Origin of the sequence: Plastoroseomonas arctica (genome assembly GCF_018128965.1) — a bacterium.
Lineage (GTDB): Bacteria > Pseudomonadota > Alphaproteobacteria > Acetobacterales > Acetobacteraceae > Plastoroseomonas > Plastoroseomonas arctica.
The window spans coordinates 56725-111482 of the sequence record NZ_JAAEDH010000017.1 but is presented as its reverse complement, the minus strand read 5'-3'; the positions used below and the strand labels follow the sequence as shown (position 1 = coordinate 111482).

General features: G+C 71.4%; 45 protein-coding genes. 13 read left to right on the top strand and 32 right to left on the bottom strand.

The window, feature by feature from the left end:
• The 8 genes from wecB to GXW79_RS14990 all read right to left on the bottom strand — a co-directional run.
• A partial coding sequence (wecB, locus tag GXW79_RS15025; RefSeq protein WP_367614924.1) for a non-hydrolyzing UDP-N-acetylglucosamine 2-epimerase occupies positions 1–992 on the bottom strand: 992 nt, incomplete at its 3' end.
• The gene (locus tag GXW79_RS15020; RefSeq protein WP_211875221.1) at positions 989–1708 is read right to left on the bottom strand and encodes a glycosyltransferase; all 720 of its coding nucleotides are present in this window, start codon (positions 1706–1708) and stop codon (positions 989–991) included. The genes GXW79_RS15020 and wecB, both read right to left, overlap by 4 nt.
• Before the next feature lie 14 nt (positions 1709–1722).
• Positions 1723–2250, bottom strand: a complete 528-nt coding sequence (locus GXW79_RS15015; RefSeq protein ID WP_211875220.1) for a glycosyltransferase — start codon at positions 2248–2250, stop codon at positions 1723–1725.
• Positions 2251–2252: 2 nt separating this feature from the next.
• Complete coding sequence (locus GXW79_RS15010; RefSeq protein WP_367614923.1) at positions 2253–3383, bottom strand: DegT/DnrJ/EryC1/StrS family aminotransferase; 1131 nt, start codon at positions 3381–3383, stop codon at positions 2253–2255.
• Positions 3384–3538: 155 nt separating this feature from the next.
• A complete protein-coding gene (locus GXW79_RS15005; protein ID WP_211875219.1) occupies positions 3539–4141 on the bottom strand; it encodes a sugar transferase in 603 nt (200 codons plus the stop codon).
• Positions 4134–5339, bottom strand: a complete 1206-nt coding sequence (locus GXW79_RS15000; protein WP_211875218.1) for an O-antigen ligase family protein — start codon at positions 5337–5339, stop codon at positions 4134–4136. Before GXW79_RS15000 ends, GXW79_RS15005 begins: the two co-directional genes overlap by 8 nt.
• Entirely contained in the window at positions 5339–6259 is a 921-nt protein-coding gene (locus tag GXW79_RS14995; RefSeq protein WP_211875217.1) for a hypothetical protein, read from the bottom strand. Before GXW79_RS14995 ends, GXW79_RS15000 begins: the two co-directional genes overlap by 1 nt.
• Positions 6256–7794: a heparinase II/III family protein gene (locus GXW79_RS14990; RefSeq protein WP_367614922.1), complete on the bottom strand. Its 1539-nt coding sequence runs from the start codon at positions 7792–7794 to the stop codon at positions 6256–6258. Before GXW79_RS14990 ends, GXW79_RS14995 begins: the two co-directional genes overlap by 4 nt.
• A 138-nt stretch (positions 7795–7932) precedes the next feature.
• On the opposite strand from GXW79_RS14990, the gene GXW79_RS14985 reads away from it, so the two are divergent.
• From GXW79_RS14985 to GXW79_RS14975, 3 genes are read left to right on the top strand one after another with little or no spacing between them, the layout of a single operon-like run.
• The gene (locus GXW79_RS14985) at positions 7933–10614 is read left to right on the top strand and encodes a polysaccharide biosynthesis/export family protein (protein WP_367614921.1); all 2682 of its coding nucleotides are present in this window, start codon (positions 7933–7935) and stop codon (positions 10612–10614) included.
• Positions 10615–10637: 23 nt separating this feature from the next.
• Positions 10638–12656, top strand: a complete 2019-nt coding sequence (locus GXW79_RS14980) for a YjbH domain-containing protein (protein ID WP_211875215.1) — start codon at positions 10638–10640, stop codon at positions 12654–12656.
• 25 nt (positions 12657–12681) lie between these two features.
• Positions 12682–13740: a glycosyltransferase family 4 protein gene (locus tag GXW79_RS14975; RefSeq protein ID WP_211875214.1), complete on the top strand. Its 1059-nt coding sequence runs from the start codon at positions 12682–12684 to the stop codon at positions 13738–13740.
• Here GXW79_RS14975 and GXW79_RS14970 read toward each other — a convergent pair.
• The 5 genes from GXW79_RS14970 to GXW79_RS14950 all read right to left on the bottom strand — a co-directional run bounded on the left by GXW79_RS14970 (position 13721) and on the right by GXW79_RS14950 (position 23436).
• Positions 13721–14377, bottom strand: a complete 657-nt coding sequence (locus GXW79_RS14970; protein ID WP_211875213.1) for a YjbF family lipoprotein — start codon at positions 14375–14377, stop codon at positions 13721–13723. The two genes, GXW79_RS14975 and GXW79_RS14970, sit on opposite strands and share 20 nt — an antisense overlap.
• Positions 14378–14451: 74 nt before the next feature.
• The gene (locus tag GXW79_RS14965; RefSeq protein WP_211875212.1) at positions 14452–16470 is read right to left on the bottom strand and encodes a TRAP transporter permease; all 2019 of its coding nucleotides are present in this window, start codon (positions 16468–16470) and stop codon (positions 14452–14454) included.
• A gap of 71 nt (positions 16471–16541) precedes the next feature.
• Positions 16542–17513 (bottom strand): TAXI family TRAP transporter solute-binding subunit, encoded by a 972-nt coding sequence (locus tag GXW79_RS14960; RefSeq protein WP_211875211.1) that lies wholly within the window; start codon positions 17511–17513, stop codon positions 16542–16544.
• 65 nt (positions 17514–17578) lie between these two features.
• Positions 17579–18823, bottom strand: a complete 1245-nt coding sequence (locus tag GXW79_RS14955; protein WP_211875210.1) for an MFS transporter — start codon at positions 18821–18823, stop codon at positions 17579–17581.
• The gene (locus GXW79_RS14950) at positions 18820–23436 is read right to left on the bottom strand and encodes an NAD-glutamate dehydrogenase (RefSeq protein WP_211875209.1); all 4617 of its coding nucleotides are present in this window, start codon (positions 23434–23436) and stop codon (positions 18820–18822) included. The genes GXW79_RS14955 and GXW79_RS14950 overlap by 4 nt, the downstream gene beginning before the upstream one ends.
• Positions 23437–23559: 123 nt before the next feature.
• Here GXW79_RS14950 and GXW79_RS14945 point away from each other — a divergent pair, with 123 nt between their 5' ends.
• Together GXW79_RS14945 and GXW79_RS14940 are read left to right on the top strand one after the other, a co-directional pair.
• Positions 23560–24777: a cupin domain-containing protein gene (locus GXW79_RS14945; RefSeq protein WP_246504021.1), complete on the top strand. Its 1218-nt coding sequence runs from the start codon at positions 23560–23562 to the stop codon at positions 24775–24777.
• Positions 24774–25352, top strand: coding sequence for an OmpA family protein (locus tag GXW79_RS14940; RefSeq protein WP_211875208.1), 579 nt, complete (start codon positions 24774–24776; stop codon positions 25350–25352). Before GXW79_RS14945 ends, GXW79_RS14940 begins: the two co-directional genes overlap by 4 nt.
• Positions 25353–25373: 21 nt before the next feature.
• Here GXW79_RS14940 and GXW79_RS14935 read toward each other — a convergent pair whose 3' ends face one another.
• The 4 genes from GXW79_RS14935 to GXW79_RS14920 all read right to left on the bottom strand — a co-directional run bounded on the left by GXW79_RS14935 (position 25374) and on the right by GXW79_RS14920 (position 29368).
• Positions 25374–26069, bottom strand: coding sequence for an anti-sigma factor (locus GXW79_RS14935; protein WP_211875207.1), 696 nt, complete (start codon positions 26067–26069; stop codon positions 25374–25376).
• Complete coding sequence (locus GXW79_RS14930) at positions 26066–26587, bottom strand: sigma-70 family RNA polymerase sigma factor (RefSeq protein ID WP_246504020.1); 522 nt, start codon at positions 26585–26587, stop codon at positions 26066–26068. Before GXW79_RS14930 ends, GXW79_RS14935 begins: the two co-directional genes overlap by 4 nt.
• 84 nt (positions 26588–26671) lie before the next feature.
• A complete protein-coding gene (locus GXW79_RS14925) occupies positions 26672–27457 on the bottom strand; it encodes a DUF4394 domain-containing protein (RefSeq protein ID WP_211875205.1) in 786 nt (261 codons plus the stop codon).
• 261 nt (positions 27458–27718) lie between these two features.
• The gene (locus GXW79_RS14920; protein ID WP_211875204.1) at positions 27719–29368 is read right to left on the bottom strand and encodes a GMC family oxidoreductase; all 1650 of its coding nucleotides are present in this window, start codon (positions 29366–29368) and stop codon (positions 27719–27721) included.
• Positions 29369–29483: 115 nt separating this feature from the next.
• Between GXW79_RS14920 and tcuA the strand changes: the two genes are divergently transcribed.
• The 4 genes from tcuA to GXW79_RS14900 are packed head-to-tail and all read left to right on the top strand — an operon-like array spanning position 29484 to position 34030.
• Positions 29484–30881: an FAD-dependent tricarballylate dehydrogenase TcuA gene (tcuA, locus tag GXW79_RS14915; protein ID WP_281414740.1), complete on the top strand. Its 1398-nt coding sequence runs from the start codon at positions 29484–29486 to the stop codon at positions 30879–30881.
• Positions 30868–31971 (top strand): tricarballylate utilization 4Fe-4S protein TcuB, encoded by a 1104-nt coding sequence (tcuB, locus tag GXW79_RS14910; protein ID WP_211875203.1) that lies wholly within the window; start codon positions 30868–30870, stop codon positions 31969–31971. Before tcuA ends, tcuB begins: the two co-directional genes overlap by 14 nt.
• Positions 31968–33056 (top strand): alpha/beta hydrolase, encoded by a 1089-nt coding sequence (locus tag GXW79_RS14905; RefSeq protein ID WP_211875202.1) that lies wholly within the window; start codon positions 31968–31970, stop codon positions 33054–33056. The genes tcuB and GXW79_RS14905 overlap by 4 nt, the downstream gene beginning before the upstream one ends.
• A gap of 5 nt (positions 33057–33061) precedes the next feature.
• Positions 33062–34030, top strand: coding sequence for a hydroxyacid dehydrogenase (locus tag GXW79_RS14900; RefSeq protein ID WP_211875201.1), 969 nt, complete (start codon positions 33062–33064; stop codon positions 34028–34030).
• On the opposite strand, the gene GXW79_RS14895 is transcribed toward GXW79_RS14900, so the two are convergent.
• The 8 genes from GXW79_RS14895 to rph all read right to left on the bottom strand — a co-directional run bounded on the left by GXW79_RS14895 (position 34017) and on the right by rph (position 40089).
• Positions 34017–34361, bottom strand: a complete 345-nt coding sequence (locus GXW79_RS14895) for a winged helix-turn-helix domain-containing protein (protein WP_211875200.1) — start codon at positions 34359–34361, stop codon at positions 34017–34019. The two genes, GXW79_RS14900 and GXW79_RS14895, sit on opposite strands and share 14 nt — an antisense overlap.
• Entirely contained in the window at positions 34358–35452 is a 1095-nt protein-coding gene (modC, locus tag GXW79_RS14890) for a molybdenum ABC transporter ATP-binding protein (RefSeq protein WP_211875199.1), read from the bottom strand. Before modC ends, GXW79_RS14895 begins: the two co-directional genes overlap by 4 nt.
• On the bottom strand, positions 35452–36153 hold the full coding sequence (gene modB, locus GXW79_RS14885) for a molybdate ABC transporter permease subunit (protein WP_211875198.1): 702 nt from the start codon (positions 36151–36153) through the stop codon (positions 35452–35454). Before modB ends, modC begins: the two co-directional genes overlap by 1 nt.
• Positions 36150–36914 carry a molybdate ABC transporter substrate-binding protein gene (gene modA, locus GXW79_RS14880; RefSeq protein WP_211875197.1) on the bottom strand — a complete coding sequence of 255 codons (765 nt, stop codon included), beginning with the start codon at positions 36912–36914 and terminating at the stop codon, positions 36150–36152. The genes modB and modA overlap by 4 nt, the downstream gene beginning before the upstream one ends.
• Before the next feature lie 61 nt (positions 36915–36975).
• Positions 36976–37938 (bottom strand): tripartite tricarboxylate transporter substrate-binding protein, encoded by a 963-nt coding sequence (locus GXW79_RS14875; RefSeq protein ID WP_211875196.1) that lies wholly within the window; start codon positions 37936–37938, stop codon positions 36976–36978.
• Between the two features lie 116 nt (positions 37939–38054).
• Positions 38055–38768, bottom strand: coding sequence for an alpha/beta fold hydrolase (locus GXW79_RS14870; protein WP_211875195.1), 714 nt, complete (start codon positions 38766–38768; stop codon positions 38055–38057).
• Complete coding sequence (locus tag GXW79_RS14865) at positions 38765–39376, bottom strand: non-canonical purine NTP pyrophosphatase (protein WP_211875194.1); 612 nt, start codon at positions 39374–39376, stop codon at positions 38765–38767. Before GXW79_RS14865 ends, GXW79_RS14870 begins: the two co-directional genes overlap by 4 nt.
• The gene (rph, locus tag GXW79_RS14860; protein WP_211875193.1) at positions 39373–40089 is read right to left on the bottom strand and encodes a ribonuclease PH; all 717 of its coding nucleotides are present in this window, start codon (positions 40087–40089) and stop codon (positions 39373–39375) included. The genes GXW79_RS14865 and rph overlap by 4 nt, the downstream gene beginning before the upstream one ends.
• An 81-nt stretch (positions 40090–40170) precedes the next feature.
• On the opposite strand from rph, the gene GXW79_RS14855 reads away from it, so the two are divergent.
• On the top strand, positions 40171–41154 hold the full coding sequence (locus GXW79_RS14855) for a tripartite tricarboxylate transporter substrate-binding protein (protein ID WP_211875192.1): 984 nt from the start codon (positions 40171–40173) through the stop codon (positions 41152–41154).
• Positions 41155–41459: 305 nt separating this feature from the next.
• On the top strand, positions 41460–42536 hold the full coding sequence (hrcA, locus tag GXW79_RS14850) for a heat-inducible transcriptional repressor HrcA (protein ID WP_211875191.1): 1077 nt from the start codon (positions 41460–41462) through the stop codon (positions 42534–42536).
• Positions 42537–42765: 229 nt separating this feature from the next.
• On the opposite strand, the gene GXW79_RS14845 is transcribed toward hrcA, so the two are convergent.
• Together GXW79_RS14845 and mutS are read right to left on the bottom strand one after the other, a co-directional pair.
• A complete protein-coding gene (locus tag GXW79_RS14845) occupies positions 42766–45558 on the bottom strand; it encodes a [protein-PII] uridylyltransferase (protein WP_211875190.1) in 2793 nt (930 codons plus the stop codon).
• Positions 45555–48272, bottom strand: coding sequence for a DNA mismatch repair protein MutS (mutS, locus tag GXW79_RS14840; protein WP_211875228.1), 2718 nt, complete (start codon positions 48270–48272; stop codon positions 45555–45557). Before mutS ends, GXW79_RS14845 begins: the two co-directional genes overlap by 4 nt.
• 114 nt (positions 48273–48386) lie before the next feature.
• On the opposite strand from mutS, the gene GXW79_RS14835 reads away from it, so the two are divergent.
• Both GXW79_RS14835 and GXW79_RS14830 read left to right on the top strand, forming a co-directional pair.
• On the top strand, positions 48387–50687 hold the full coding sequence (locus tag GXW79_RS14835; RefSeq protein WP_211875189.1) for an NADP-dependent malic enzyme: 2301 nt from the start codon (positions 48387–48389) through the stop codon (positions 50685–50687).
• Positions 50684–51100, top strand: a complete 417-nt coding sequence (locus tag GXW79_RS14830; protein WP_211875188.1) for a DUF488 domain-containing protein — start codon at positions 50684–50686, stop codon at positions 51098–51100. Before GXW79_RS14835 ends, GXW79_RS14830 begins: the two co-directional genes overlap by 4 nt.
• Positions 51101–51121: 21 nt before the next feature.
• Here GXW79_RS14830 and GXW79_RS14825 read toward each other — a convergent pair whose 3' ends face one another.
• The 5 genes from GXW79_RS14825 to GXW79_RS14805 all read right to left on the bottom strand — a co-directional run bounded on the left by GXW79_RS14825 (position 51122) and on the right by GXW79_RS14805 (position 54690).
• On the bottom strand, positions 51122–51400 hold the full coding sequence (locus GXW79_RS14825) for a hypothetical protein (protein ID WP_211875187.1): 279 nt from the start codon (positions 51398–51400) through the stop codon (positions 51122–51124).
• 122 nt (positions 51401–51522) lie between these two features.
• On the bottom strand, positions 51523–52485 hold the full coding sequence (locus GXW79_RS14820) for a Bug family tripartite tricarboxylate transporter substrate binding protein (protein WP_211875186.1): 963 nt from the start codon (positions 52483–52485) through the stop codon (positions 51523–51525).
• Between the two features lie 38 nt (positions 52486–52523).
• Complete coding sequence (locus GXW79_RS14815) at positions 52524–53447, bottom strand: AEC family transporter (protein ID WP_211875185.1); 924 nt, start codon at positions 53445–53447, stop codon at positions 52524–52526.
• Between the two features lie 51 nt (positions 53448–53498).
• Complete coding sequence (locus GXW79_RS14810) at positions 53499–53993, bottom strand: hypothetical protein (protein ID WP_211875184.1); 495 nt, start codon at positions 53991–53993, stop codon at positions 53499–53501.
• 55 nt (positions 53994–54048) lie between these two features.
• Positions 54049–54690 (bottom strand): bactofilin family protein, encoded by a 642-nt coding sequence (locus tag GXW79_RS14805; RefSeq protein WP_211875183.1) that lies wholly within the window; start codon positions 54688–54690, stop codon positions 54049–54051.
• Between the last annotated feature and the right edge of the window lie 68 nt (positions 54691–54758).

The window sequence follows — 54758 nt, the reverse complement described above, 5'->3', positions numbered from 1 at the left end:
CAGTCGCCGCGCAGCACCGCCGCGGCCGCCGCGCCGATCCCGCCGGCCGCGACCAGGCGCGCGCTTCCCTGGGTCAGCGTCAGCGGCCGCTCCGTCTCCGCGCGCAAGGTGAGGCAGGGAATGTCGAGCATGGTCGCCTCTTCGGAGACACCGCCGCTGTCAGTGGCGACCAGCGCCGCGTGGCACAGAAGGCCAAGGAATTCGCCATGTGACAGCGGCGGCAGCAGCCGCACGCCGGACGGGGGCGCGAGCCCGAATGCCTCCATCCGCGCGCGGGTGCGCGGGTGCAGCGGCCACAGCATCGGCAGCAGCGCGGCCGCCTCGCCAAGCCCGCGCAGCAACGCGGCGAGCGAGTCCGCGCCATCGACATTGCCGGCGCGGTGCAGCGTCACCAGCCCGTAGGCGCGCGCCGCCACACCCTCCGGCAAGGCGCGCGCCTGGGCGGCGGGCAAGGCGCGGTAGAGGCTGTCGGCCATCGCATTGCCGACGGCGCGCACGGCGCTCCTTGCGTGGCCCTGGCGCAGCAGCAGCGCCGCGCTGGCGTCATCAGGTGCCCAGAGCAGGGTTGCAATCGCGTCGATGGCGCGCCGGTTGATCTCCTCGGGCATGTCGGGGTCGCCCCCGCGCAGCCCGGCCTCCAGATGCGCGACGGGAATACCCAGCTTGCGCGCCGCGAGCGCGGCCGCGAGCGTGCCGTCCACATCGCCCGCCACCACCACAAGCGCCGGCCGTCGCACGGTCCAGAGATCGGCGAGCGCCATCATCGTGCGCCCCGTCAACGCCGCGTGCCCGCCGCCCGCGATGCCCAGCGCGACCTCCGGCTTGGGCAGGCCGAGTTCGGCGAGGTGCCCGTCGAACATCGCCGAATCATGGTGCTGCCCGGTATGGACCAGCACCGGGCGAAACCGGGGTGCGGCCACCAGCGCGTGCCACAGGGCGGCGAGCTTGGGCAGGTTGGGCCGCGCGGCGGCGACCAGGTGCAGCTCGCTCACGCCGGCGCCATCGCGGGGCGTCGGGCCGCTTCGCCCGCCAGCGATTCGGCAATGGCGCAGAAGCGTTCGGCATGCACGCGCCGGTCCCAGCGTCGCACCGCATCCCGCCGCGCCGCCGCACCCATTCGCGCCCGCCGCGCCGGGTCGGCGGCGAGCGCGATGAGCGCGTCGGCCAGCGCCTCGGCGTCGAATGGCGGCACCACGATGCCGCACGCCCCCTCGGCCAGGATGCGCGCGACATGGCCGGGCTGGTTGGTCACCACCGGCAGCCCCGCCGCGAGGCAATCCATCAGCTTGTTCGGCGCCGCCCATTCCGCGAAGGCCGGCACCGGCGCCAGGATCTGAAGCCCAATCTGCGCGCCGGCCAGCAGCGCCGCGACGCGCGGCTTAGGCATCGGGTCGAGGAAAGTGACGTTGTCCAATCCCTCCGCCGCCGCGCGCCGCATCAGTGCGGGTTTCTCCGCGCCCTCGCCGACCAGCACCAGGCGCACCCGCTTTTCCCGACGGCGGCGCAGCGCGGAAGCGGCGTCGAGCAGAAGCCCAAGCCCGTTCGCCGGACCGTGCGCGCCGGCATAGACGGCGAGGCATTCCCAGGCCGCCGCCGCCTCCGGCCGCCACGGCGGGATCTGCGGGCCGAACAGGTCCAGGTCGCAGCCATTCGGCACCACGAAGACGCGCGCGCGATCGGCGCCATGCGCCAGCGCGGTTTCCGCCATCCCGGGTGTCAGGCCTACCACCGCGCCGGCGCGGCGGCAGGCGGCGTCGGCCAGCCATCCATCGCCGCGAAGCTGGCGCGCAGACCCGAGCCGCACTTCCCCTCGGTCAGCGCGCGCGGCGCCTCGGGCCAGGGGTCGCGGATCTCGAACAGGAAGGGCGTGCCGCGCAGCCGCGCCGCGGCCAGCGCCGGCAGCGCGACCGTGAGCGGGGTGGAAGAGGCGATCACTAGGTCCACGCTCCGCTCCAACGCCAGCGGCGTCACGCGTCCGGCGAAGCGGAGGAAGGCGCCGGCGCGCACGGCGAGCCCCAGCGCATTGGCATAGGGGATGGCGAATTCCACCACGCGGAATCCGCCGACCCGCCCCTCGCGCGAGCCGCGCCGAAACGGCCCGTCCAAGCCTGTGACCGCGCCGCGATACCCGCCGCACGCCATCGTCACCTGGTGCCCGCGCGCGGCCATCGCACGCGCCATCGCGTGGCTGCGCGTGGCCGTGCTGCCGCCGGGAAGCGAAAAATGCTGGTGCAGATAGAGGATGCGCAAGGTCAGCCGTGCCGCGCGCGCTCGTGCGCCGCCCTGATCACGGCGATGACGCGGTCCTGCACCTCGGGCGCCATGGCACTCCCCGAGGGCAGGCACAGCCCCTCCGCGAACAGGCGCTCGGCGACCGGCAAGGGCGCGTGTGGCACCCCGCGGAAGGCCGGCTGGAGGTGCAGCGGCTTCCACACCGGGCGTGCCTCGATGCCCGCCGCCGCCAGCGCCAGGCGCAGCGCCTCGCCGCCCATGCCGAACCGCCGCGCATCGACCCGGATGGCGGTGAGCCAGCGATTGGCGCGTCCTCCCCGCGCTTCGGGCATCAACGCGATCCCCGGAACATCGGACAAGCCCAGCGCATAACGGGCCGCGATCGCACGCCGCGCCGCGACGCGGGCGTCCAGCAGCGGCAGCTGCGCCAGTCCCACAGCGGCCAGCGGCGAGGGCAGCCCATAGGCATAGCCCGTCGTCTCGTGCTGGTAGTGCGCGGCGGCTTCCCGCGCATGCCGTGCGAGGTGCCGCGCGCGCGCGATCGGCAGCGGGTCGTCCGAGCACAGGGCGCCGCCGCCGCCGGCGGTCACGATCTTGTTGCCGTTGAACGAAAACGCCGCCATGCGCGAGCCATGGCCGGCGTGGCGTCCGTGCCGCGTGGCGCCCATTGCGGCCGCGCTGTCCGACAGCAGCGCCACGCCATGCGCCTCGCACGTGGCGGCGAGTGCCGGGAGGTCCGCGCATTGCCCGTAGGTGTCCACCGCGACCACCGCGCGCGGCAACACCCCGCCGCGCGCGGCCGTGCGCAGGTCGCGTGCGAGTGCGAGCGGGTCGAGCGTCCACGACGCCGCGTCCACATCGAGGAAGCGCGGCACCGCCCCCATCTGTACGGCCGGCGCGATGGTCGCGGCGAAGGTGAAGCCGGGGCACCACACATGGTCGCCCGGCTGCAGGTCGAGGCAGCGATAAGCAAGGTGCAGCGCCGCGGTGCCGGAACAGGTCGCGAGCACATGGCGGAAGCCCGTCGCAAGGGCCACTGCCTGCTCGAAGGCGGCCGGCACCGGTCCGGCCGGGGCAAGCCAGCCATCGTCGAGGCTGGCCGCGATGGCGCCGATCTCGCCGCCGCCCAGGTGTGGCGGGGAGAGCAGCACCGGGTCCGGGGCTGCGGCGCTGACCAGGGCGGCCTGCTGCGGAATGGGGCGATCCCTTCTCGAACACGCGGCCAGAGGTGGCGTTTGCCGGCAAGGCCGCAGTCCGGCGAACAACCGCAATGATCCATCACGAGAACGAGATTGCAACCGCAGATTTAGCGAACATGGCGAATTGCACGTGTCTCGAGGCCGCCTGGCGGCACGCCGATGCCGCCGCCGCGTCGCCGCATCAGCACCACGACCGTGGCGCCGAGGATGCGCAGGTCGCGCCCGAGGCTCGGCGCCGAGGCGTAGCGGCAATCGAGCCGCAGGCGCGTCGGCCAGGGCAGCGCGTTCCGCCCGGCCACCTGCGCGAGGCCGGTGAGGCCCGGCCGCACGGAGTGGCGCGCGCCTGGCAGCACCGGGGCGTAATGCGCCGGCAGCGGCCTCGGACCCACCAGGCTCATCTGTCCGCGCAGCACGTGCCAGAGCTGCGGCAGTTCATCGAGCGCGCTCGCCCGCAGCGCCCGCCCGAAGCGCCCGGTGCGCTCCGGGTCCGGCCCATCGCCTTCCGCCATGCTGCGCAACTTCCCCATGGTGAAGGACACGCCACCGCGCCCGATGCGCGTGCTTCGGAACACCACCGGGCGGCCGAGCACGGCCCAGACGGCCAGCGCCGCTAATGCCAGCAGCGGCAGCGCAACCGGCGCCATCGCGAGCACCGCCACGATGTCCAATGCCCGCTTGCCGCGCCGCGCGTAAAAACCCCGCTCAGGCATTGCGCGCCTCAATCCTGAGGCTGAGCGCGAGCCCGAGCGCCAGCCAGGCCATGCGGTTGCCGAGGTCGGTCGAGACCATCACGGTCAGCGCCATTGGAAGTGTCAGGGCGGCGATCCGCGCGACCCGCCCCGGCGTCGCCCGCGCCCCAGCGCCAAGGGCCGCGAGCCCGGCGCCCCCGAACGCCCCTAGCCACAGCAGCAGCGCCGGCCATCCACCCTCGGCAAGCGATTCCAGCGCGTGATCGTGCGGGTGCAGCCGGCGCGTATCGCCCGAGCCCGTCGCGATCCCGAAACTGCCCGCACCCAGGCCTAGCGGCGCCTCGGCCCCCCAACGCAGCGCGGCGTTCCATAGCGGCAGCCGCCCCTGCTCGTCGCCGAGCCGGTTCTCGGTCAGCCGCTCCAGCGTGCGCAGCCCGTCGACAAGATCGGGCGCGAGCAGCAGCACCAGCGCGGCCAGCCCCCCGCTCGCGGCGACCAGCAGCGGCCAGAACATGCCCGCCAACCATGCGCCGCTGCGCCAGAGCAGCAGCATGGGGGCGACCGTCACCGCCAGAACCAGCGCGATCAGCCCGGCGCGCCCGCCGGGCAGCAGGGCCGCGAAGACCAGCGCGAGGGCCACCACCACCCAGGCCAGGCGCGAGACACCGCGCCGTTCCAGCGCGAACACCGCGGCGAGCGCCGCGCCCGAGGCCAAGGCGAGCCCCGTCACCTGGTACTGCACCCGCGCACGCTCCGGGTCGGCGCCGACCAGCCCGCCGAGCACCACCGAGCGGTCCGCGATGCCGATCGCGACAGAGGCGCCGACGAACACCGCGATCGCCACCACCGCGAGCGCGAAGCGACGCAGCATGCGGGCATCGGCGCCGACGAGCAGCCCGGCCGCGAGCATCACCGGCGCCATCAGCACGAGCTCGGCGAGCTTGCCGGCGGCCGCGTCGCGCGAGGCGCCCCAGCTCGCGCTCACCACCATCCAGAACCACAGCGCCGCGGCGGAGAGCAGCGGCAGCGCGACGCCCGCGTCGATGCGCCAGCGCCGGCTGAGCGCCAGGATCGCGAGCGGCGGCGCGAGAAGGGCGGCCAAGGCGAGGGTGAGGTCGAAGGGCAGGTCCGCGAGCAGCGGCGCCGATTTCAGCGCGCCGGCAAAGTGAACCCCCGCCGCGAGAACCCCCGCCGGCGCCGCGAACATCGCCGCGCGCATCAGCCCGCCCGCCCCCAGACACCGAGCAGCAGCAGGCAAGCCGCCCCGAGCCCCACCACCGCCGCCCCCGCCACCGCCAGCAGCCCGATCAGCAGCGGCCGGTTCGGCAGCGAGGGGCGCAGCTCGACATAGGGCATCGAGACCAGCCGCGCCGCGACCGCTTCTTCGGCCGCGACGACCATCGCGGCGCGCTGCTGCTGGGCGAGGAGCTCGACCAGCCCGTTGCGCAGGAACAGGTCGCGCTCGGCATCCAGGCGCAGGGTGAGGATGGCGATGCGCCGCGCCGCGACCGAGGCGATGTCGGCGCGCACCTTGGCCTCCGCAAACCCGTGCAGCAGCTGCAGCGCGTCGAGCGCGAGCGTGCGGTCCGGGTGCGGCAGGTTGATTTCCCAGGTCACGGTGATGGGGTTGGGCGTGACCGAGAGGTTCGCCTCGAGCCAGGTCTTGGCGTCGTCGAGATCGGCGTCGCGCGCGAGGCCCAGCGCCGCGCGAATGGCCCCGGTGAGGCCCGCGGCACGCATCTCGGTCAGGTGGGCCAGCAGCGGCGTCCGCTCGGCGAGCAGCATCGCCGCCTCGGTGGAGCGGAGTGCCGCGAGGTAGATCGCGAAATTCCCCGATGGCCGCGTGTCGAGGATGTTGCCCGGCGCGATGGCGAGCGGGGCCAGCAGCGTGGAGGTGGCGATGCCGGTGGTCTCGGCGGGTGCGACGGTGATCTCGGCGACGTAGCTGCGGGTCCAGACGAGCACCGGCGTCGCGCCGGCGAGCAGCAGCACGAACCAGGCCAGGGCGAGCCGCGCCCGCCGCTGCCACAGCGCGCGCAGCAGCGTCTCGAGCGCCATGCCCCCCGCCGGCGGCCGCTGCTCGTCGGGCCGGGGCCCGAGGTGCGCGGCGGTGAGCCAGGCTTCGGCTTCCTCGCTCATGCGGCGATGTCGATGCAGGTCGTGAAGCGCGTGGCGGGTGCCGCGACCACGGCCTCCAGCACCGGCACGCGCGCCAAGCTTCCATAGGCGGGGCTCTCGAACCCGTCGGTGAGGCGCAGGCGAACCGGCGCATCGGCGCCGATCGCGATGCGTGCACCGTCGCTCTCGACCGTGTCGCCCAGCAGCCGCCAGGCGCCGGGGGCGAGACGCCAGCGCAGCGTCGCGTGGCGGAACGGGCCGGCGATGCGGTCCTCGATGCGCGCCTGGTGCGCGCCCAGGGTCACCGCGCGGGCATGTGTCATGCCGCGGGCGTCGCGGGTCTCGGCACCGTCGGGGATCAGGTGCACGCGCGGCCAGCGCGCGAACAGGAAGCGCGTGACGCGTGGCATGGGCTCGGCATCATCGAAGGTGACGAGGTTGTGGGCGCGCGCGGCGGCGAGGTCGACGCCCTGCCAGGCCGCATCGTTCGGTGGATTGTAGCTGCCGCTGCCGCCGTCGCGCAGCAGGTTCGTCGCCCCGACCCAGAGATCGAGGTGCAGCAGGTCGGCATGGGCGGGGCGGAAGCGCTGCGGCACGCCGGTGCGCAGGATCGCGCGCAGCCGCCCCGCCTGCCAGCCGCGCCACCCGGCGCTCACCCAGACGTCGGTCGCAAGCGGTAACGCGCCGAACACCGCCTGCGCCCGCGCGAGGCTGGCGCGCGCATCATCCGGGCCGGTGCCCGCGAGGTCGGCGAAGCAGGAGGGGTCTTCCGGCCCCAGCCGTGGCAGCCGACCGGTCACGGGATCCATGATCCGCGCGAGCCAGGCGGTGGCCGCCGCCGCGCGCGCGCGCAGCGCGCGATCCGCCTCCGCACCGCGATGGCGTCGCCACAGCCGGACGGTGACGGCGAGTGTGTCCAGCAGCAGCCGGTGGTAGCGGGCACTCGGCTGGGCGAAGGCGCCGCAGGGGGTGACGAGGCGCTGCGTCGTGCGGACCAGCGCTGCCGCGCCGCGCCGCTCCCGCTTCGCATCACCCAGCAGCAGCCCGCAGGCGAGCAGCCCGGCTGCCTCGGAAACCGCGTGGTTGTTGTCCTGCGCGAGCGCGTAGAAGCGCGTGGCCTCGATGCGCCGGGCATGGGCGTCGAGCAGGGCGCGCATCGCGGCGCCGGGCGGCGCGTCCAGGCTGATGGCGAGGGTCAGGGCACGGAGTGCGCATTCCTGGCCGCAGGCCCAGGCGGGTCCGCGGAAGGGCGGGTTGCGCGCCGCCCAGTCGCGGAGCAGGCGCTCGGCGGCCGCCCAGTCGCCACGCGCGGCGAGTGCCGGCAGGCCACCAAGCCGGTTGACCTCCCATATCGGGCGGATGTCGCCAGGGGCGAAGAGCGGCAGATCGAGCGCGTGGCGCGCGGGGTCGAAGGGTCCGTGCCAGTCTGTCGCGGTAACCGGCACCTGCGCGGCGGTGCCGAAGAACGGTCCGCGCAGCGGATCGCGGTCGCCCAGCGCGCGTCGCGCGCCGCGGCGGCCAGCGCGATGTAGGACGTGCAGAAGAACTGGCCACACGCCGAGGCGGGATGCAGCGTCGGCTCTGAGCACGAAATGCGGGAATGCTGCGATCACAATACCAATTTACGGTTGAATAATTCGTGAGCAAGTTCTTTTATGCTTTCGAAACAACATATGCGATTCCCACGAAAACCCGTGCTCCGCTACGTACTCACCCTCACCCTTGGGTTGATCCCGCTTGTGCTGCTCGCCGGCGCCGGCGTCGCCCAGCCGATCGCCGGCAGCGGCCCGCCGGGCGGCTTTCTGCTGCCGCCGTCGTTGCCCTCGCTGCTGCCAGGGGGCGCCGCGCTGCCGAGCCTGCCGCCCGCCGCGCAGCAGGAGATCATGGCGCGCATCCAGCAGGCCATGCCGCAGCGCCCGGGCGCGCCCTTAGCCTCGCCCGGCCCCGCGCCCACGGGACCCATGGCGGCATCGCCCGTGGCCCCCGCCGCGCCGGCATCGCCGCCAGAGGAACCGCTTTCCTCCTTGGAACGCTTCTTCGCCACGCGCCTCGCCGGGGAGCCGCAGCCGCTGCGCCAGTTCGGCTACGAGACCTTCACCGCCGCCCCGGGTGCGGCACCGCCCGGCTTCGGCGCGCTTTCCGACGACCACCTGATCGGCCGCGACGATGAGCTGATCGTGGCACTCCGGGGTCGCGTGCGGCAGACGCACACGGTGCGCGTCGGCCGCGACGGCATGCTGCTGCTGCCCGACCTGGCGCCCATCATCGCCGCGGGGCGGTCTATCCGTGAGGTCCGTGCCGACCTCGACGCCCGGGCCCGGCTCGAGATGGGCGGCACCGAGGCCTACCTCAGCTTCGGTGCGCTGCGGCAGATGGGCGTGCTGGTGGCAGGTGAGGTGGTGCGTCCCGGGGTGCAGTCGCTCACCCCGCTCGCCACCGTGATCGACGCGTTGGCTGCGGCGGGCGGGGTGCGCAAGACCGGATCGCTGCGGGCGGTGCGCGTGGATGGGCCGCGCGGCAGCCGGGTGGTGGATCTCTACGGCATCCTCACCGGCGATGCCGCGGCCCCCGACATCACGCTGCGCGAGGGCGAGCGGGTGATGGTCCCCGCGCTGGGTGCTGCGATCGCGATCGCCGGCGACGTGACTCGGCCGGGCATTTACGAGCTGCCGGCGGGCGCGGCCTCGGCCAGCCTCGCCGATGCGCTCGCGCTGGCCGGCGGGGCGCTGCGGCCGATCGGCAACCGGATGCTGGTCTACCAGGGCGACGCCCAGGGCCGCCGCGTCGTCGCCGAGGTTGCGCCGGCCGGGCTGCTGCGGCGCGGCGACGCCATGCGGGTCGCGCCGGGCCTCGACGTGGAGACCAGTGGGTTGCGCCTGGTCGGCCACGTGACGGCGCCGATCACCCGTTCCACCGGCGGTGCGACGCGGCTTTCCGCGCTGCTGTCGGACCCACGGCTGGTGCGCTCCGACGCCTATGGACCGCTGGGAGTGATCTGGCGGGCGGAGCGCCCCGCGCGGCAACGGCGCTTCGTGGCCTTCCCGCTCGGCCGCGTGCTGGCGGGCCAGGCGGACCTGCCGCTGCAGGAGGCCGACGAGGTCGTGGTGCTCGCCCGCGCCGACATCGCCTGGCTCGCGAGCCCGCCGGTGCAGCGCGCCCTGCGCGGCGAGATGGGCGAGGGTGACAACACCTGCCCGGCGCTGCTGCAGGTGGCGATCGCCGCGCGGTCTTCGCCGGCCCGCTTCGCCCATGCCCGCGGCGCGGGGTTCCCCGACCTCGGCGCACCGGCCTGTCCGGCGATCTTCGCGCGCTATCCGGACCTGCTTGCCTATCTGCTCGACCAGTCCGTGGTGCTGACCGGCGAGGCGAGGCAGCCGGGCCTCTACCCGGTGCCGGACGATACCGGGCTCGACGTGGTGATCGCGGCGGCCGGCGGGCTGTCGGATGCGGCGGATCTGCGGTCGGTGGAATTCGCGCGCGAGCCGGCGGAAACCTCAGGGTCGATCCCGCTCACGCGCATCGTGCTCGACCTGCGCAGCCGCAACTTCGCCGCCGTGCGCCTCTCGCCGCGCGACGCGCTGCGCATGCCGCGCGGCTTCGCCGACCGCGAGACCGGGCCGGTGACCTTGGTGGGCGAGTTCCTCCGGCCGGGGGTCTACGACATCCGCCGCGGGGAACGGCTGTCCGAGCTGATCGCGCGCGCCGGTGGATTGACGCGCGAGGCCTTCCCCTACGGCGCCGTCTTCACGCGCGAGAGCGTGCGTCAGCGCCAGCAGGAGGGCTTCGCCCGCACCGCACGCGAGCTGGAGATGGGCATGGTGCAGGTCGCCGCTGGGCAAGCGGTGGTCGGCACGCGCGGCGGCGCCGTCGATGTCGGATCCGCTGTCGCGGCGGGCCGCGAGCTGGCCAATTCCCTGCGCGAGACGCGGGCCGCGGGGCGGATGGTGGTGGAGGCAAATCCGGTGGTGCTCGCCGGTCGTCCGGAGCTGGACGTGCTGCTGGAGCCGGGCGACCTGATCGCGGTGCCCAAGCGGCCCAACGAGGTGACGGTGGTGGGCAGCGTGCTGAATGCAGGCAGCCTGCAGTTCCGCAGCGGCTGGCGCGCTTCGGACTACGTGCGCGCGGCGGGTGGGCAGCAGCGGTTTGCCGATGGTGGGCGCGCCTTCATCGTGTTGCCAAACGGGCAGTCGGTGCCGGCAGGGTTGGGTTCCTGGCAGCAGGGCGGGCCGCCGGTCCCCCCCGGCAGCCTGGTCGTGGTACCGCAGGATCCGAGCCCTTATGAGAACTGGGCCTTCGTGCGCGATCTGACGCAGGTGCTCTCTCAGGTCTCGGTGAGTGCGGCGGCCCTGGCGGTGATCACCCGGGGTGCCCGCTGAAGGCTCGGGCGTTCTCGCGATGGATGTGCGCGCTGCTCATCCTGATGCCGCTTTGCGTGGCCGCGCAGGAAACCGGGGGCAATTTCGGTGGCGCCGGGCTCATCGAGATGCCCAATGCACGGCTGCGTCCGGACGGCACGCTCGAGGCAGCCGCCGCCATCCGTCGCCAGCGCGACTTCTATGCCCTGTCCCTGCAGGCGCTGCCCTGGATGCAGGCGGTGTTCCGCGTCGCCGACCGGCTGAACGCCACCACCGGCCGCGGCAACACCACCGACCGCTCCTTCGATGTGCGCGTTCGCCTGTGGGAGGAGGATGCCTTCCTGCCCGCCCTCGCGGTGGGCCTGCAGGATCTCGCTGGCACCGGGATCTATGCCGGCGAATACCTGGTGGCCTCGCGCCGGTTCGGCCCGGTCGATGTGACCTTGGGCATGGGCTGGGGGCGCCTGGGCAATGCCGGCGATCTCACCAACCCGCTGCGCATCGGCGCGCCGGGTTTTTCCCGCCGCCCGCGCGATGTCGGCCAGGGTGGGCGCCCGGACCCGCGGGTCTGGTTCCGCGGCCCCGAGGTCTCGCTGTTCGGCGGCGTCGAGGCGCGTGTGCCGGGCCTCGAGAACCTGCGGGTGAAGCTCGAATATTCCGGCGATGAGCGGCGCGACGAACGCCGCCGCCGCGGCCTCGCGGATTCGCGATTCAACGCCGGGCTGCAGTGGAGCGACGAGCATTTCGACGCGGGCGTCTTCTTCGTCCATGGCACCGACCTGCTGTTCCGCGTCTCCGCGCGCTTTGATGCCGGCGCCCCGCCGCGTGCCGCCTTGCCGGACCCGCCGCCGCTGGAGCCCCGCCTGCGCGAGGCCGATGGCGGGCGTCTCGGCGAGGCGCTGGCGGCGCAGGGCTTCCGGCTTCTGGCGGTGGACCTGAATGGGCCCGAGGCGGTGATCGCCTTCACCGGAGGCCGCTACCGTACCCTTGCGCAGACCGTCGGCCGGGTGATGCGCGCCGCCCAGCCGGCGCTGCCGCCGCAGGTCGAGCAGGTGACGCTCGCCTGGTGGCGCGACAGCGTGGAGATCGCGCGCGTGCAGGTGCTGCGCGAGGCAATGGAGGCCGCGAGCCTCGGCCAGGGCAGCTTTGAGGAAGTGTTCGCCACGGCGCGTCTGCTGCCCGCCGGCAATCCGCTGCCCCACGGTGCCACCGCGCCTGCGCTTGGGCTGGACTGGGGCATCGAGCCGCGCCTGCGCCTGTCCTTCGGCGACCCGCGCGAGACGCTGCTCTACCAGGCATCACTGGTCGGCGGTGCGCGGGTGTCACTGGGCGCTGGGTTCGCGATCGCCGGCGGGTTGCAGCACGCCTTCGCGCAGAATCTGGACCGCGCAGCACCTTCCGACAGCCAGCTGCCGCGCGTGCGCAGCGACGCGGCCCGCTACGCAAGCGGCGCCGAGCACCTCGCGATCCCCGCGCTCTACGCCGAGCGCATCTGGGCGCTCGCACCGGATGTCTTCGCGCGCACCACGGTGGGATACCTGGAGCCGATGTTCGCCGGCGCCTCGGGAGAAATCCTGTGGCGCCCGAACGACCAGCCCTACGCCATCGGGCTCGACCTCGCCTGGGTGCGGCAGCGCGCCTTCGAGCAGGATGCGCGTTTGCGGCGCTATGCTGTCACCACCGGGCATGTCTCGCTGCATGCAGACCTGCCGCTTTGGAACCTGCACGCCACCATCCGCGCGGGGCGCTATCTCGCGGGCGATTGGGGCGCCACGCTCGAACTTTCCCGCCGCTTCGATTCCGGGATCGAAGTCGGCGCCTTCGCCACGCTTACCGACGCGCCGTTTCGCCGCTTTGGGGAGGGCAGCTTCGACAAGGGCATCTTCCTGCGCGTCCCGCTCGACCTGTTCGGGGTCGAGAGCCGGTCCTCGGTTGGCGCGACCATCCGCCCGGTGCAGCGCGATGGCGGCCAGCGCATGGCGGTGGACAGCCCACTCTACGAGCTCACCCGCGATGGGCGCGCGGATGATTTCCGCCGCGGCGCCGGGGGGTTCCTGCGTTAGGGCCGGGCGGGTATTGAGGCGCCACATGACCCTCGAAGCCTTCCTCCGCCACTTGGCCTTCGCGGGCGTGCTCGCGCTGATCTCCGCGCTCTGCGTGCGGCTGATGATCGCGCGGCCGATCCTTGACCATCCCGACGCGCGTAAGGCGCACAAGCACCCCACGCCCAAGGGCGGTGGCGTCGGCATCGTGGTCGCCTTCCTGGTCGGCATGGCGGTGCTGTTCCAGGTCGCCGCCTTCGCGCGGCTGGCCGATACGCAATTCGTCGGCGTGATCGCGGCGGCGGCGGCGATCGCACTGGTCGCCTTGCTCGACGACATCTGGGATTTCCGCTTCATCGTGAAGCTCGCTGCCCAGGCCGGCGCGGCGCTGGTGGCGGTGGCGGGCGGCATTGCCCTCGACCGCTTGTCGATGCCCGGCCTGGGCATGGTGAGCCTCGGCTTCGCCGGTGTCGCGCTCACCCTGTTCTGGATCATCGCCTGCACCAATGCGGTGAACTTCATGGATGGGTTGGATGGGCTGGTGGGCGGCTCGCTGTTCCTCGCCTGCGCGATCCTGGCGCTGATCGCAGCGCAGGAGGGTGGGCTGTTCGTCTATGCCTGCGCGCTGATCCTGGCGGCGGGGCTTGCGGGCTTCCTGCCCTTCAACCTGCACCCGGCGCGCATCTTCATGGGCGATGTCGGCAGCCAGTTCCTGGGATTCGTGATGGCCGTCTTGGCCGTCGCGTCGGCGCGCTTCGACCTGCAGCAGCTCTCGTTCCTGATCGTGCCGCTGCTATTGTTCGGGCTGCTCTTCGACACCGGATTTACCTTGCTCCGCCGGGCGCTGATGCGCGAACGGATCAGCGCGCCGCACCGCAGCCACCTGTATCAGATGGCGCAGCGAAGCGGCGTCTCCGTGCGCCGCGTGGCGCTCGTGCATTGGGTATTCGTGTGCTTCCACGGCGCGCTGGTGGCGCTGTTCCTGCGCCTCTCACCCGAAGCAAAGCCGCTGGTCGTGCTACCCGCGATCCTGGTGCAACTCGCCTGGCTCGGCTACGTCGCGCGCCGGGTGCGCGCCGCGGGCCTCAGTTGGCGCTCGGGTTGAGGAACTCGATCTCCAGCATCGCGACCCTGTCGCCCACCCACTGCTCGGCACGGAAGACCGCGCCCGTCTCGGGGTTGGCGAAGAAGCGGTTGGCGAAGCTCGCAGCACCCTCGCACTCCTCGTCCACCAGCAAGGCGCCACCCTCCTCGCGCGCTTGCAAGGTGCAATCGAGGATCAGGCCGAAGCGCATCCGCGCCGGCTCCCGATCCGAACCCATGAGGTCCACGATGCGCCGCGCCCGGCCCTCGCGCGTGAGCAAGGCGCGCGGATTGTCCAAAGGATCCGGCCCCTCGAACCGCGTGGTGGCCAGCACGTCGTAGAGGCCCGAGGTCGCGACGATCCGCGCGCCCTCCGTCACCACCACCACGCCGCCACTGCTGCGCCAGGTGCGCCGCTCGCCCTGCACGGAGACCAACCGCGCGACGGCGCGCCGCGACCCCATGGTGAGCGCCACCGCCGGGCCCTGCGGCGGACGCGCCGAGCCATCATCCCAGCGCGCCCGTGCGCTGCGATCCTCGGGCGGGCCATCGAAACTGGGAACCGGGATCGGCCAGACGAGGACGCGGAGGATGTCGCTGGTCGCGGTTTCGCCGCAGGCGGAAAGCAGGGCGAGAATCAGGAAGGCACATACACGCATGACGCGAAACTAAGCGCAGAAAGCAGCGGGGGAAAGAATTCTCCCCGACAACCTGTAGGTTTTCGCCCTTTCTTTTATTTTTGCTTACTGGTTCCCGGCAGCACGGACGGGACCAATGCGCGACGGCCGTTGAACGCGACAAGTCCAAGGGCCACCACGATGCCGATCCAGTGCGGGTAGGGCAGGGCGTCGCCAAAGCCGGCTTCGAACAGCGCGGGGAAGATCATCAACAGGCCGGCGAAGGCCATCGCGACGCGCTCCCACACGGCCAGCGCGCGAATCGCGAAACCCTGCGCGGCGGCCGACAGCGCGGCCAGGCCCGCGGCGGCCAAAAATGTCTGCCAGACGACGTCCACCCAGGTCATCGTCGGCGTGTAGGACAGCAGCAGGCCCACGCCCTCGGGGTCGGTGACGAAGACGAAGGGCAGCAGGAACGCCGGCAAGGTGTACTTCCACGCCTGCAAGGTGGTGCGGTAGGGGCCGGCACCCGTGATCGCGGCAGCCGCGAAGGGCGACAGGGCGGTGGGCGGCGAAACCTCCGACAAGACCGCATAGTAGAAGACGAACATATGCGCCGCGTAGTCCGGCACACCCAGCTTGGTCAGGGCGGGCGCGGCCACCACAGCGCAGATGATGTAGCTGGCCGTCACCGGCACCGCGAGGCCCACCACCCACACGATCAAGGCGGTGTAGAGCGCGGTAATGACCACCGAACCGCCCGCCGCCTGGATCGCGATGTCGGAGAACTTCAAGCCCAGCCCGGTCAGCGTGATCACGCCCACGATGATGCCCGCACAAGCGCAGGTGGCCGCGATGCCAACCGACTGGATCGCGCCCTCGGCGAGCGTGTTCACCAGCTTGCGCGGCGTCAGTGCGGAGTCCTTGCGCAGGAAGGAGAGCACCACGCCCACCACCATCGCGTAGAGCACCGACAGCGTCGGCGAATACCCGATCGACATGAACACGATGATCGCGACGAGCGAGGTAAAGTGGAACCCGTATTGCCGCACCAGCGCGCCGGCGCGTTCGACCTGCATCGCCTCGGCCATCGCGGCGGCCGCGGCACTCGCCCCCACGCGGGCGGCGATGCGGCGCTGGTCCAGCTCCACCATGAACAGCAGCGAGGCGTAGTAGAGCACGGTCGGGATCGCGACCATGCGCAGCACGTCGAGATAGCCGATCTTGAGATACTCGGCGATCAGGAAGGCGGCCGCACCCAGCACCGGCGGCGAGATGATCGCCCCGAGCCCGCCGGCCGCGAGCAGCCCGCCTGCGTCATCGGCGCGGTAGCCCACGCGCTTCATCATCGGCCAGGCGACGGTGCCCAGCGTCACGGTGGTGGCGACACCCGACCCGGACGGCCCGCCCAACAGGAAGGAGGAGAGCACCACGGTGCGCCCGGCGCTGCTCGGCTTGCCGCCGGTGATGGCGAAGGAAAAGTCCACGAAGAACTTGCCCGCGCCGGAATTCTGCAGGATCGCACCATAGATGGTGAACAGGATGATCAGCGTGGCCGAGACGTCGATCGCGGTGCCGAAGATGCCCTCGAGCGTGATGGTGAGGTGCGGCACCAGGCGTTCGCCGCCATAGCCCTGGTGCTGCCAGGGCGCGGGCAGGTGGTTGCCGAAGAAGGCGTAGAGCAGGAAGCCCAGGGCCACGACCGGCATCACCGGCCCGGTGGCGCGGCGTGCGACTTCCAGCACCAGGCCAATGAGGACCCAGCCGACGATGACGTCCATCGGTTCGGGGAAGATGTAGCGGTCCTGCAGGTCATCGCCGCCGGTCACCAGGTAGTAGATGACGTAGATCGAGGCCGCGACGAGGATGATGTCCCACGGCATCAGCTTGTGCCGGAACCGCTTGGACACCGGGAACAGGTAGAAGCCGAGCACCAGCGCGAACCCGACATGGACGTAGCGCAGCACGGTCGTCGGCACGATGTCCCAGGCCGCCCAGAGGTGGAACAGGGCCATCGCCAGCGCCGTCGCGACGGCGACCACGCCGAGGACGCCGGTGAACTTGTTCTGGGAGCCTTCTTCCGCCTCGATCAGTTCCTCGATGCGCTTGGTCGTGGTGGCATCGAGTTCGGCCATGGGTGCTTCTCTTAGTGACTAAAAATAAAAGAAGAGGGGTTGGGGGGAATTCTTTCCCCCCATGCTTTCTTCTACAGCGTCGCGCCCTGGCCGCGCCAGAACGCCTCCGCCGCCGGATGCCACGGAATCCCCGCCGCCGCCGTCTTCTGCGCCGCGAGGTTGAAGTTCCGCGCCTCCGCATGCACCCGCGCCCAGTCTTCGCGGCTGCTCCAGGTGATGTTCAGGATCTGCGTCACCAGTGCCGCCGGCATGTCCTCGCGCACCGCCAGCACATTGGCGACCGAGAGCTGTGCGTTGTCCGTGGTCTGTCCCGGATAGGTCCCGGCGGGGATCACTTCGGGGAAGTAGACCGGCCCGTGCTTCTCCACGATCGCCGCGTGCAGGTTCGCGTGGTCGATGAGGTGCAGCGTGGTCCCCGGCGTCGCGGCCAGGTCGGTGATGGCGGAGGTCGGCACGCCGGAGACGAAGAAGTAGGCGTCGATCTTGCCGTCCTTCAGCGCGTTGGTGCTCTCGGCGGGCGAGAGGCGTTCGCGGCCGCGGAAGTCCGACGCGATGTTGAGGCCCGCGGCCTCGATGACGCGCAGCGCAAACAGTTCGGTGGCCGAACCCGGCGCGCCGGTGGAGATGCGCTTGCCGCGGAGGTCGCCCATCGTGCGCACGCCTGTGCTGGTGGTGGTCACCACCTGCATGCGGTTGGTGTAGAGCACTGCGATGGCGCGGGCGGGGACCACGCGGCCGCGGAACGGCCCGGCGCCGCGGATGGCGTCCACCCCGGCATCGACCTGGCCGAACAGCAGGCCGACGCGATTGGCGCCGAGCAGCTGGAAGTTGGCGGTGGACCCGCCGGTGACTTCGACGGTTGCGCTCATGCCGGGGATGCCGCGCGAGAGGTAGTTCGCCAGCGCGCCGCCGAGCGGGTAGTAGACGCCGCCCGTGGTGCCCGTGGCGATTGCGAGCTGCTGCGCGGCTTGGGCGCGGAGTGCGGCGGGGGCGGCGAGGATGCCGGCGGAGGCGAGGGCTGCGCGGCGCGTGATCCCGGTCATTGACTTTTCTCTCCCTGTTCGTGCCGCGGGTGATAGCGCCCAAGCGGTGTGACGGAAAGGGGCGCTCAGCGTTGCCCGCGCATCCCGGCCAGGATCGCGCCGCCGGCGATGAGGAAGACGATGACTGTCGCCATTCCCGCGCGCTGGCTGCCGGTGATCTCGGTGACGGCGGCGAGCGCCGCGGGCCCGAGGAAGCCGGTGACCCGCCCGGAAAGTGCGAACAGCCCGAAATGCGCCGAGACCTGGTCGGCCGGCGCCATCTTCACCATCAGCGATCGCGACGCGGCCTGGGCTGGGCCGACGAAGATGCCGAGCGGGAGCGCGAGCAGCCAGAAGGCAAGCGTGCCGGAGGCGACCAGCAGCCCGGTGCCGAAGAAGGCCACGCCGGTGAGCGCGAGCAGGATGGTGGTGCGGCTGCCGATACGGTCCTCGATCAGCCCGAAGCCGGCCGCGCCGGCGCCCGCGGTGACGTTCAGCGCGATGCCGAAGATCATGATCTCGATGAAGGACAGTCCATAGACGCCGGCCGCGAAGATGGCGCCGAAGGCAAACAGCGTGTTCAGGCCGTCGGTGTAGAACAGCCGCGCGACCATGAAGCGCAACAGCGCCGGGGAACGGGGCAGGGACCGCAGCACGGCCCCGACTTCCGTCAGCCCCAGGCGCGCGGCGGCGGCCCAGCCGGGACGCTCGCGCGGCGGCGGGTCGGGAAGGGCGAACAGCACCGGCCAGCCGAAGCCCAGCATCCACACGGCGACGATCAGCGCGGCGGCGCGCACAGGCTCGCTCGCGGCCTTGTCCAGGCCGAAGGGCGGCGTGGCCGGCAGCACCAGCGCGAGGCAGACGGCCAGGCAGCACAGCCCGCCGGCATAGCCCAGCCCCCAGGCGAGGCCCGAGACGCGCCCGGTCTGCTCCGGTGTCGCGACCTGCGGCAGCATGGAATTGTAGAAGACGGTCCCGATCTCGAAAGCGATGGTGGCGATGCCGACGGCGGCGAGGGCGAGCAGCGCCGAGCCCGGCTCGGGCGTGGCAAACCACAGCGTGGCGGTGGCGGTGGCGCAGACCACCGTGCACCACAGCAGCATCAGCCGCCGCCTTCCGCCGGAATCCGCGACCGCGCCCATGATGGGCGCGAGGATGGCGATGGCGAGGCCCGCCAGCGTCTGCATCCACCCCCATCGCGCCTGCCCGGTGACCGGGTCCGGCGCGATGCCTTGGGTGAAATAGGCTGCGATGACGAAGGTGGAAACCACCGTGGGGAAGGCCGAATTCGCCCAGTCATAGAGCGCCCAGGCGAAGGCCTTTCGCGTCATCGCACCAGCATCGAGAGCGTCCGCACTGCGACCGAGACGCCGGCGAGATCGCCGCTCGCGGCCGCCTCGCGTGCCAGCATCGCGGCGGACTGGTCGTCCGGCTTCGCGCCGGCGAGGGCCGCCTGTGCCAGCCCGGCCTGGATCGATTGCAGATCGGCCAGCAGCAGCGCCCGGGCCCGGGCACCGAAGGCGCCCGGCGCGGGTGCGGCCACCGCCGCGGCCTGCAGCGCATCGAGGGCGAAATCCTGCCCCGCGGCGCGCCAGGCCGAAGCCGCAGCATCGGGCGAAGCCCCCGCCCGCGCCGCAAGGCGCACCACTGCCGGCGCGGCGACCAGGTGCCGCGCGCCGGCGACCAGGGCGGCCACCATCGGCGGCAGCGGGCTCTCAGCCGGAGCGGGTTCGGCGGCCAGAAGGGCAGCGATGCCCGGGCGCAGATCGGCGATCGCCTCGCCCAGCGCGCCTTCGCCCCCGAGCAACCCATGCGCCGCCCCTTCCTGCAAGCCGCGCAGCGCACGCAGCGCCTCGATCTTGGCGGACTCGGGCGCGGCACAATCCGCGATCTCGGCCACCGCCTCCTCCAGCGCGAAGCAGGCGGCGGCGATCCAGGCGGCACGCACCGCGGCGGCCGGGCTCGCCTCGACCGTGAGGCGCGCGAGCGCGGCGCAGCCCAGCCGGTTGGCGACCACATTGCCCATCACGGTGGCCACGAGGTTGCGGCGCAGGCGGTGGCTTTCGGCATAGCGCGCGTAGTCGGTGCGCAGCGCCATCGGGAAGTAGCCCAGCAGAACGGGGGTCAGCGCGGGATCGTCCGGCAGGTCGGAATTCTCGATCGCCTCGATCAGCCAAAGTTTCGCGAAGGGCAGGAGGGCTGCGATCTCCGGCCGGGTCAGCGCCTCCCCGGCACCGATGCGCCGACGCAGTGCCGCCTCGTCGGGCAGGCCGGCCACGGCGCGGTCGAGCAGGCCGGCGGCCTCGAGCTTCAGCATCAGCGCGCCTTGCGCGGCGAGTGCCTCCGCGCCGGCCTCGGCCTCCACCGTCACGGCGAGGGACTGGTCGTGATTGTCCGCCAGCACCAGCCGCCCGACCTCGTCCTGCATCGTGCCGAGCAAATCGTCGCGCTGGCGCCGGGTGAGTGCGCCGTCGGCCTCGGCGGCGAAGAGCAGGATCTTGATGTTCACCTCGTGGTCGGAGGTCGAGACACCGGCGGAATTGTCCAGCGCATCGGTGTTGATGCGCACGCCCGCGCGCGCGGCTTCGATCCGCCCCGCCTGGGTGATGCCCAGATTCGCACCCTCGCCGAGCACGCGCGCGCGGATCGCGGCGCCATCGACGCGGATGGCGTCGTTGGCGCGGTCGCCGGCATCGGCCTGGGATTCGGCCGAGCATTTCACATAGGTGCCGATGCCGCCGAAATAGAGCAGGTCCACCTTCGCGGTCAGGATGGCGCGCATCACCACCGCCGGCTCCACGCGCTCGGCGGCGATGCCAAGCATGGCGCGCGCCTCGGGCGAGAGCGGGATGGTCTTGGCGTTGCGCGGCAGGATCGCACCGCCCGGACTCAGCAGCGCAGCGTTGTAGTCCGCCCAGGAGGAGCGCGGCAGCTTGAACAGCCGCTCGCGCTCGGCATAGCTCGCGGCCGGGTCCGGATTGGGGTCGAGAAAGATGTGGCGGTGATCGAAGGCGGCCAGCAGCCGCGTCTGCCTGCTCACCAGCAACCCGTTGCCGAAGACGTCGCCGGACATGTCGCCCACGCCAACCATGTCGAAGGGCGCATCCTGCACGGAGCGGCCCAGCGTCTCGCGGAAATGGTGGTCGATCATCACCCACGCACCCCGCGCGGTGATGCCCATCGCCTTGTGGTCATAGCCCTGCGACCCGCCCGAGGCGAAGGCATCGCCGAGCCAGAACCCGTACTCCTCCGAAAGCCCGTTCGCGATGTCGCTGAAGGTCGCCGTGCCCTTGTCGGCGGCGGCGACGATGTAGGGGTCCTCGCCGTCGCGGCGGATGATGCCGGGCGGTGTCACCACATCCGCGCCCACGTAATTGTCGGCGAGGTCGAGCATGGCGCGGACCAGAATCTTGTAGCAGGCGATGCCCTCGGCCATGAACGCCTCGCGGTCGGTGGGCGAGGGCGACTGCTTGAGGATGAAGCCGCCCTTCGCGCCGGTGGGCACGATGATGGCGTTCTTCAGCCGCTGCGCCTTCATCAGCCCCAAAATCTCGGTGCGGAAATCCTCGCGCCGGTCGGACCAGCGGATGCCGCCCCGCGCCACCGGCCCCGCGCGGAGATGGCAGCCCTCCATGCGCGCGGAATGGACGAAGATTTCGCGCCACGGACGCGGCAGCGGCATCTCGCCGGCGATCGCGCTGTCCAGCTTGAAGGCGACGTAGGATTTGTTCTGGTAATAATTAGTCCGCAACATCGCGTCGAGCAGCCCGCGCAACCGGCCTAGGATGCGGTCCTCATCGGGGTTGGTGACGGTGTCGAGCATCGCAGTCCAGCGGCCGAGCAGTGCGGTCTCATCGCGCTTGGCGCGTGCCGGATCGAAGCGCGCGGCGAACAGATCCATCAGGATGCGCGCCGCCTCGGGCTGCGCGGCCAGGGCCGCCGTCACGCTCTCCTGCGCGAAGGCGAAGCCCACCTGCTTCAGCCAGCGGTACATCGCGCGCAGCATCCAGCACTCGCGCCAGTCGAGACCCGCGCGCAGCACCAGCCGGTTGAAGCCATCGGCCTCGACCGTGCCGTCGAGCAGCCGCGCCAGCGCGTCGAGCACCAGCGGGTAGCGATCCTCGGGGCAGGCCGCGCCGGCCTTGAGCGAGAAGACGTGCAGCGCCATCGCCGCGCTGCCTCGCGGTTCCAGCCGGTGCGGCACCTCCTCGATGGCACGCAGATCCAGGCTCTCGAACAGCGGCAGCGCATCGGCGAGCGGCAGCGCGCCACCGGGATTCACCAGGCGCAAGGTCAGCGTGTTGGGTGCGGCACCGGGCGCCTGCTCCAGCGACGCGGCGGGCCGCCCGCTCGCGATCGCGGCCTCGGCCAGCGCGATGTCGGCGAGCGCGTGGGACGCCGCCGTCGCCTCCCGGTAGGCGGGCGGGAAGGCCTCGGCCCAGCGCGACAGCAGGGTCGCCGCACCGCCCTCGCCATGCTCGGCGGCGAGCGCGTCGGCGATCCGTTCGCGGAAGCTGCGCGCCGCTTCGGCGATGGAGCGCTCCAGCGCCACGTCATTCACCGGCGGCACCTCGCCCGGCTTGGTGCCGATGACGTAGTGCACGCGCGCCAGCGGCGCATCGCCCAGCGCGATGTGATAAGCCGACAGCCTGCCGTTGAAGCCGCGCGCCAGCATCGCGCCCACGCGTTCGCGCAACTGGGTGTCGAAGGTGTCGCGCGGCAACCAGGCGATGGCGGAGACGAAGCGCTCGAACGGGTCGCGCCGGATCACCACCGCCGCGCGGGGCCTGATCTGCAGGTCCAGCGCGCGCTCGGCGCCGGCGAGGATCTCTGCATCGGGCGCCTGGAACAGCTCGTCGCGCGGCCAGGTGTCGAGGATGTTGCGCAGCGCGCGCCCGTCATGGCTCTCGGGGTCCATCCCCGCCAGTGCCAGGATGCGCTCCACCTTCTCCGACAGGAACGGGATGGCGCGCGGGTTGCGGTTGTAGGCGGACGCCGCGAAAAGCCCCAGGAACAGCCGCGCGCCGACCACCTGGCCATCCGCGCCGAAGCGGCGGACGGCCACCACGTCGGCGTGCTGCGGGCGATGCACGGTGGCCCGCATATTGGCCTTCACCACCGCGATCGGCGTGTGGTCCAGCACCGCCGCGCGCACCGCGGCCGGCACGGCGGAAAGGTCGCGCAGCGCGTCGAAGACCGGCACCGAGAGGTCGCGCAGCAGGCCCAGCGAGGAGCCATCCACCAGGGTCAGTGCGCCATCGGGTGCGACTGCCAGCTCGCGGTAGCCGAGCAGGACGAAGTTGTCGTCGCTCAGCCAGCGGATAAAGGCGGCGGCTGGGCCATGCGCCGCGATCTCCACCCCGGCGTCTTCCAGCCGCTGCAGCATGGCCGGGAAATCATCCACCGCGCGGCGGAGGTCGCCCAGCGAGCGTTCCAGAGACGCCTCCAGCGCCTCCTGGCTGCCATCGCCGGCATGGCTGAGCGTCACGTGCATCATGCTCTCGCGCGGGGCGGCCGCATCGAACGCGACCAGCCGCCCGCCCTCGCGCCGCACGCCCAGCACCGGATGGAGGAAGCGCTCCACGGCGCGGTTCTGCAGCGTCGTCGCCGCGAGCACGGAATCGACCAGGAAGGGCATGTCGTCGGTGACGACCAGCGCCACCGTGCGCGCGCCGCGCCCGGGGCCAGGCGCGAGGATGCGCAGCCGCGTCTGCCCGGGCTGGCGATCCAGCGCGAGGGCGAACAGATGCGCCGTCGCCTCGGCGATATGCTCGGCCGGGAGGCTGGCGAGCTCCGTCGTCGGGATCGCCGCGTGCAGGCGCTCCATCAGCGTCGCGGCCGCGGGCGGCAGGTCCGGGGCGAGTCGCACAAGCGCTGCGCGACCGGCTGCCAGCACCTCCGCGCGCGCGGTATCCGGCAAAAAGCTGCGGCCTTCTTCGGGCATTGTCGCTTCCTCGGATGGTTGTCGGGGACAACCTGTTCTCTAAGCCCGCCGGATGGCAAGCCTTGGGCTGGTTCCTGTGCGTGAAACCTCTACGATGCGATGTATTGCATTGAGGTTATTGCCATGACCCTGGACGAGCTCCTGGCGCCGATCACGCCCGAAACCTTCTTCGCGGAGTATTTCGACCGGAAGCCCCTCCATGTTCCGGGGGGGGCGGCGAAGTTCGCGCAGGTGCTGTCCTGGCGGCACCTCAACCGGCTGCTCGACATGACCCATATCTGGAGCGAGCAGAGCCTCAAGATGGTGCTCGACGGCGCCCCGGTTCCGGCCGCGCAATACAGCACCCGCGCCACTTCGCGCGACCAGCAGGCCGTGCTGCAGCCCGACCCTGCCCGGATGCGCGAGTGGATAAGGCGCGGTGCCAGCCTGGTGCTGAACGATGTCGACAGCCTCACACCCGGCCTTGCCGCGGTGAGCGATGCGCTGGAGGGCGCGGGCCTGGGGAAGTCCCAGGCCAACGTCTATGTCTCCTGGCAGGCGCACAAGGCCTTCGCCTCGCATTACGACACGCATGACGTCTGGGCCGTGCAGATCGAGGGCGAGAAAACCTGGTACGTCTGGGAAGGCCGCGCCGAATGGCCGATCAGCCACCCGGCCTTCCGTGGCCAGCCGCAGGCGCATCACGACGCCGCCAAGGGCAAGCTGCTGGCCACCATCGTGCTGAAACCGGGTGACCTGCTGTACCTGCCGCGCGGCTGGTATCATGACGCGATGACGCTGTCGGAGGCGTCGGTCCACGTCGCCTATGGTGTGCATGCCCCGCTGGGAATGGATTTCCTCAACATACTGGTCGAGCGGGTGCTCTACGACGCCGAGTTCCGCAAGCCGCTGCCGCGCCAGGACGGCACCGCAGCCCAAAAATTTGCGCTGACGAACCGGGCGGCGCTGCTCGGCCAGCGGCTGGGCGAGTTGTGCCGCGACCCCAAGGTGATGGGCGTGCTGGAGAATTTCGTGGCGGGCTACCGCTTTCAGCGCGGCGGGCACGACCTGCTCGCCGCCCGCGGCCTCGCCGCACCGGCGGCCGCGGGTGCGACCGATGCCGAGGCGCCGAGCTACCGGGTGGTGGATCGTGGCGCGAAGCCGGTGCGGCGCGGTGCGGAATTCGCGCTCAAGGGCAGCGCCGGCGCGGTGCCGCTCTCGGCGGCGGAGGCCGAGGCAGCGGGCTGGCTGCTCGGTCGCGCCGATGTGACGGAGGCCGAACTCGCCGCCGCGCACCCCGCGGTCGCCGCGCCCGTTCTTCTATCGAAGCTTACCGAGGCCGGCATTGTGGTGGTTGTATGACGCGTTCGATCCTGACGGTTTTCCTCGCACTCGCCGCGCTGCCGTCGCTTGGGCAGCCGCGCGCCTTCAACTGCATCGGCGCCGAGCGGCTGGAGGATGATGTCTTCACCATCCCCTTCGCCCCGGGGCGCTCGGGGGTGACCGATGCGGCGCGCAGCCTGCTCGCGGCGGCCGCCGAACTCGCCACCGCCGATACGGATCGCAACGTCTGCGTGCTCGGCCACGCCGGTGCGGAGGGCGGCGCGCAGACGACCACCACGCTCGCCGCGGCGCGGGCGCGGGAGGTGGCGCGGGTGCTGGCGGAACGCGGCATCGCGCGCGAGCGGATCAGGGCGGAGGCGCGCGGCGCCAATTTCAGCCCCGCGGCGCGCGCCGATATTCCGCGCACCCGCAGCGTGTCGATCGTGGTGCTGCCTGGCGCGCGCGAGCGTGGGCCCGAGCCGTCACGCGAGCGTACGCCCGAACCGGTTCGCGAGCGTGCGCCTGAACCGGCAACAACGCCCGCGCCTGCCGCTGAGCCCGGCGCCCGCGACGCCGCGCCCCAATCCACCACGCCGGATCGACGCCCCGAGTAGCACCAGCCCTGCGGCCGCGCCTCAGGTCCCGGTCGCGGGGGAGAGCCTGCCAATGAACAGCACCGGGCCGGTCGGCCGCCCGGTGGGCGAGCCGCCCGGCGGCTCCAGCGTGATCTCGATCAGCATGCCGGGCTCCGGCCGAATCTGGCTGGCCGACACGCGCACCTCGCCCGATTCTCGCGGGATCAGCCCGAGAGAGGTCGGCGCCGTCGCCCCCTGCGGCAACGCCCAGAGCTGCATGGCGCGGTCGGCCGGCGCAGCGCGTGGGTTCAGCGCGGCCAGGCGCAGCCCGGCGCGGTCGGCCTCCACCACCCAGGCCGGCTGGTCGCGGCTGGACAGCAGCACGGTCATCATGCGCTCCGCCGGAGCGGGCGGACGGACCAGCAGAATGGCGGCGAGGCTGCCGGCGACCACGGTCGCGCCAAAGCTCCAGGCCGGCCAGAACCAGGATGCCTTGCGCCGGGCGGGGAGCGGCGCGGCCGCCGGCTCGAGCGTGCCGGCGATGCGGTCCCACAACTCGGGCGGCGGCGCTTCCGGCGTCGCCAGGTCCTGCAACGGCGCCAGCGCCATTTCCCAGTCGGCAATCTCGTCGGCGAGCACCGGGTCGAGCGCGGCGGCGAGCGCGACCATGCGCACGGTCGCGGCGTCGAGCGTGCCGAGCACGTATTCGGCGGCGAGCGCCTGGCGTTCCTCGGGCGTCATGGCTGTGGCGCTCATGCGAGGCACTCCCGCAGGCGCAGCAGGCCGCGGCGGATCCAGGATTTCACGGTGCCCAGCGGCTCGCCGAGCTTGGCCGCCACCTCGGCATGGGAAAGCCCGTGCACGAAGGCGAGGAGAATGCCGTTGCGGATGCGCTCCTCGAGCGTGAGCAGGCAGGCGCGCAGCCGCGCACCCTCGGCCTTGGCGTCGAGCAACTCGATCGCCTCGGGCGCGATCGCGCTGTCGCCCAGGGCCGGATCATCGGAAGGAATTTCGCGCCCCCGCGCACGGGCGATGTCGAGTGCGGCGTAGCGGACGATCGCACCCAGCCAAGCGGATGCGACGCCGCGCGTCTGGTCGTACTGGCCGGCGCGGGCGGCGATGCGCACGAAGGCATCGTGCACCGCGTCGGCGGCGGCATCGCGATCACGCAGGACCGCATTCGCGATGCCGAACAGCCTTGTCGATTCGCGCTGGTAGATACTCCGCAGCGCGCGCCGGTCGCCATCGGCGACCAGCAGGATCAGTTCGGACAAGGGGGTCTCGCTTTCCACGGAGGTTAAGTAGCGAAGAAGCGAGACGCCTGCCAGGGGTCAGCGCCCCTGCTTCAGCGCGCCGCCTTACCGCATCGCGGCAATGTCGATGATCTCGGACTGCGGCAGGCCGGTCACCGCACCCAGCGCGGTCGGGGCGCCGGTCTCGAGCGCGACGCTGTGCAGCGTGTTGCCCGCGAGCAGGTAGCCCATGTTGGCGCCCGCGCCATCGGAGAGGATGTCGAAGGCGACGCCGGCGGGAAGATCGGGCAGCGTGCCGCGGGGCGCCTGGATGCCGTCATTCGGCGGCGCCTGCAGGTTGTAGCTGCGCAGCAGCGTGTCGAAGGTGTAGAGCGCCGTTGCGGTCGCGCCCGCCATGGAGTTGGTGTAGGCGCCGGCGACGATGCGCGGCGTGGTGCCGGCCTGCGGCGCGCCGTCGGCATACTTCAGCGTACCGTCGGTGGTCACTGCGCCGGTGTCCACATTGATGCGGAAGTTCATCCCCGAGGCACCCATCAGGCGCATGCGGTCGGCGACCGGGTTGAAGTCGACCACGGCGCGGCCACCCGAGGTGAAGGGCGTGGACAGGCGGCTCACCTGCGTCGCACGACCGGTCGCGGCGTCGATGGTGACGATCTGGTTCGCATCCGTCAGGCCGTAGAGCATGCCGTTGGAGGGACGCACGTCGATGCCGAGCAGGCGGCCTTCGGCGCCCGTCACGCGCACCGGCGCGGAGGCGCGGCGGGTGGTGGCGTCGATGCGCACGAGATGGTTGTCGGCGGTGAGGCCGACCAGCGTCTGCGCTTCGGCGGCGACGCCGGCGGAGGCGAGGATGGCAGCGGCCAGCAGCGGCGCGCGAACGTAAGCCTGCATGAGATGGTCTCCCGATTGGCGCGAGCCCGGACGGGGTCGCTGCGGGAGTTACGGGTCGGAGTGCGGTGTGGATGCAGGAATGGTGGTGAAAAGCATGGCGGAAATGAATTTCCCCCAGACCCCCTTTCCACTATTTTTCATGAATTGGTCCGTCCGCGCCGTCAACACCGCCTTGGCAAGGCTGGTGCGACCTTCGAACGGAAACCAAGGAATCAAAAGAAAAAGAAAGGGGGTTTGGGGGAAATTCATTTCCCCCTATTCTCATGCCGCCATCGACGCCGGCGCCCGCCCGCGCACCATGTCCGCGGCCTTCTCCGCAATCGCGAGTGTCGTCGCGTAGGTGTTCGCCGAGACCATGGCCGGCATGATCGACGCATCGGCGACCCGCAGCCCCGCGAGGCCGTGCACGCACAGCGTATCGTCGACCACCGCCATGGGATCACTCGCCGGTCCCATCTTCGCGGTGCCGATCAGGTGGTAGGTGGTGGAGCCGTTGCGCCGGGCGTAGTCGCGCAGTTCGTCCTCACCCTGCACCGCGTCGCCGGGCAGCGATTCACCGTCGAGATAGGCGCCGATCTCGGGGCGGTGCAGCAGCCCGCGGATCAGCTTCATGCCCCCCAGCAGCACCGGCCAGTCGAGCGGATCGCTCAGGTAGTTCGGATTGATCGAGGGGTCGACGAACACATCCGCAGAGCGTGCCTTCACGTGTCCATGGCTCTGCGGGCGATGCTGCCAGGCGCCGGCGGTCACGCCCGGGTAATCGTCGAGCACATAGACCTTGCCCTCGGCATAGCTGCCCGGCGTGAAGACGCATTGTACGTCGGGCGGCGCCTTGGGGTCGTTCGCGCCGTTCCAGAACACGTGCACGTGCGACGGGCTCGTCGCGAGGATGGAGGGCTTGCGCAGTGCCCAACGCGCGATCTGCGCGCCGAGGTTCAGTCCCCTGGAGAGTTCGTTGAGCGATTTCACGCCGGGCTTCGCGCGCATCACGAAGCGCACCGCGTAATGGTCGCGGAAATTCGCGCCCACGCCGGGGAGTTCATGCAGCACCGGAACGCCGATCTCCCCGAGCAGCTCGGCCGGCCCGATGCCGGAGACCTGCAGCAGCCGCGCGGTGTTCACGGTACCGGCCGAGAGGATCACCTCGCGCCGCGCGCGCACCACGCGCGGCGCGGCGCCGCGATCCACGTCATGGCGATAGCGGATGCCCACGGCGCGCTTGCCCTCAAGCAGCACCGCCTCGGCGCGCGCATGGGTGCGGACTTCGAGGTTGCGCCGGTCCATCACGGGCTTGAGAAAGGCGCGCGCCGCACTCACCCGGCGGCCCTTCTCGATCAGGCGCTGGTAGTAGCCCACGCCCGCCTGGTCGCCGCTGTTGTAGTCCGGGTTGCGCGGAATGCCCGCGGCGATGGCGCTGGCGATGAAGGCTTCCGATAGCGGGTGGAACCAGTCCATGTCGGTGACCGGCAGCTTGCCCTCGCGGCCGCGGATCCCGGCCTCGCCGAAGCCGATGCGGCGTTCGGTGCGGAGGAAATAGGGCAGCATGTCGGCATAGCCCCAGCCGCGATTGCCGCGCTGCGCCCAGCCGTTGAGGTCATCGGGCTGGCCGCGATTGTAGATCAGCCCGTTGATCGAGCTGGACCCGCCGAGTGTGCGACCCTGCGTCGTCGCGATCGCGCGGCCGCCGGTGTTCTGGGTGGGCTCGGTCTTGAACTGCCAGGTCACGCCGGGGTCGAACAGCGTCTTGATGAAGCCGGCGGGAATGTGGATGAAGGGGTTGCGGTCGGGTGGGCCGGATTCAAGGACGCAGACCGTGACGCTGGCATCCTCGCTGAGCCGGTTCGCCAGCACGCAACCGGCGGCGCCTGCACCCACGATCACGTAATCGAACTGTTCGACGTCCGATGCCATGGCGTCTTCCCCTCGTCTTTAAGCCATGGTGGCGCGAAGGCGCGCCTGTGCAAAGCCCAGCCGCCTGGACAATCCACGGCACCGGTGAAATATCACGCAGGGCAGGGGATGATGCATGGCGGATCTGGATGCGCTGTATGACGTGGTGGTGGTGGGGGGCGGCAATGCCGCGTTGAGCGCCGCGATCACCGCCCGGCGCGCCGGCGCCTCCGTCCTGCTGATCGAGCACGCGCCCAGATCCATGCGCGGCGGCAATTCCCGCCACACCCGCAACCTGCGCGCGCTGCACCCCGCACCGACCGACGTGCTGACCGAGAGCTACCTGGAAGAAGAATACTGGGACGATTTGCTGCGCGTCACCGGCGGCCGCACCGATGAACCCCTCGCCCGCATGACGATCCGCGCCTCGCAATTCGCGCCGGGATTCCTGCGCGATTGCGGCGTCGTGTTCCAGCCCTCGTTGTCGGGCACATTGTCGCTGAGCCGCACCAACGCCTTCTTCCTCGGCGGCGGCAAGGCGCTGGTGAACGCGATGTACCGCACCGCGGAAAAGCTCGGCATCGCGATCATCTACGATTCCGAGGTGCGGCACATCGCGGTGGAGGACGGCTTCGCCACCGAGGCGCAGATCACCCATCGCGGCTTTCCGGCGCGGGTGCGCGGCAAGTGCTTCATCGCCTCGTCTGGCGGCTTCCAGGCGAACCGCGAATGGCTGCGCGAGTATTGGGGCGACGCGGCCGACAACTTCCAGATCCGCGGCACGCCCTATGCGCAGGGCACCATCCTCAAGGATTTGCTCGCGCAGGGCATCCAGCAGGTGGGCGACCCGACGCAGTTCCACGCGGTGGCGAACGATGCGCGCGCACCGATGGAGGATGGTGGCCTCGCCATGCGCCTCGATTGCGTGCCCTTCGCCATCGCCGTGAACCGCGACGTCGAGCGCTTCTACGATGAGGGCGAGGATGTCTGGCCGAAGCGCTACGCCATCTGGGGAAGGCTGATCGCGCAGCAGCCGGGTCAGAGCGCCTTCGCCATCACGGACAGCCAGGCGCTGCACAACTACCTGCCCAGCGTCTTCCCGCCGGAGCAGGCGGACACCATCAGCGAACTCGCGGGCAAGCTGGGTCTCGACGCCGGCAAGCTGGAGAAGGTCGTGGCCGAGTACAACGCAGCCGTCCGCCCCGGCACCTTCACGCCGCAGAAACCCGACGACTGCCGCACAGAAGGGCTGATGCCGCCCAAGAGCCATTGGGCGCGGCGCATCGATACTCCGCCCTTCTACGGCCACCCACTGCGGCCGGGGATTACCTTCACCTTCCTCGGCGTGAAGGTGAATGATCGCGCGCGGGTGATGATGGCGGACGGCAAGCCCTCGGCCAATCTCTTCGCCTCGGGCGAGATCATGGCTGGCAATATTCTGGGCCAGGGCTATCTGGCCGGGTTCGGGATGACGATCGGCACCGTCTTCGGGCGGCTCGCCGGCGAGGAGGCCGCGCGCCATGCAAGAAACTGAGACCACCACCGATGCCCGCCGGCAGATGGAGATCTGCAATTCCTGCCGCTACTGCGAGGGCTATTGCGCGGTGTTCCCGGCCATGGCGATGCGTCGCGACTTCACCGCCGGCGACCTCACGCACCTGGCCAATCTCTGCCATGGCTGCAAGGGCTGCTACCATGCGTGCCAGTATGCGCCGCCGCACCAGTTCGGCGTGAACATCCCGGCGACCTTCGCAACGCTGCGGCTGGAATCCTACGCAGAATACGCGTGGCCGCCGGCGATGGGGCGCGTCTTCGCGCGCAACGGCACGCTGCTGTCGCTGGCTGCGGCACTCGCCATCGCGCTGGTGCTGATCGGGGTGATGGCGTTCGGCGACCCCGCCATCCTCTACACCGCCCAGACGGGGCAGGGCGCCTTCTTCCGCGTGATCCCCATGTGGCTGATGACGGGAATAGCGGGTGCCGCCTTCCTTTATGCGGGCTTTGCCACCGCCATGGGTGCGCTGCGCTACTGGCGCGCCACCGCTGGTGGCCCAATCACCGTGGCACCCGCGATCGATGCAGGTGTGAGCATCCTGACGCTGCGCAATCTCGGCGGCGGCGGCCACGGCTGCAACGACGTCGATGACGGCTTCACCGGCCAGAAGCGCTGGCTGCACCACGCGATGTTCTACGGCTTCATGCTGTGCTTCGCTGCGACGACCAGTGGCGCGATCTTCCACCACATCCTGGGCCTGCGCTCGCCGCATGCCTTCTTCTCCCTGCCGGTGCAGCTGGGTTTCTGGGGGGGGCTGCTGCTCTGCATCGGCACCGCCGGACTGATCCGCCTGAAAATCGTGACCGACCCTGTCCCCGTCGCGCAGCAGGCGGTGGGCGGCGAATACGCGATGCTGAGCCTGCTGTTCCTGGTGGGGTCCACCGGGCTGCTGCTGCTTGCCATCCGGCACACGGGTGCCATGGGCGTGATGCTCGCGATCCATCTCGGCCTGGTGCTCGCGCTGTTCCTGGCACTGCCCTATTCGAAGATGGTGCACGGCGTGTATCGCGGCCTCGCTCTACTGCGCAACGCGCGCGAGGTCCGCGCGGTGAAAGCCGCTTCGGCGTGAACGCCTTGCCGCTGCCCGAAGGCATCCGCGCTCGTTACCTCGATGGCATCAATGGCCTGCGCGTGCATGTGCTGGAGGCGGGGCAACCGGGCAACCCCGCGCTGCTGATGCTGCACGGCTTTCCGGAGCTCGCCTATTCCTGGCGCAAGGTGATGCCAGCGCTGGCGGCGGCCGGCTACCACGTCATCGCCCCCGACCAGCGCGGCTATGGCCGCACCACCGGCTGGAGCGACGATTACGACGGCGACCTTTCGCCGTTCCGCGTCTTCAACCTGGTGCGCGACGCGATCGGCGTGCTCGACGCCTGCGGTGTGGCGAAGGTCGAGGCGGTGGTGGGCCATGATTTCGGCTCACCGGTCGCCGCCTGGTGCACCATGCTGCGCCCCGACATCTTCACTCGTATGGCGCTGATGAGCTCTCCGTTTGCCGGCGCGCCAGCGCTGCCGAAACCCGGCGCCGTGCCCGACATCCACGCTGCACTCGCGGCCCTGCCGCGCCCGCGCAAGCACTACCAGTGGTACTACTCCGAGCGGCACGCGACCGCCGACATGATGAACGCGCCCGATGGCCTGCACGCCTTCCTGCGCGCCTACTACCATCACAAATCCGCGGATTGGCCCGGCAACACGCCGCACCCGCTGCCGGGATGGAATGCCGAGGCGCTGGCGCAGATGCCGACCTACTACATCATGGATGCGGCCCACTCGATGCCAGACGCCGTGGCCGAGGCGATGCCGCCCGGCGAATCCCCCTGGCTCACCGATGCGGAACTCGCCGTCTATGCCGCCGAATACGCGCGCACCGGCTTCCAGGGCGGGCTGCAATGGTACCGCACCCGCACCACCGGCCGATTCCAGGCCGAGCAGGAAATCTTCGCCGGCAAGACCATCGACGTGCCCGCCATCTTCTTCTCCGGCGCGTCCGACTGGGGCGTGCAGCAGGTGCCCGGCGCACTGGCGAAGATGCGCGCGGCCTGCCCGCACATGGGCGAGATCCAGCTCATCCCCGGCGCCGGCCACTGGGTGCAGCAGGAACAGCCCGAAGCGACCGTCGCCATGCTGCTCACCTTGCTCGCGGCGGGCTGAACCGCATGCCCATCACCATGCTGATCACCGGCCCGACGCTGTCGCCCGAGGCCCGCGCCGAAGCCGAGGCGCGCGGCGTGCGCCTGGTCGCCATTCCCGCCTACACGCCCTCGGCCGAGGCCGCCGCCATCGCCGCGGCCGAGCAGGTGGATGCGATCATCGTCCGCCAATGCCAGATCGACGAGCAGGTCATCACCGCCTCGCCACGCCTTCGCGTCATCGTGCGGCACGGCGTTGGGTACGAGAACATCGACCTCGTGGCGTCGAGGAAGCACGGCGTTCCCGTCTATATCGCGCGCGGTGCCAATAGCCAGTCGGTCGCGGAACTCGCCTTCGGGCTGATGTTCGCGGTGGCGCGCGCCATCCCCTGGCTCGATGGCCGCGTGCGTGCCGGCCATTGGGACAAGCCTTATCCGAACGGCGTGGAGCTGCAGGGCCGCACGCTCGGCATCGTCGGCCTGGGCGACATCGCGCGCGCGCTGATCGCGATGGTCGCACCGCTGCGCATGCCGGTGCTGATCCTCGACCCCAAGAAGGCACCCGATGCGCAGATGCCGCCCGGCGCGACCCGCGTGCCGCACCTTGCGGCGCTGCTCGCCGCCAGCGACATCGTCAGCCTGCACTGCCCGCTGACGCCGGCGACCGCGCACATGATGAATGCGGATGCGTTTGCGCAGATGCGGCCGGGATCCTTCCTCATCAACACCGCCCGCGGCGGCCTGGTCGATGAGCGGGCGCTGGCCGCGGCGCTGCGCGACGGGCCGCTCGGCGGCGCGGGTCTCGACACCTTCGAGCAGGAACCGCCGCCGCCCGACAGCCCACTTTGGGGGCTGAAGAACCTGGTCGCGACTCCGCATTCCGGCGCAAGCACGCGTGCGGCGATCGACCGCGTCGGGCTGATCGTGCTGCGCACCGCGCTGGATGTCATCGAAGGGCGCGAGTCCGATCCGCGCGCGCTGATCAGCCTGCGCTGAGGCGCGAGGCCAAGGCCGAAAGCCGCCGCGCCGCGACGCGTTCGGCCGCGCGCTCGATCGCGCGGTAATCCGCCACCAGCTTGCGCCCGGCCGCGGTCAGCACCGCGCCGCCGCCGCCCGCGCCGCCAGGGCTGGCGGTCACCCCCGGCTCGCCCAGCACCTCGCCGATGGACTCCACCAGCGCCCAGGCACGGCGATAGCTCATCGCCTGCGCGCGCGCCGCCGCCGAGATCGATCCCTCGCGAGCGATCGCCTCCAACAGCGCGATCTTGCCCGGACCGATGCGACCCTGCGGCAGGTCGATGCGCAGGCTCAGCCGTCCCACGCTCATCGGCCGAGCTCCGTGCGATCAAAGGTCACCGATTTCACCAGGGCCCAGATCTCCATCCCAGGCGCGAGGCCCAACCGCGCCACGCTGTCGCGCGTGACGCGCGCGAGAAGCACCGAAGGCCCCACCGCGAGGCGGAGGAACACCTCATGCGGCGCCCCCGTCTCGCTGATGGACGCAAGCGTGGCGGGCAGGATGTTCTGCATGGAAACCCCCTCCGGCCGCGACAGCGCCACGGCGACGTCGCGCGCCCTCAGGCGCAGCCGCAGCGCCGTGCCCACCGCATCCCCGCGCATCGGCACCAGCAGCGCGCCGCCGGCGAAATCCAGCCGCGTCAGGCCGCGCGCCCCGTCATGCGCCGCCACTTGGCAGGGCAGCAGCACCCCCGCATCGCGCCGCGCGGCGAGCGGCAGGTCGGTGCGCGCGGCGATGGCCTCCACCGTATCGGCCGCGCGCACGCGCCCGTCCTCCATCAGCACCATGCGGTCGGCAAGCGCATCCACCTCATCCAGCGCATGCGTCACGTACAGGATGGGGATCCGGGCCGCGTCGCGCAGCCGCGCGATGAAGGGCAGCACCTCCGCGCGGCGCGCGGCGTCGAGGGCGGCGAGCGGCTCATCCATCAGCAGCATGCGCGGACGCGATAGCAGCGCCCGCCCGAGTGCCACGCGCTGGCGCTCCCCGCCTGAGAGTTTCGCCGGTCGCCGGGCGAGCAGGGCCTCGATGCCCAGCAGCGCCACCACCTCCTCAAAACCCGGCCCCATCGCGCCCGCCGGCGCGCGGCGCAGCCCGAAGCGGAGGTTGGTCGCCACACTCATATGCGGGAACAGCCGTGCATCCTGGAACACCACCCCGCACCGCCTCGCCTCCGGCGCCAGCGCCACGCCGCGCTGCGTGTCGAGCATCGCCGCACCGCCCAGCACCACCCGCCCACGATCCGGCCGCAGCAGTCCCGCGATCGCCGCGAGCACGCTGCTTTTTCCCGAACCCGAGGGGCCGAACAGCGCCGTCACGCCATCCGCCGGCGCGGTGAACGCGACGTCGAGCGCGAAACCCTCCGCCCCATAGCGATGCGCGAGATCGACCTCAAGCATCAGGCGCCGGCGAGCCCCCGGCGCATCCGCCGCGCGATGAATTCCGCAAGCAGCAGCCCGCCCATCGCGAGGCAGAAGGACAGCGCCGCCAGCCGCGCCGCCGTGCCCTCGCCGCCCGGCGTCTGCGTCGCGCTGTAGATGGCCAGCGGCAGGGTCTGCGTCTCGCCGGGAATGTTGGACGCGAAGGTGATGACCGCGCCGAACTCGCCCAGCCCCGCCGCGAAGGCGGTCACCGCGCCGGCCAGGATGCCCGGCGACATCAGCGGCAGCGTGACGCAGAAGAACCGGTCGAACGGTCCCGCGCCCAGCGTACTGGCCGCGGCCTCGAGCCCCGCATCCACGCCCTCGATCCCCAGGCGCACGCTGCGCACGATCAGCGGGAAGGACATCACCGCGGTTGCCAGCGCCGCGCCCTCGGTGGTGAAGACCAGGCGCACGCCGAACCAGTCATGCAGCGGCGCCCCGATAGGGCCGCGCACGCCGAACAGCATCAGCAGCGCCCAGCCCACCACCACCGGCGGGACCACCAGCGGCAGCAGCACCACCGCATCGAGCACCACCCGCCCCGGGAACCGCCCGCGCGCGAGCGCGAGTGCGACCAGCACCGCGGGCACCAGCGACAGCGCGACCGAGCGCGTCGCGACATCGAGGCTGAGGCGCAGCGCCTGGTATTCCTCCGCGCTCAGCCAGCCGCCCATCATCGCGCGAGGGAGAATCCGTGGCGCTGCCAGACCGCGGCACTCTCCGGCCCCGCGATGAAGCCGAGCAGCGCGCGCGCCTCGGCATTGGCCGCACCGCCGCGCGTCAACGCGAAGGGGTAGGTGATCGGCGTGTGGCTCTCGGCGGGGAAGGCGCCGACCACCTGCACCGCCGTGCTCGCGGCCGCATCGGTGCCGTAGACGATGCCGAGCGGCGCCTCGCCGCGTTCGACCAGCAGCAGCGCGGCGCGCACATTTTCGGCGCGTGCGAGGCGCGGCATCACCGCATCCCATTGGCCGAGCCATTCCAGCGCCGCCTGCGCATAGCGTCCGGCCGGCACATGCGCGGGGTCACCCGTCGCGAGCCGCCCGCGCGCGCCCAGCATCGCCGCGAAATCCACACCGCGCGCGATCGTGACCGGCGCCTGGCCGCCGCGCGGGGCGATCACCACCAGCGCATTCCCGATCGGGCTGACGCGCGAGGCCGTCTCGATCAGACCGCGCTCGGCGACGTAGTCCATCCACGGCTCGTCGGCGCTGAGGAACAGATCCGCCGGCGCGCCCTGCTCGATCTGACGCGCGAGCGCGGAAGACGCCGCGAAGGAGAGCCGCGGCGCCGGATGCCCGCGCGCCTGCCATGCTTCCGACAGCGCGCGCAGCGCGTCGGTCAGGCTGGCGGCAGCGAAAACGGTGGGGCTTGCCTGCGCCCAGGCGGGCGTGGCCAGCAACAGCAACAGTAGCAGCAAGGGCAACCAACGGCGCATCGGACGGGCTCTCCATGCGTTATGTCCCGCCAGACATAGCGCCCGTCCCCGCCCACGTCCATCAGCGGGCGTTCTGCAGCTCCACCCCGGCGGCCCGCGCCGCTTCGCCCCACTTCGTCAGCTCCGCCTGCACGAAGCTGCGCAGCGCATCCGGCTCCGAGGTCACGATGTCCGCACCCAGCGTGCGATGCCGGTCCACCACCACCGCATTCGCCATCGCCGCCACGCAATCCGCGTGCAGCTTGGCCAGCACCGGCGCGGGCAGCCCCGCCGGCGCGATCACCATGCCCCAAGTCGACGCCTCGAACCCCGGCAGCAACGCCTCGCCCAGCGTCGGCACTTCAGGCAGCTGCGCCGATCGCCGCCCCCCCGTGGTCGCGATCGCCTTCAGCGCGCCGGACCGGATGTGGCCGAGTGCGGCCGGTACCGTGTCAAACATGATGTTCACCCGGCCGGCGATGAGGTCCGGATGCGCCTGGCTGGAACCGCGATAAGGCACGTATTCCAGCCGCGTGTTCGTCCGCTGCGCGAACAGCACCGGGGCCAGCCGCACCACGCCCCCCGTGCCCGCGAAGGTCACACCCGGGTGGGCCCGCGCATATTCCACCAGCTCCTCCGGCGTGTTCGGCGCGAAGGATGGCGGCGCGCAAAGGACCAGCGGGGTCGAGCTGGTCTGCGTGATGAAGGTGAAGTCGCGGATGGAGTCAAAGGGCAGGCGATAGAAGGCCGCATTCACCGGATGCGCCACCGACACTAGGCCCAGCGTGTGGCCGTCGGGCGCCGCCTTCGCAATGGCATCCGTGCCGATCACGCCATCCGCACCCGCGCGATTCTCCACCGGCACAGGCTGGCCCCAGAGCGCGGCAAGCGGCTCGGACATCAGGCGCGCGGTGATGTCGGAGACACCGCCCGGCGTGTAGGGGACGATCATGCGCACCGGGCGCTGCGGGAAGGCAGGCTGCGCACGCGCGACCGACGGCAGCAGGAATGGCGCGGACAGCGCCACGCGACGAGAAATCTTCATGCTTCCCTCCCAGGAAGAAAGAGCGGGGAAAAGAATTTCCCCCGCAAACGTATACGTTTGCGCCCATTCTTTTATTTTTCATCGATGGGTACCGGCCGGGAGGGCGGTACGCCCGATCAAGGGCAGGATGCGGGCGGGAAGCGCTCAGGGTCAATGAAGGCGGCCAGGCAGGCGCCGAACAGGCGGTCGAAGAGGGCACCCGAAGCCGCATCATGGCCGCGCGGCGAAGCCGGGCGGTCGATCAGCCTGCCGGCGATGCCCATGCGCGCGACCGCGGCGCGGAACATTGAGGCCCGCGCGGCCGGGTTCGGGTCCCAGGCATCGTCCGCGAACAGCACCAGCGCCATCCGCGCGGAGGCCGGCAACGCTGCCGCCGCCAACGCCGAGCCGAAATCCTCCAGCGCCTGCGCCCGCCTTGTCTCGGACCGTCCATGCGCGGCCGGCGCCGTCAGCACCACGCCATCCGCCACGCCCGGCACCGCGAGCGCAAGCAGCGCGATGAACGCGCCCCGGCTGTCGCCCACCAGCAGCACCCGCCGATAGCCCTGCGCGCGCAACGCCGTGCTGCCCGCCGCAAGCCGCTGCGCGCCCCCATCCAAGGGGTCGCCCGGGCCGGTGCGATCCAGGCGCCACAGATCCCACCCCGCCGCGACAAGGCGCGTCGTCCACGGCGGTGCCTCCGGCGGGTGATCGCCGCCATAGCTCGGATGCAACCAGACCAGGGCGCCCACCGCCGCCGCAGCCCCACGCTGCGGCACGGAGGGATCCGGCGTCACCGCCGCCGCCGCGCCCGCGAACAACATCGCGAGCAGGGCGGCGAGCCACCTCATTCCGGCAGGCAGGCCGCGCGCAGCAGCGCGAAGGCGCGCGCGCGATGGCTGATCGCGTGCTTCGCCTCGGGTGCCATCTCGCCAAAGGTTTCGGCGCTGCCTTCGGGGATGAACATCGGGTCATAGCCGAAGCCTCGCGCGCCGCGCGGCGGCCAGACCCAGCTGCCATGCACCTCGCCCAGAAAATCCTCGGTGTGGCCATCGGGCCAGGCGAGCACCAGCGCGCAACTGAACCACGCGCCCCGATCCGCGCTGCCCGCCGCCCGCTCGGCGACCAGCGCCATCGCGGCCGCATAGTCGCGCGTGCTATCCGGGCGCATCGCCCAATCGGCGGTGTAGACGCCCGGCGCGCCATCCAGCGCAGCGGCGGAGAACCCACTGTCGTCGGCGAGCGCCGGCAGGCCCGTCGCGCGCGCGGCGGCCAGCGCCTTGATCCGCGCATTGCCGAGGAAACTCGTCTCGGTCTCGGCCGGTTCGGGCAGGCCGCGCGCGCCCGCGCTTTCCGCCACCAGCCCGTGCGGCGCGAGCAGGGCCGCGACCTCGCGCAGCTTCCCCGCATTGTGCGTGGCGAGGATGATCACCTCGCCGCGCGCCAGCCGCCGGCTCATCCGCCGATCGCCACGCGCTGGGCGGCGAACAGCTCCGCCGTGCCCTTCTGCGCAAGGCGCATCAGCGCGGTCAGCGCATCCTCCGTGAAGGGCGCGCCCTCGGCGGTCGCCTGCACCTCCACGATGCCGCCCGTGCCGGTGAGGACGAAGTTGGTGTCCGCATCCGCCTTGCTGTCCTCGGCATAGTCGAGGTCGAGCACCGGCGTGCCCTCGAAGATGCCGCACGAAATCGCGGCCACCTGGTCGCGCAGCGGGTTGACGCTCATGATGTTTTGCTTGCGGCAATGCTCGAAGGCGAGATGCAGCGCGACCCAGGCGCCGGTGATGGACGCGCAGCGGGTGCCACCATCGGCCGTCAGCACGTCGCAGTCGAGCGTCACGCTCATCTCGCCCATCGCCTTGAGGTCGGTCACGGCGCGCAGGCTGCGCCCGATCAGCCGCTGGATCTCCTGGGTGCGACCGGATTGCTTGCCGCGCGCTGCCTCGCGGTCGCCGCGGGTGTGCGTCGCGCGCGGCAGCATGCCGTACTCCGCGGTGACCCAGCCCTGACCCTGGCCGCGCAGGAAGGGTGGGACGCGGGATTCGACGCTCGCGGTGCACAGCACCTCGGTCACGCCCATGCGGATCAGGCAGGAGCCCTCGGCATGGCGCGCCGCGCCGGGTTCGAGCGAGACGGAACGCAGCGCATCGGTGGCGCGGCCGGAAGGGCGCATGGGTGTGATCCTTTGGAAACTTGGCAGGGCAGGGGCCGTGTGGCTCACTGCGGGCAATCAAGCAAGCCGAGGAACTTCCCCATGCTCCGCCGCCGTGCCCTGCTGGCCAGCCCAGTCCTTGTCGCCCCCGCGCTGCTCGCCGCCCCCGCCATCGCCCAGGCGCCGTTCCCGTCGCGCGCCATCACCATCACGGTGCCATTCGCCGCCGGTGGGCCCACCGACATCATCAATCGCCTGGTCGCCGAGGGCATGGCGCAGAACCTCGGCCAGCCCGTGGTTGTCGAGAACGTGACGGGTGCGGGCGGCACCATCGCGGCGCAGCGCGTCGCCTCGGCCCGTCCCGACGGGCACGCGCTGCTGGCGCACCACATCGGCCACGCCAGCACCGCGACGCTGTATCGCCGCCTGACCTACTCCGTGACCGACAGCTTCGCCCCGCTTGGCCTGGTCTCCGACGCCGCGATGACGCTGGTGACCAAGCCCGACTTCCCTGCCGCGGACCTCGCCGGCCTGATGGCCGCGATCCGCGCGCAGGGCGATACGCTCAATCTCGCCCATTCCGGCCTGGGGGCCGCGAACCACCTGTGCGGGATGCTGCTGCAGCACGCCGCCGGCACGGCGATGACGCCGGTGGTGTTCCGCGGCTCCGCGCCCGCCATCACCGAGGTCATGGCCGGGCGCATCGACGTGTTCTGCGACCAGGCGACCAACACCTTCGCCTTCCTGCGCGACAACCGCATCAAGGGCTACGCCGTCACCACCGAGGCGCGCGTCCCCGGTTTGGAACTGCCCACCACGCGGGAGGCCGGCTTCCCCACCATCGACATGAGCACCTGGCACGGGCTCTACGCGCCGGCTGGCACGCCGGGGGAGGTGCAGGAGCGACTCGCGGTCGCGATCCGCGCGGCGCTGAAGGAGCCGCGTCTGCTGACGCGCTTTGCCGAGATGGTCACGACGCCGGCCAGCGACACGCAGGCGACGCCGGCCTTCCACACGCGCTTCCTGGCGGCCGAGGTGGCGCGCTGGCGCCCAATCATCACCGCGGCGAACAGTTACGCGGACTAAGGGCGTCCGCGTATATTGTGCCCTCAGGCGCCGGGCGCCGGCTCTGCCGGCTTGGCTCGCCGCACTCGCGGCGTTCGGCCATTCGGCCTCGCGGTGCGCGAAGGGCGCACCCCGGTAGCGGGCGCTGGCTTCGCCGGTTGGCTCGCAGGACTGCGGCGGAATCGCGCTTTGCGCGGAGGGCGCGCCCCGATAGCGGGCGCCGACTCCGTTGGGTTGGCTCGCCGGGCTGCGGTGGTCTCTCGGTGCGCGCGCGACGGCGGCATGATTGCATTGACGTTGCGGGCCGTGGTTCCTAGCTTGTTCGCATGATCGATCCGCGCCTTGCCCGCGTGATCGGGGCCGATCATCTGGTCCGCCCCGGTCTGGATACCCGCAGCGCCTCCATCCTGCGCGAACTTGTCGAGACCTATGTCGAGACCGGGGAACCCGTGGGTTCGCGCACCCTGTCGCGCCGGCTGCCGCTCAACCTCTCGCCCGCCACCATCCGCAACGCCATGGCGGATCTGGAGGATGCCGGGCTGCTCTATGCGCCGCACACCTCCGCCGGGCGGCTGCCGACCGAGCGGGGCCTGCGGCTGTTCGTCGATGGTCTGCTCGAATTCGGCGACCTCTCGGAGGCCGAGCGCGAGGCAATCTCGGTGCGCTGCGCCGCCTCCGGACGGTCCCTGCATGAAACGCTGGGCGAGGCGGGGCAGATGCTCTCGGGCCTCGCCGGGGCCGCCGGGATGGTCGTCGCGCCGAATGCCGAAAACGCGGTGCGGCACATCGAATTCGTGGCTCTCGGCCCGGGGCGCGCCCTGGTGGTGCTGGTGCAGGAGGGCGGCCAGGTCGAGAATCGGGTGATCGAAGTTCCGCCCGGCCTGCCGCTCTCGGCGCTGACGCAGGCGAGCAACTACCTCAACGCGCGCCTGACCGGCCGCACGCTGGAGGAAGCGCGCGGAATGGTGGCGCAGGAAATCGCCGACAACCGCACTGCGCTCGACGACCTCACCCAGCAGGTGATCGAGGCTGGGCTGGGGACCTGGACGGGGGGCGGCGGCGGCAGCCTGATCCTGCGGGGACAGTCGCGCCTGCTGGAGAACCTCGACCAGGCCGCGCATGTGAGCGAGATCCGCCGCCTGTTCGAGCGGCTCGAATCGCAGGAGACGATGCTGCGGCTGCTGGAACTCGCCCAACGTGGCCAGGGCGTGCAGATCTTCATCGGCGCGGAGAGCGGGCTTTTCGACAGCACGGGGCTGTCGATGGTCGTCGCACCCTTCCGCAACGGCCAGGAAAAGATCGTTGGCGCAATTGGCGTCATCGGCCCGACCCGGATCAACTATGGCCGGGTCATCCCGGTGGTGGACTACACCGCACGTGTCATTGGGCGCTTGCTGGGTTAGGACGAAAATCCTTCCGGTTCGGCCGGTCAGCGGCTATCCTGCGGCGGTCGACGGCACCGCTCTGCGGTGGGTGTGCGATGCGGGTAAGAAAGTAAGGAACACTGATTTTCGCACAGGAAAACACGAAAATTCAATGATATGTGGAAAAACGCGTGAGTAAGATTTCCTTACTTCCTTACCGCAATCCTGAAGTGACGACGCCCCCACGCGGCCATGGCTGTCCCGGGCGCTACTTCGCCGCCACCGCCGGGACCACCTCCGGCGGCAGCAGGCTATCCACCAGCGCCTCCCGCAGCTGCGCCAGCTTCCGGTCATTCTCGATCTTCAGGCCGAACACGTCCTTCACGTAGAAGACGTCCACCGCGCGCACGCCATAGGTGGTAATGTGTGCGGAGGCGATCTGCATGCCCTGGCCGCTGATCGCCGCCGTCACATCGTGCAGCAGCCCCGGCCGGTCGCGCCCATTCACCTCGATCACCGTGTGCGTGTTGCTCGCGTGGTTGTCGATCACGACGCGGGGGGGGACCGTCACCGCGCGCAGCCGCGCCGGTTCGCGCCGCACCTTGCGGATCTCGTCGGAGAGCTTCAGCCGGCCCGACAGCGACTGCTCGATCAGCACCGACAGCCGCGCCAGGCGATGCGGCTGGTCGAAGGCCGCACCCGATGCATCCTGGACCCAGAAGGTGTCGAGCGCGGTGCCGTCCGTCATGGTGTGGATGCGCGCATCGACGATGGAGGCGCCGGCGACGGCCAGCGCACCGGCAATCTTGCTGAACAGCCCCGGATGGTCGGTGCAGAACACCGTCACCTCGGTGACGGAGCGCGCTTCCAGCACGCGCGTGCGCACGGTGAGCGGGGTGTGGCCACTGGCCGCCTCGGCCACCATCGTCGCGTGGCGCGCATGGGTCTGCGGGTCGAAGCTGAGCCAGTAGCCGGGGTAGCCCAGGCCGAGATAGCGCTCCACCTCCGCCTTCGGCCGGCCCTTTAGAAGGGACGCCACCGCATCCTTCGCCCGCGCCACGCGCACGTCGCGCTCCGGCACCGAAAGCCCGCCGGCGAGCACTTCCGCCACGCGCCAGTACAGCTCGCGCAGCAAAGTCGCTTTCCACCCATTCCACACCTTCGGCCCGACGGCGCGCATGTCGGCGACCGTGAGGACCAGCAGCAGCCGCAGCCGCTCGGGCGACTGCACCACCTCCGCGATGTCGAGGATGGTCTTGGGGTCCTCGATGTCGCGCTTGAACGCGGTCTGGCTGATCAGCAGATGGTGCAGCACCAGCCAGGAGACGGTCTCCGTCTCCTCCGGCGTCAGGCCGAGCTTGGGGCAGACTTCCTGCGCGACCACCGCGCCCAGTTCGGAATGGTCGCCGCCGCGGCCCTTGGCGATGTCGTGCAGCAGGGTCGCCACATACAGCGCACGGCGCGATTGCAGCTGCGCCAGAAGCTCACTCGCAACCGGCGCGATTTCCGACAGCTCGTTGCGATCGAGCTGCCCCAGCACGCCGATCGCCTCGACCGTATGCTCGTCGACGGTGAACACATGATAGGTGTCGAACTGCATCAGCCCCACGATGCGCGCCCAGTCCGGCAGATAGCGCGAGAGGAACCCCGCCTCATTCAGCTGCCGCAGCCACACGGCGGCATCGCGGCCGCACAGCAGGTCGAGGAAGATCGCCCCCGCCTCCGGGTCGCCGCGCAGCCGCACCGCGTGGCGCGACTGCCGGATCAGCGCGCGGAAGGCGAGCGGATGGATGTCGAGCCCGCGGTCGCGCGCGAGCTTCACCAGGCGCAGCATCAGCACCGGCTTCTCGCGGAAGTCGAACCCCGGTGCCGCGATCAGCTTGCCGTCCGCGAGCGCGAAGCCGGCCTCGGCGAGCGCCTTGTCGGGTGCGGGCAGTACCGCGGGCAGGCCAAGCGCGGCGCGCTCGATGGCGGGTTCGAGCATCCGGGTGAAGCGGGCCACATCGCGCGCGGTGATGAAGAGGTGCTTCATGAACCGCTCGACGCCATCCTGCTTGCCGTGGCGCGTGTAGCCCATGCGCGCGCCGACAACGGGTTGGAAGTCGAAGGTCAGCCGCTCCTCCGCGCGCCCTGCGACCAGGTGCAGGTGGAAGCGCACGGTCCAGAGGAAGTCCCACGCACGGCGGATCGCGCTCGCCTCCTCCTCGGTGATCAGCCCGCCCCCCGGCGCGTTCGCACCCACCAGCTCGGGCATGCGCTGCACGCCGAAGGCGTAGCGCGCGAGCCAATACAGCGTCTGGAGGTCGCGCAACCCGCCGCGGCCTTCCTTCAGGTGCGGCTCGACCAGGAAGGGGCTGTCGCCGTAGCGCGCGTGGCGGCTCGCGCGTTCGGCGCGCTTTGCCGCGAGGAAATGACCGAAGCCCCACTCGCCACGCGCCTTGGTGAAGCGCTGGGTGAAGCGCGCGAAGATGCCCGCATCGCCGGCGAGGCGCCGGGCGTCGAGCATGGCGGTCAGCACCGTGGCGTCGCCCTTGGCGTCGTCGAGGCAATTGGCGACGCTGCGGGTGGCGTGCCCGACCTTGAGGCCAAGATCCCACAGCAGATAGAGCATGAACTCGACGGCGCGCTCGCCACGCGGGGTCATCTCGTCATCGGTCAGGAAGAGCAGGTCGATGTCGGAGAAGGGCGCGAGCACGCCACGCCCATAGCCGCCGGTCGCGACCAGGCAGAACGGCGCGTCCTGTTCCTTCGCGTGCGGCACCATGGCTTCGGCGTAGCTGTAGATCGACCGGATCAGCGTATCGGTGAGTGCGGCCATCCACCGTGCCGAGGCGAGGCCGCCCAGCGCCTTGGCTTCGAAGCGCTGCTGCACCTGGGCATGGATACGCCCCAGGTGCCGCCGGAGCAGCCCGAGTGCGACGTCACGCCCGACGGGCACATCCCCGGGCAGCAGGGAGGCGATGAGGTCGGCAAGGACATCGGGGTGATCATCGCCCGGCGCCGCGTTGTTTGCGGTGTCGGGCGGCGACACCCGCGGGGATGCGGTGCGGCTGGCGGTCATTCACGCGACACTATCGTGTCATCCACAGCGGGGCCAAGGGCTGCGGTGCTCTCGGCAAGCGATTTCAAGCGATAGAGTGCTTCCTGGGCCTCCCGCGGGGACATCGTATCGGGATCGAGCGCCCTGAGCGCAACAAGGGCCGGTGGCTCCGCACCCTGGGGTTGCGGCCCCCCCTGGGACTGCGGCGAAGCGAGACGGGCGAACAGCGGCAGTTCATCGGATAGCGGATCGAGCCCGCGCGCCCGCTGTTCCAGCGCGCGCAGCACCGCCTCGGCGCGCAGCACCACGCCGCGCGGCACGCCGGCGAGGCGAGCGACGTGCAGGCCCCAGCTTTTCTCGGCGGCACCCGGCCCCACGGAGTGCAGGAACACCACGCTGCCGCGCCATTCGCGAACCTGCATGGTCGCCAGTGTCAGTTCCGGCAGCTTGCCGGCGAGCGCGGTCAGCTCGTGGAAGTGCGTCGCGAAGATCGCGCGGCAGCGGATGCGGTCATGCAGCGCCTCGAGTACGCTCCAGGCGATGGCCAGGCCATCCCAGGTGGCGGTGCCACGTCCGACCTCGTCGAGCACGACGAGCGAGCGATCCGTCGCCTGGTTGAGGATGGCCGCCGTCTCGGCCATCTCGACCATGAAGGTGGAACGGCCGCCGGCAAGGTCGTCCGAGGCGCCGACGCGGGAGAAGATCCGGTCCACGATGCCGAGCGTGGCCGAGGCGGCGGGCACGAAGAACCCGGCCTGCGCGAGCACCACCAGCAGCGCGTTCTGCCGCAGATAGGTGGATTTGCCTGCCATGTTCGGGCCGGTGAGCAGGCAAAGGCGGCGCCCTGCGGACAGATCGCCGTCATTGGGCACGAAGGCCGGCCCGCGCGCGCGGGCGAGGGCGGCCTCCACCACCGGATGGCGCGCGGCGGTCACTGCGAATTCCGTGCGCTGCGTCAGCTCCGGCCGGCACCATCCGCCCGCAACGGCGATCTCGGCGGCGGCAGCGTGCACGTCGCATTCGGCCATGGCGTCCGCCGCGGCGGCGATCAGCGCCCCGGCATCGAGGCAGAGACGGCGCAGGTGCTGGGCGATGGCGCGCTCGCGCTGCTTCGCGCGCTCCCCCGCTTCGGACAGCTTGCGGTCGAGATCGGCGAGTGCGGTGCAGGTGAAGCGCATCGCACTCGCCATGGTCTGGCGATGGATGGGCGCGTGTTCGCCACTGGGGGCGTTACGCAGCAGCGCCTCGCCGGCGACCAGCGGCGCCTCGGCCAGGTAGCCGAACTGCTGGTGGTGTTTGATCTTCAGGCTTGCGATGCCCCAGGCGCGCGCGAGGTCCATCTGCATCGCCGCGATCGCCCCGCGGGCATCGTCGCGCAGGCGCCGCAGCGCGTCGAATTCGCCGTCATAGCCCGGTGCGATGAGGCCGCCATCTTCCAGCCGCGCCGGCAGGGTCTCGGCCAGCGCGCGCGCGAGTTCGGGCTGCGGGCCGGGCTCGGCGAGCGACGTGGCGGCGGCGCGCAGCAGGGGCGGCAGCGGGGGCATGCCGACGGCGTTCACCAGCGCCTCGGCCATGCGTCCGGCGCGGTCGAATCCGTCGCGGATGGCGGCGAGGTCGCGCGGCGCGAAGCGATCCAGCGAGAGCCGTCCCAGCGCGCGCGCCATGTCCGGCGCACCTTTCAGCGCTGTTCGCAAGGCTACGCGCAGCTCGCCCGCCTGGTGGAGGAAGGCCACGCAATCCTGCCGCGTGATGATGGGCGCGGCCTCGGCCAGTGGTGCTGCGAGCCGCGTCGCCAGCTCCCGCGCGCCGGCGGCGGTCACGGTGCGGTCGACCGCGCCGAGCAGACTGTCGCGCGCGCTGCGCTCGCCGCGCAGGATCTCCAGGCTGCGGCGCGTCGCGGCATCCATCTGGAGCAAGCCCCGCCCGCCCTGCGGCGCCGGCGGCGACAGGCGCGGCAGCACCCCCGCCTGGGTCGCGCGGACATAGTCGAGCGCGAGGGCGGCGGCCGCGATCTCGGGTGCGGCGAAGGTGCCGAAGCCGTCGAGGTTCGCGACCTCGAATGCATCCGCGACCCGCGCCACCGGGTCGGCGGCCGGCACCGCGACGGCGACCAGCGCGCGGAACGGCGCCAGCGCCGCATCATCGGTCAGCGCCTCGGGGACGATGATCTCGGCCGGCTCGATGCGCGCCAGCAGCGCGGCGAGTCCGGCGCGGGGCAGCGCCTCGGTGAGGAAGGCGCCGGTCGACACGTCGAGCCAGGCGGCCCCGATGCGCGCACCGTCATCGGCGAGGGCGAGCAGCCAGGCCGGCCGTCCGGCCTCGAGCAGCGATTCTTCCGTGACGGTGCCGGGGGTGACGATCCGCACCACCTCGCGGCGGATGGTTGGCGCGCGGCGGGCCTTGGCCTCCTCGGGCGTCTCCATCTGTTCGCAGATGGCGACGCGGAAGCCGCGCCGGATCAGCCGCGCCAGGTAGCTTTCATGCGCATGGGCGGGCACGCCGCACATGGGGATCGGGGCTCCGCGATGCTCGCCGCGATAGGTGAGCGCGATGTCGATGGCGGCGGAGGCGGCCTCGGCATCGCCGAAGAACATCTCGAAGAAGTCGCCCATGCGGAAGAACAGCAGCGCGTCCGGATGCACGGCCTTGATCGCGAACCACTGCGCCATGGCGGGGGTCGCGCCCTCGGCGCGCGGGACGTGGGCGCCCTCGGCGCGCGGGGATTGCGGCTCCATCATCCACGGATACAGCCTCATGCCGCAGTTGCGAAGCGAGGGAGTGGCGCACGCTCGCCGCGCAGCCCATCATCGGCGTTCATACGATCTGCCGCCGGGGAGCGCGCCAAAATCATGGACGACACCAAGATCCTGCCCACCCCTGACAGCCGCACCGCGCGCGTCACCGGCGAGGAAGCCCTGGCGATGCACGCCGAGGGTCGCCCCGGCAAGCTGGAGATACGCCTGACCAAGCCACTGGTCACCGCGCGCGACCTCAGCCTCGCCTACTCGCCAGGTGTGGCCGAGCCCTGCCTGCACATCGCCCGCGATCCCGCGCTCGCCTATGACTACACGTCCAAGGGCAATTTCGTGGCCGTCATCTCGAACGGCACGGCGGTACTCGGCCTCGGCAATCTTGGCGCGCTGGCATCGAAGCCGGTGATGGAGGGCAAGGTCGCGCTGTTCAAGCGCTTCGCCGATGTCGACGGCATCGATCTGTGCCTGGACACCGAGGATGTGGACGCCTTCGTGAACTGCGTGCGTTACCTCGGGCCCTCCTTCGGGGGGATCAACCTGGAGGACATCAAGGCGCCGGAATGCTTCATCATCGAGCAGCGGCTGCGCGAGCTGCTCGACATTCCGGTCTTCCATGACGACCAGCACGGCACCGCCATCGTCGCCGCCGCGGGCCTCATCAACGCTGCCCACCTCACAGGGCGGGATCTGAAGAAGACGCGCCTGGTCATCAATGGCGCCGGTGCCGCCGCGGTCGCCTGTGCCGAACTGCTCAAGGCGATGGGCATGCGGCCCGAGAACGTCATCATGTGCGACACCAAGGGCGTGGTCTATCGCGGCCGCACCGAGGGCATGAACCAGTGGAAATCCGCCCATGCGGTGGACACCAACGCCCGCACGCTGACCCAGGCGCTGGAAGGGGCGGATTGCTTTTTTGGTCTGTCCGCGAAAGGCGCGGTGACGCAGGACATGGTGCGCGCGATGGCCCCCGCGCCCATCATCTTCGCGATGGCCAATCCGGACCCGGAGATCACGCCCGACGAGGCCAAGGCCGCGCGCCCCGATTGCATCATCGCGACGGGCCGCTCGGACTATCCCAACCAGGTCAACAACGTCCTGGGCTTCCCCTTCATCTTCCGCGGTGCGCTGGACGTGCGGGCATCGACCATCAACGAGGCGATGAAGATCGCCGCGGCCAATGCGCTGGCGCTTCTCGCGCGCGAGGACGTGCCCGAGGAGGTGGCCGGTGCGGGTGCCGGGCGCGCGCTGCGCTTCGGGCCGGAATACATCATCCCCAATGCCTTCGACCCGCGCCTGATCGCGCGCGTCTCGCCCGCCGTCGCCAAGGCCGCGATGGAGTCCGGCGTCGCGCGCAAGCCCATCCCCGACCTCGCGCGCTATGCCCGCGACCTTGCCGGGCGGCTGGACGCCACGGCGAGCGCGCTGGAAGCCATCGCCGAAGCCGTGCGCGCCAATCCCAAGCGCGTGGTCTTCGCCGAGGGCGAGGAGGAAAAGACCATCCGCGCCGCCATCGCCTTCCGCCACGCGGGCTACGGCACGCCCGTGCTGATCGGGCGCGAGGACCGCGTCCATGCGGTGGCCGCCACGCTCGGCATCCCGCTGCCGGACGGCATCGAGATCCATAATGCGCGGCTGTCCACCTCCAACATCCGCTACGCCGAGGCGCTCTATGCCAAGCGCCAGCGCGACGGGTTCCTGATGCGTGACTGCCAGCGCCTGGTGAACCAGGACCGCAACGTCTTCGCCGCCTGCATGGTCGCCGCCGGCGACGCGGATGCGATGGTCACGGGCTCCACCCGCAGCTACTCGGCCGCGCTGGAGGGCATCACCATGGCGATCGACCCCTTGCCGCGCAGCGTGCTGTTCGGCCTGTCGCTGATCGTCACGCGCCGCTCGGGCACGGTGCTGGTGGCGGACACCGCCATTCATGAACGCCCCGATGCGGCTACGCTCGCGGAGATCGCGCGGCAATCGGCCGTCGCCGCGCGCCGGCTGGGCCTGCACCCGCGGGTCGCGTTCCTCTCCTTCTCGACCTTTGGAGACCCGAAGGGCGTGATCCCGGGCAGCGTGCGCGACGCCGTGAAGCTGCTCGACAAGACCGGCGTGGATTTCGAGCATGATGGCGAGATGGCCGCCGACGTGGCGCTGAACCCGACGCTGCGCGAGACGCTGTATCCCTTCTGCCGCCTGACCGGCCCGGCCAATGTGCTGATCATGCCGGGACTTTACGCGGCGCATATCCTCACCCGCGCCATCCCGCAGCTGACGAGTGCGACAGTGATCGGCCCGCTTCTGCTGGGTCTCTCGCGCCCGGCGCAGATCGTGCCGATGCAGGCCGGCGTGAACCAGGTGCTCGATGTCGCGTGCCTTGCCGCGCACGCCGCCATTGCGCGGTGATCCACACCATCGGCTATGAGAACACCACGCCCGCCGGGCTGATCGGCGCGCTGCGGGGGGCGGGGGTGCAGACGCTCGTCGATGTCCGCGCGCTGGCCAATAGCCGCAAGCCGGGCTTCGCCAAGCGCGCGCTCTCGGAGGCGCTGGCCGGGGCGGGGATCACCTATGTGCACGAGAAGCTGCTCGGTACCCCCGCCGAGGGTCGCGCCGCGGTGCGTGCCGGCCGCCCGGCGGTGATGCGGGAGATCTTCGCGGTCCATCTGCGCGGCGCCGAACAGCAGGATGCGCTGGCGCGGCTCGGTGCGCGGGCGCGGGCCGAGCGGGTGTGCCTGCTGTGCCTCGAAGCCGACCCTGCGCATTGCCACCGCACCCTGGTGGCCGAAGCAGTCGGACTGCCGATCCGTCACCTGTAGCGGTTCGGGATCGGTGCGGCCCTAGCGGTTCGCGCTGCCGACGCGCGCCTCGGTGCGGCGCGCCGCGCGGTTCAGCCGCGTCCCGGTCCAGCGCCCCGCGCGACCGAGGGCTGCGCCGGTGCGGTTCGTCGCGCGACCCAGCGCATTGCCAGTGCGTCGCGCCGTGCGGTCGATGCCGCCCCCGGTGCGGGCGGCGGCGCGCTCCGTTGCCGAGGGTGACGATGGCACGGGCTCGACGCGTTCCTGCGCCAGGACCGGCGCGGCGACGAGGAGGCAGGCGATGAGGATGGCGCGCAGCATGATGAAGGCTCTCCCGGATGCGACCGGGGGATCAGTGGGCGTCGGCACGCGCCACGGCAATGCGATTGACAAAACTGGCGCGAAACCGTGATCTTCGGGTCGCCTGGTACGGCCGCTGTGTCTCAGCCATCGATCCGGATGCCCAGTGCGCGGATCAGCGGTCGCCAGGTCGCGGCCTCGCCCGCCACGAAGTCCTGGAATTCCGGCGGCGACATGACCGCGCGCTCAATGCCGAGATCATCCATGCGCCGCGCCACCGCATCGCTGCCGACCGCGGCGCCGAGCACCGCGTGCAAGCGCGCGATCGCCGTCGGCGGCGTGCCGGTCGGCACGCTCATCCCCTGCCAGCCATAGGCGATGGCATCGGCAAGACCGAGCGAGCGCAGCGTCGGCACGCCGGGCGCCTGCGCCGAGGGCGACTCGCTCAGCACCGCGAGCGCACGCACCCGGCCGTCGCGGATGAAGGGCAGCCCGGTCGCGCAATCGATCACCACGCAATCCAGCGCGCCCGCCAGCAGGTCCAGCATGGCGGCCGGCCCGCCGCGATAGGGCACGTGCTCGGCCGAGAGCCCGCTGCGCCGCTTGACCATCTCCATCGCCAGGTGGTGCGGGGAGGCGATGCCCGGCGTGCCGTAATTGGGCGGGCGCAGCCTTGCCGCGGCGAGCAGCCCGGCGAAATCCGCAACCGCACTGTCGGGCCGCACCACGATGAACAACGGGAAGCGACCGATGAAGCCCACGCCCGACAATTCGCGGTCAGGGTCATAGGGCAGGCGAGCATACAGCGCGGGGTTGGCCACCAGCATGCCATTGTCCACATGCAGCAGCGTGTGCCCATCGGGTGCAGCGCGCGCGGCGAGTTCGCTCGCGAGCACGGCGCCGCCGCCGGGGCGGTTCTCCACCACCACCGGCTGCCCGAGGCGCGGCCCCATCTCCCCCGCGATCAGCCGTGCGAAGACATCCGAGGCGCCGCCCGGCGGGTAGCCGACCAGCCAGCGCAGCGGCCGTTCCGGAAAGCCCTGCGCCCGGGCGCCGCCGGATGCGAGGCCTGCGATCCCCGCCAGTGCGCCGCGCCGTCCAACCATCGCCACCTCCTCGCCACCCGCGCAGTCTGGCTGCGCGGTCACCGGCTGAGAAGCATGAGCCAGACGGGAAGGGTGACCAGTGCGGCGATATGCTCGGTGGTGGTGATGGCGGCGATCAGCGGCGCATCGCCACCCATCGCGCGCGCCATCACGTAGCTGGTGGCCGCCGTCGGCAGCGCCATGAACAGGATGGCGATGAGCGCCGGCAGCCCATCGAGCCCGAAGGCCATCGCGCAGGTCCAGGTGAGCAGCGGCATCACCACCAGCTTCAGGATGCCGGTCGCGGCCTGCACCGGCAGGCGGTCGGAAAAGCTCGCGACGGACAGCGCCGCCCCGACACAAAGCAGTCCCAGCGCGACCGAGGCGCGCCCCAGGGCCGCCACCATCGGCTTCACCCCCGGCGGCAGGCCGCCGACTGCGGCGAGGACGAAGCCGATCATGCAAGCCAGCATCAGCGGATTGCGCAGCACCTGCAGCGCCATTCGCAGCGGCGCGATCCGGGCGGCACCCACGGGCGGCATCACCAGCGCGAAGGTCAGCACCGTGATCAGCTGCACGCAGGGCACGATCAGCCCGGTCGCGACGGCGGCGAGTGCCAGGCCCTCGGTGCCGAACAGCGCGCCGCCGATCGCGAAGCCGATCAGGTTGTTGAAACGGATGCCCCCCTGCACCACCGAGGTGAGCGCGGCCGGCCCCTGGCCGAGCAGTCGCGCAAGGGCGACGCTGATCGCGGTGCCGGCGAGCAGCGCCACCCAGATGGTGGCCGCCATCGGCCCCAGCGGCAGGCGGGAGAGGTCGACCTCGGCGAGGGCCGAGACGATCAGGCCCGGCAGCAGCACCCAGAAAACCAACTTCTCCATGCCGGCCCACACCCGGTCGTCGGGCAGCAGCTGCGCCTTGAGCAGCGCCCCCAGCGCGAGCAGGCCGAAGCAGGGCACGAAGGCATCGAGCCAGGCGCTCATGCCCGCGCGCGCCTGCGCGCAACTGCGCGCGCGCCGCCGGCGCGACGCCGCTCAGACGCCACGCTGGGCGATGCCGGCGAGGCACTCCGTCTCAGTGCGCGGAATGGCGCCATCGGCCCGCGCCTGGGCATGGGCGACCCGGGCGCCCTCGGCTTCGGCATAGAGCACCAGGTCCAGGTGGCAGTCAGGCCCGGCATAGAGCCAGATCTCGCTGGTGCCCTCGCTGCGCCGCAGCCGCGGCGGGCCGAGGATGCGCAGCACCGTGTCCGGATCGGCACCGATGAGGGCGGCCGCGGTATCCGGCGCGCCGCCGCCGATGGATGAAGGCGTCGGCTGCGTCGTGGCCGCGATGGGTGCGCTCGCCGTCACCGGCGCGGCCGGGGCCGGCGCGCTCTGCGCGGGCACCGGTCGCAATGGCTGCGGCTGGATCGCCCCGAGGCTCGCGCGATTGCTGTCGAGCGCCGCCTGCATGGCAGCGCCCGGATCCTCGCCGGTCGCGCAACCGGCAAGCGCGAGCACCGGCACGAATCGCAACCAGGGCGGCATCAGACGCGCATCCGGGCCGGCCCCGCGCGGCTGCCGCGCGGGGCTGGCCTCTCGCTCAGCTCTCGCCGCCGTCGCGGGTCGCCAGGACCGGCGCCGCGGCGGGGAAGCTCGGGCGCGGCTGCGGCCCGTCGGTCAGCATCTCCATACGGCCGGAGAGCTGGCCGCCCTCCTCCACCGACAGCCGCTTCGTGCGCGCAACACCCAGCACCTTGCCTGTGGCGCGGATGGTGAGGCTGCCATTGGCGGTGATGGTGCCGTCGAACACTCCGGCGATCTCGGCCTCCTCGACCTGGACCTCGCCCTTGAACACGCCCGAATGGCTGACATAGAGCTGCTGGGCCTGGATCATCTGGCTCTCGACCGTGCCCTCGACGACCAGGCGCTCGGCATCGGCGACGGTGCCCTGCAGGCTGATGCCCTTGCCGACGATGAGGGTGCGGCGCTCACCCGCTTCGGCGCCCGCCGGGCCCCGCGGTGCCGGGGCGGGCGCGCCGGGGATGGTGCCGCGCGCGGGCGGGGCCGCCGGCATCACCGGTGCGGCGGGGCGCAGCGATGCCACCGGGGCGGACGCGGCTGGTCGGAACGGCGGCATGGTGAGGTCCTGATCGCGGTTCGCCGGCACGGTCGCGGGTGCGGGCGCGGGTTCATTGGCTGCGGCACCGGGTGTGTCGTCGCGGCGGCTGCGGAAGATGGACATGTTCGTCCCCCAAAATTGCTGTCGGATTGCTACGGGGCACACTGTGTTGCGCGCCCCCTCAAGCGCCG

Bases quoted from the DNA above. Each gene is read 5' to 3' on its own strand.
- GXW79_RS14955 (WP_211875210.1), bottom strand. From the start codon at position 18,823: ATGACGCGAAAGGCCTTCGCCTGGGCGCTCTATGACTGGGCGAATTCG.
- GXW79_RS14970 (WP_211875213.1), bottom strand. From the start codon at position 14,377: ATGCGTGTATGTGCCTTCCTGATTCTCGCCCTGCTTTCCGCCTGCGGC.
- GXW79_RS14820 (WP_211875186.1), bottom strand. From the start codon at position 52,485: ATGGTTGGACGGCGCGGCGCACTGGCGGGGATCGCAGGCCTCGCATCC.
- GXW79_RS14855 (WP_211875192.1), top strand. From the start codon at position 40,171: ATGCTCCGCCGCCGTGCCCTGCTGGCCAGCCCAGTCCTTGTCGCCCCC.
- tcuB (WP_211875203.1), top strand. From the start codon at position 30,868: ATGCAAGAAACTGAGACCACCACCGATGCCCGCCGGCAGATGGAGATC.
- GXW79_RS14870 (WP_211875195.1), bottom strand. From the start codon at position 38,768: ATGAGGTGGCTCGCCGCCCTGCTCGCGATGTTGTTCGCGGGCGCGGCG.
- GXW79_RS14945 (WP_246504021.1), top strand. From the start codon at position 23,560: ATGACCCTGGACGAGCTCCTGGCGCCGATCACGCCCGAAACCTTCTTC.
- modC (WP_211875199.1), bottom strand. From the start codon at position 35,452: ATGCTTGAGGTCGATCTCGCGCATCGCTATGGGGCGGAGGGTTTCGCG.
- GXW79_RS14950 (WP_211875209.1), bottom strand. From the start codon at position 23,436: ATGCCCGAAGAAGGCCGCAGCTTTTTGCCGGATACCGCGCGCGCGGAG.
- GXW79_RS14895 (WP_211875200.1), bottom strand. From the start codon at position 34,361: ATGAGCGTGGGACGGCTGAGCCTGCGCATCGACCTGCCGCAGGGTCGC.
- GXW79_RS14920 (WP_211875204.1), bottom strand. From the start codon at position 29,368: ATGGCATCGGACGTCGAACAGTTCGATTACGTGATCGTGGGTGCAGGC.
- rph (WP_211875193.1), bottom strand. From the start codon at position 40,089: ATGCGCCCTTCCGGCCGCGCCACCGATGCGCTGCGTTCCGTCTCGCTC.
- GXW79_RS14865 (WP_211875194.1), bottom strand. From the start codon at position 39,376: ATGAGCCGGCGGCTGGCGCGCGGCGAGGTGATCATCCTCGCCACGCAC.
- mutS (WP_211875228.1), bottom strand. From the start codon at position 48,272: ATGGAGCCGCAATCCCCGCGCGCCGAGGGCGCCCACGTCCCGCGCGCC.
- GXW79_RS14975 (WP_211875214.1), top strand. From the start codon at position 12,682: ATGACCCTCGAAGCCTTCCTCCGCCACTTGGCCTTCGCGGGCGTGCTC.
- GXW79_RS14810 (WP_211875184.1), bottom strand. From the start codon at position 53,993: ATGCCGCCCTGGTTGCGATTCGTGCCGGTGCTCGCGCTTGCCGGTTGC.
- GXW79_RS14845 (WP_211875190.1), bottom strand. From the start codon at position 45,558: ATGACCGCCAGCCGCACCGCATCCCCGCGGGTGTCGCCGCCCGACACC.
- modA (WP_211875197.1), bottom strand. From the start codon at position 36,914: ATGCGCCGTTGGTTGCCCTTGCTGCTACTGTTGCTGTTGCTGGCCACG.
- GXW79_RS14995 (WP_211875217.1), bottom strand. From the start codon at position 6,259: ATGAGCGAGGAAGCCGAAGCCTGGCTCACCGCCGCGCACCTCGGGCCC.
- GXW79_RS14900 (WP_211875201.1), top strand. From the start codon at position 33,062: ATGCCCATCACCATGCTGATCACCGGCCCGACGCTGTCGCCCGAGGCC.
- GXW79_RS14835 (WP_211875189.1), top strand. From the start codon at position 48,387: ATGGACGACACCAAGATCCTGCCCACCCCTGACAGCCGCACCGCGCGC.
- GXW79_RS14805 (WP_211875183.1), bottom strand. From the start codon at position 54,690: ATGTCCATCTTCCGCAGCCGCCGCGACGACACACCCGGTGCCGCAGCC.
- GXW79_RS14940 (WP_211875208.1), top strand. From the start codon at position 24,774: ATGACGCGTTCGATCCTGACGGTTTTCCTCGCACTCGCCGCGCTGCCG.
- hrcA (WP_211875191.1), top strand. From the start codon at position 41,460: ATGATCGATCCGCGCCTTGCCCGCGTGATCGGGGCCGATCATCTGGTC.
- GXW79_RS14815 (WP_211875185.1), bottom strand. From the start codon at position 53,447: ATGAGCGCCTGGCTCGATGCCTTCGTGCCCTGCTTCGGCCTGCTCGCG.
- tcuA (WP_281414740.1), top strand. From the start codon at position 29,484: ATGGCGGATCTGGATGCGCTGTATGACGTGGTGGTGGTGGGGGGCGGC.
- GXW79_RS14965 (WP_211875212.1), bottom strand. From the start codon at position 16,470: ATGGCCGAACTCGATGCCACCACGACCAAGCGCATCGAGGAACTGATC.
- modB (WP_211875198.1), bottom strand. From the start codon at position 36,153: ATGATGGGCGGCTGGCTGAGCGCGGAGGAATACCAGGCGCTGCGCCTC.
- GXW79_RS14980 (WP_211875215.1), top strand. From the start codon at position 10,638: ATGTGCGCGCTGCTCATCCTGATGCCGCTTTGCGTGGCCGCGCAGGAA.
- GXW79_RS15020 (WP_211875221.1), bottom strand. From the start codon at position 1,708: ATGGCGGAAACCGCGCTGGCGCATGGCGCCGATCGCGCGCGCGTCTTC.
- GXW79_RS14875 (WP_211875196.1), bottom strand. From the start codon at position 37,938: ATGAAGATTTCTCGTCGCGTGGCGCTGTCCGCGCCATTCCTGCTGCCG.
- GXW79_RS14960 (WP_211875211.1), bottom strand. From the start codon at position 17,513: ATGACCGGGATCACGCGCCGCGCAGCCCTCGCCTCCGCCGGCATCCTC.
- GXW79_RS14935 (WP_211875207.1), bottom strand. From the start codon at position 26,069: ATGAGCGCCACAGCCATGACGCCCGAGGAACGCCAGGCGCTCGCCGCC.
- GXW79_RS14925 (WP_211875205.1), bottom strand. From the start codon at position 27,457: ATGCAGGCTTACGTTCGCGCGCCGCTGCTGGCCGCTGCCATCCTCGCC.
- GXW79_RS14825 (WP_211875187.1), bottom strand. From the start codon at position 51,400: ATGCTGCGCGCCATCCTCATCGCCTGCCTCCTCGTCGCCGCGCCGGTC.
- GXW79_RS15005 (WP_211875219.1), bottom strand. From the start codon at position 4,141: ATGCCTGAGCGGGGTTTTTACGCGCGGCGCGGCAAGCGGGCATTGGAC.
- GXW79_RS15000 (WP_211875218.1), bottom strand. From the start codon at position 5,339: ATGCGCGCGGCGATGTTCGCGGCGCCGGCGGGGGTTCTCGCGGCGGGG.